Genomic DNA, 57,671 nt, shown 5'->3' with positions numbered 1-57,671 from the left:
AGTTCAAAAAACACTAGGGAAGTGAAAATGGAAAGAGCTGAGGTGATTAATAAAGATTACCAGGATTATCAAAAGTTAATGAGATTAGAGAAGGAGTTATACCAATTTAAAAAATCGTTTCTTATTAGAGTTTTAATAAAGCTTGGATTAATAAAATTATAAGCGGGTAATATTTATCTTTTGAATATTTATAGAAGTTTACAAAATATTTGGGCTGGATTAAGATTCTATGTCTTAAAAAAAAGATATAGGATTTATCCCTATGATTCAACTAACCCTAAAACCTATCCAATAATAATTGTAAGCTTTAACCAATTAAAATATCTTAAGGAGTTGATAGGACTACTTAAAAAATATGGGTATAAAAATATAGTAGTAATAGATAATGCTTCTACCTATGAACCTTTACTTGAATATTTAGAAAATATAAGAAAAGAAGTTCATGTTCACAGGTTAAAGAAAAACCATGGTCATATGGTTTTCTGGATAAGGGAAGATCTTTATAATCATTACGCAAAAGGTTATTATGCAGTTACAGATGCCGATATTGTTCCTTGTAAAGATTGCCCGGAAGATTTCATGCTATATTTTAAAAAGATTTTGGATTCTAATAAAAATCTTACAAAGGTAGGTTTCAGTTTAAAAATTGATGATATTCCAGAATATGTTCCGTATCGCGATTCTATTTTAAATTGGGAGAAAAAATTCTGGAAAAATCAAACTAAGGACGGGAATTACAAGTCTGCTATAGACACTACGTTTGCATTATACAAACCAAGACCCTATTCAAAATCTACTTCAGATTTTTTTAATGCTATTAGAACAAAACCTCCATATTGTGCCATTCATGGTGGCTGGTATGTTGATCCTCTAAACCTTAGTGCAGAACAAGAGTTTTATTTTAAAACGGCGAATAAGTCAAGTAATTGGAGGTTAGATGAAAAGGGTGAGTTTAAACACCCCGAATTACTTTAAAAAAATATGATTTCAATAGTTGTATGTTCAGTTAATGAAGACTTGTACAAATCCCTGTCATTAAATATAGAGAAAACTATAGGTGATTTAGAATTTGAATTGATTAAGATCGAAAATAACCGGGAGCAGAAGTCTATTGCTGAAGCTTACAATAAAGGTCTGTCAATTTCTAAATTTGATTTAGTTGTTTTTGCTCACGAAGATATTCTTTTCCATACTCAGGAGTGGGGAGTTCTCCTGTCTTCAATTTTCGAGGCTGATAAAACAGTCGGCCTATTGGGTGTTGCTGGGTCGAGCATTAAAACCAACTATCCCACAGGATGGTGGGAGAATTCTCAGGAATTTCTCAATAAATATGTATTGCAGCATTACCCTAATGGAGAAATAAATTTAATGGATGCCGGTTTCAAAAACGCCTCATCTAAGGAAGTGATTATAATAGACGGTCTCTTTATGGCTTTGAGAAAAATGGAGGGAGTTTCTTTTGATGAAAGGATGAAAGGATTTCATTTTTATGATCAAAGTATTTCTTTAAGAATTAGAAATGCGGGATATAAAGTCATGGTGAGTAATAAAATTTTGATCGAGCATCTCTCATATGGTGTTAAGGATGATGTCTGGCTAAAGGCTTCAGTAAAATTCCATAAGTTGTATAATAAATATCTCCCCCAGAAAATAGAAGGTAAAGCTTCAAGAAAAGATAAATTAATTAGTTGTAAATATTATCTTGAGAATTGCATTCGTACGGGAAACAGAAAAATAGCTTTCAGTGTTTGGCTGCAATATCTTCGGTTAAGCCGGTTTTCTAAAGAAAATAAAAATTTTTTAAAGTACTTCCTGGAGATAAACAATGTTAATTAATTTCAATAACCTGCTTATAAGATATGCTGGCTATAATAATTCCATATTATAAGATTAAATATTTTGAGGAAACTCTTTCTTCCCTGGCCAGACAATCCAATAGGAATTTCAATGTTTATATAGGGAATGATAGTTCTCCACAGAATCCAGAGGATATCGTTAAAAAATATCTTGGAAAAATTAATATTGTTTATAAAGAATTTGAAGAAAACTTAGGGAGGATTTCATTGTCTTCCCAATGGGAACGATGTATACAGCTTTCTAAAAATGAAGAATGGTTAATGATTTTAGGGGATGATGATTATTTAAGTGATAACTATATAGATGAATTCTACCAGCACTTAAATGAAATAAAATCCTTAAATATCAAAGTAGTGAGATTTGCTAGCAGAATTGTAAAAATTAGTAATCGAACTAAAATCTCAGATCTCTATACCCACCCCAAAATAGAAAATTCTACCGATTTTTTTTATCGTAAATTTTTTCAGGCATCCAGAGGATCCCTTACCGAGCAAATATTTCGTAGGGATGCATATTTGAAACATGGGTTTCGAGATTTTCCTTTAGCATGGGGTACAGATAATTTTGCCTGGTTAGAATTTTCCGATTTCGGGGAAATTTATTCCATTAATTCAGCAACGGCATACTTCAGAATTTCGGAGGAAAATATTTCCCGGGGCGGGTATTTGGAGAATGTAAAATTAAAGGCTAAACATGACTATTTTGAGATATTAATAAAAGAATATTTACCACAATTTAAATCGTATCAACGCAAAAAGATTTTAAACTTGTTTGAAATATTATCTTATCGTAGCAAAGGTTTGAATTTAAAAACATGGTTATTTCTCAATTATTTATATTTAAAAGAAGAAGGATTTCTTAGTTTGCTTAAATATAACAGAAGATTGTTTTTATTATACCCCAGAAGAAATTGGACAGATTAGTATCTATTATTATTCCCACCTTCAATCGAGCACATCTTATTGATAAAACCCTTGATTCGATTATAGCACAAAGCTATAGGAGGTGGGAATGCATTGTAGTAGATGATACTTCTACCGACCATACTATTGATGTGTTGAAGAAATACAAAGATGAAAGAAGAATAAAGTACCTGTTAAGACCTTTGAATTTATTAAAAGGAGCAAATTCCTGTCGTAATTTTGGCTTCAAGAAAAGCAAGGGAGATTATATAATTTGGTTCGACAGCGATGACCTCATGACTCCAGACCACATAGAATGTAAATTAAAAACACTCATAGAATATAATGTGGATTTTGTGATTAGTAAGACTAGAAATTTCAAGGATGGGAAATTGTTAGAGCCTTATAAGTATGTGGTTATGGATTATGGTATAAAAGCTAGAGATTTTATATTATCGAAAATTCACTGGTATACGTATGATGTAATGTTGACTAGAGAGGTAGCCGAGAATATCTCCTGGAATCCTGTTTTAGAATCCTGGCAGGACCATAATTACTTTAGCAAAATGTTGTTGAAAACAGAAAATGGTTTACACATAGACAGGATTTTAACCCAGCGCAGAATTCACGAAAATTCCATTCAGTCCAGACTTACAGAGACTGAGACTACTTTTAGCAAGGGCATTTTGAATTACCGGATAGTGAACTTTACGGATATTGGAGATAAAGTGGATAAGTACGTTCAGAAAGAGATGATATTCGATATGATGAATCATAGCTTTCGTTTAGCTTCAATGAGAAAAAGATCAGAAGATATCAAAGCAGTTAAATTTCTTGTTTTGAAAAAACTTGGAAAGCAAAGTCTTTATTATTTTAATTTAAGTCTAATAATAGCTTTTTTATCCAAAAGGGGTTATTTTCTTCTTGAAAAGGCAAAACAAAGAAATATGCTTTCACCTCAATAAATGTTCATCTATAAGATCTAGAATGTTATGATCTTGAGAAGTGTCAAATTTTCGGGCGAATAAGAAATTTTTAGATTTTGATTTTAATTCTTCAAAATCCTCAGTTTTGAAAGTTACAGGTAAATCTCCATGTGGTCTTGTCCAGTTGACGTAGGTCAGTGAAGGCCTAATTTTACCTTCTTCTTCTAATTTTCGTACTATACTTTGTATTAGAATTTCATCAGGTAGTAGGGTAAATTGATGATAGCTTAGATACTTTGGGTTTTGTTGAAGGTACAACAAAATACTCTCTATAGTACTGATTGGAAGAATAAACCATTGCGAGCCACCATAAGGCTTAATGTCCTTTGGAAACCTTCTCTTTTTCAATAGTTTTAGGATTTCTTTGAATTTACCTTTCTTCCTTAGGAAGTTGATTCTTCCTGGTGTATCCTTTTGATAAAATTCTTTTTCCCAAATAGAAGGCATTTGTATAAAATGCCCACGTTTGAATGATTTGTTGAATTTGTATTTTTCTATCCTATCCTTTCCTCCTTTATGCCAACCTTTAAAAGGCAGGGATACTGTCGAAATAAAATTTATTTTTTGATGTTCGTTTAAAAAATCAGATATTTTTGCTGTTGAAACCAAAGGGTAATCCTGTCCGCTTAATAATATACAGACTCCGTTTCTTTTTTGATTTAAAATTAACTTCATGGCATTAATTGTTGCTTTTACAATACCCAGGTCTCCCCAGGTGCCATTTTTCCTATCAATATTCCTTAAATAAAATATTTCATCAGACTCAGGGATCTTTCTTTTAAATTTATTTATATCGACCTGTTTATCGATATGGATATAAAACTTTACATACCGAGCAGTCAGACGTTCAATTAATCTTTGAAGTTGATCAGGGTTTTTATGTGCAAGAAGAATATAATTAATCTCCACTTTGCTGATTTTTTAAACAAATGTAACGAATGATGAATTATAGAGAAACATATTAGTTATTATTAAAAGTAAGAACAGAACTATATCTTGCGTTAAGATTTATTTTACCATTAATTGAAAAGCTCCCAATCTTTATTGTATGATGAAAATAAAAAATAGTTTAAAAAAGTTTCTAGGTATTCATAATTCTACTCTGACGGTTGGAAAGAATAATGAGACTACAAGGAACCAATGGATTATATCTACATTGGGAAAGCTTCCCTCAGGTTTACGTATTTTAGATGTGGGGGCTGGGGAGAAGCCTTATGAAGATTATTGTACTCATCTTGATTATATTTCCCAGGATTTTGGGAAATATAATCCAAACGATGTAAATTTCGGTCTTCAGGTGGATGATTGGAATTATGGTAAACTTGATATAATTTCAGATATAGCATCTATACCCGTAGCTGATAATTCTTTTGACGCTATTTTATGTACCGAAGTTTTAGAGCATGTTATTAATCCAAAAGAAGCAATAAAAGAGTTTTCAAGAATATTAAAAAGTGGTGGATATTTAATTATCACCACACCTTTTTGCAGTCTTACGCATTTTGCTCCTTATCATTTTTATTCGGGATTTAGCCGTTTTTTTTATGAAACGGTACTTAAAAATAATTATTATGATATTGAGGTAACTTCAAATGGGAACTATTTTGAATACCTGGCTCAAGAGATAAATCGATTGGAATATACAGGAAAAAAGTATTCAAATGTTGAGCTAACAAAAAATGAAAGAAAAAGGATGAGGACCGTAAATTTACTACTTGAGAGATTGTCTAAACAGGATTCTGGCTCTGATGAATTGCTTTGTTTTGGTTATTTTATTCTGGCTAGAAGAAAATGATTATTATCAAGATAAAAGGGGGGCTCGGTAATCAAATGTTTCAATACGCTTTTGGATGGATCCTGGCAAAAAAGTATAATGAAGATCTTCTTTTAGATACATCTGTGTATGGCGAAAAAAAGATTAATGGTATTGCAAAGAGGGAATTTGGACTGGAAATTTTTAATAATGATTACTTATTAGCCTCAGAAACCGATATCAATTCTTTTTTAGAATTATCCTTGATTCAACAAATAAGAAAGAAGATAGGGCTGAATTTTCGGAAAATTTATAACGATCGTGTTTTTAAATACAATCCAAGTGCACTTCAATTACCACCTCCAATATATTTAAATGGCTATTTTCAAAGCTATCGATACTTTAAAGGGAGAGAATCTGCTGTTAGGAATCTTTTTAATTTTGATATAAAAAACATTGATCAATCTAATCTTGAATTCATGCAAGATATGGAACACAGCAGTTCGGTAGCAATACATGTTAGAAGAGGAGATTATGTTGAAAATGAAAAAACCAAATCATTTCACGGTGGGTGTTCATTGGAATATTATAAAAGATCTATTTCCTACATAAAGGACAGAATAATTAATCCCAAACTTTTCTTTTTTTCAGATGATATTGAGTGGGTTCGAAAAAATTTTAATGTGGGATTATCCTCTGTTTTTGTTGAACATAATCAAGGCTCAGATAGTTGGAAAGATATGTTGTTAATTAGTAATTGCAAACATCAAATAATAGCTAATAGTTCTTTTAGCTGGTGGGGAGCATGGTTAAATGATAATCCAGAGAAAATTGTTGTAGCTCCCGCTAGATGGCTCGCTAAAAAAGAAATAGATATGAATGATCTAATCCCTTCAACCTGGGTGAGATTATGAAACAGTTACCTGTAATATCTGTTCTAATGCCCGTATATAATTGCGAGGAATTCATAGAAGCTTCTATAAAAAGTATATTAAATCAAAGTTTTTCCAATTTTGAATTTATTATCATTGATGATGCTTCGAATGACAATACCTTAAAAATCATAAAAGAACTAAATGATCCTCGGATACGGTTGGTAGAAAAAACTAAAAATTCAGGCTATTCTAATAGCCTGAATATTGGTTTAAAACTTGCCAAAGGGGAGTTTATTGCAAGAATGGATGGGGACGACATATCTATACTTAATAGATTTGAAAAACAATTAGCCTTTATGAAAACTCATCCAGAGGTTATAGTTTGTGGAACAGGGTATTCAGTTATTGGGAATGAACAAATTAAATTAAATCCTGAAATGCATGAACAAATTAAATTAGGATTATTAAGGGGAAATTGCATAGTACATCCTTCAGTCTTGATGAGAAATAGTGTTATCAAAGAATACAATTTGTCATACAACCCTAATATGGAACCTTCAGAAGATTACGACTTTTGGGTTAGATTACTCGCTCATGGTAAGCTGCATAATTTACCTGAAGTATTAATCAATTATCGGGTCCATGGAAATTCTGTTTCAAGAAAAAAGGCTAAACAACAGGAATCGAATGCAGCTTTAGCCAAAATCAATTTGTTAGAGTACTTAGGACTGGAGTTGAGTATTGAAGAAAAACATTTGCTTAAGAAAATATTTAAAAAATTTTCTTCCTTAACAATTAAGGAGTTAAAGAAGGCCGGAGTTATTTTAAAAAGGGTAGAAAATTCGAATGTTAATTTTTTTCAGAGAGATGGTTTTCAAGATTATCTACAATATCTTCAGGAAATGATATTTTTTAAATTTATAAATAGATATGAAAGATATAATCCCGCTATATTTTTGAATTATATGAAAATTAAAGATGATTGGGATATTAAACTAGACCGATATCAAGAATTAAAATTATTAATGAAATCTTTTCTTTATTATAGGGTTAAATATTCTGAAAATTAAGCGAATGAATCCAAAGGTTTCAATCATTATGGCAACATTTAATAGAGCGAATTTTATTTTAGAAACTTTGGACTCTATTAAGAAACAATTATTCCTCCAATGGGAATGTCTTATTATTGATGATGGTAGTACAGATGAAAGCTTTAAGATTGTAAAAAACTATATAAGTAATGACAATAGATTTATCTTAAAAAAAAGACCTAAGGAATATTCTAAAGGATTGTCGGGTGCGAGAAATTATGGCATTGAATGCGCTAAAGGAGATTTTATTATATTTTTTGATGATGATGATTTAATTCCACAGAACAACCTTTCAACCTGTGTAAATTATATGACAAAATATAATATTGACTTTTGTAGATATGATAAAAAACCTTTTCGAAATTCACCTGTAGAAATAAAAGTAAAGAAGGAAAGCAAAAATGATATTTGTTTTTTTAATAAAGGAGATATATGGAAAATGATAACAGGATCGGTACCTTTTGCTTCCTGTACTGTAATGTGGAAAAAGGAATGTTTCGATAGGGAAAAGTTTAATGAGGAATTAATGTATGCAGAAGAATGGGAATGCTATTGTAGAATTCTTTTACATGGGTTTAAAGGTATTTCAATTAGCGAAGTTTTATATTATAACAGAAAGCATAAAGGATCAAACACAGATCAATTTTTTGCAAAGGATCCATTAATTCTTAAATCCCATAGGAAAGCTATATTTTTGGTTATTGATCATTTAAAGAGCAAAAATATTTTTGGAGAAGAAATAAAAAAATTCTTTGTACGAAAAGCAGTTGAACTAAATGATAAAAAATTGATGATTAAAACATTAAATGCCTCCAAAACAGGGCGTTTAGAAAAACTTAAATATGTTGTTGGATTAAATTTGATGCCTATTTTAAAACATATATTCTATTTAAAAGGTCAATTAAAAAGGGTTTGAAGTTTCTACTTTGTTTTGGTACGCGTCCTGAAGCCATAAAAATGGCTCCTATTTATGTTGAATTAAAAAAGAGAAACATTCCTTGTCAGGTATGTGTGACGGCTCAACACCGAAGCATGCTTGATCAGGTCTTAGAATATTTTAAAATAGTACCCGATTATGATTTAGGTTTGATGGAAGTCGACCAATCCCTAAATAAGTTAAGTTCTAAAATTTTAAGTGAGTTTGATGAAATATTAAAAATTGTATTACCTGATATTGTGCTTGTTCATGGTGATACAACTACTTCTGCATTAGCTGCTTTAGCATCCTTTCATCGCCAAATAAAAGTTGGCCATATAGAAGCAGGATTACGCACATTTAAAAAGGATTCTCCATTTCCGGAAGAATTAAACCGTCAGTTGACGGCAAGAATAGCAGATTTTCATTTTGCACCATCGGTTATTGCACAAGAAAACTTGCTTAAGGAAAATGTTTGTAAAGATCTAATACTTATTTCTGGAAATACCATTGTAGATGCTATCCAAATGGCGTTTCGAAAAAATCAAAACATATACCCCGAACAGATAGGATTGGAAAAGGAGGTATTCAGGGCTAATCTAGTATTGGTGACGCTTCATCGAAGAGAAAATCTCGGTAAGGGATTAGAAGAAATATGTGAGGCGATAAAAGAAATTGCCAAAGAGGATGTTCAAATTATTTTTCCTGTTCATCTAAATCCAAATGTGAGAAGAATTGTGTATGAAATACTAGGAGAAATTAAAAATCTTCATTTGGTGGAGCCGGTACCATATATAATGATGCTTCATTTAATAAAAAACTCTAAATTGATAATATCTGATTCGGGAGGTATTCAGGAAGAAGCAATAGTATTAAAAAAACCTGTAATTGTTACAAGAAAATATACTGAAAGAGTGGAAGGAGTAGAAGCTGGTTATTGTTTTTTAACCGGTTCTAACAAAAACGAAATAATATTGAAAGCAAAGGAAATATTAAAAAAACCTTTCATTTATAACGAATTAAAAAATCCCTATGGAAATGGAAATTCCGCTTCCAAAATTATTGACTTCTTAATATCTAAAATTTGAAATCGAAAGAGATCAAAATACTAGCTGTTGTAGAATCTATAGATGTAAATGATAGTAGTGGGTCAAAAGCAAATGTTGCTCTTATTCAAAATCTTAATAAACTAGGTTATAATATATTAATTTGTCATTACTCCAGAAAGGAAATACAAATTGAAAATATTAAGTGTATTGCTTTAGCAGAGAACCGCAATAGTCTTTTATTTTTTATGAGTCGTGCAGAGCGCTATTTGCGCACCTACTTGAATATTAGATTGAATATATATATTGATAAGATTTACGGCTTTTCTTTTACTCTGCTCAATGACAGAAATAGCATTATAAACGGACTGAGAAAAATCGATAATTTTTCTCCTGATTTAATCCTAACACTAAGCAAAGGAGGGAGCTTTAGACCTCACCATGCCTTGTTAAAGTTACCAGAATTTCATGATCGCTGGCTTGCCTATTTTCATGATCCCTATCCAATGCATCTATATCCTCCACCTTATGCCTGGGTAGAAGCAGGCTATTATAAAAAATGGAAATTTGTGAAGAAGGTTTCAGAATCTGCAAATTTCTTTGGCTTTCCTAGTCTTCTTCTAAGGGACTGGATGGGAAGTTATTTCCAGAATTTTCTATCTAGATCTTTTATTATTCCACATCAAATAGTTGATATAAAGACTAACGAAAATTTAATTTTACCTGAATATTTCAATCCCGATAACTTTAATTTATTGCATGCAGGGACCTTATTAAAGCAAAGAGATCCTAAAAGACTCATACAAGCATTTATAAATTTTTTGGAAATGACTCCCGAAGCTAAAGAAAAAGCAAGGTTAATATTCGTGGGTCCAAGTTTTTACAAAAAACAATTAAGTCAATACTCTAAAAATATTATTATTGATGACTATTTAGATTTTAAAGTTGTATTCGGGATGCAATCAAAGGCAAGCGCTAATATTATTCTAGAAGCTAATGCCCAAATTAGTCCTTTCTTACCCGGTAAATTTCCACATTGTATTCAAGCTAACCGGCCAATTATGTTGATTGGTCCAAAATTAAGCGAGAGTCGCAGGCTATTAGGCGAAGACTATTCCTTTTGGTCAGAAAATATGGAGGTAGATGAGATTACCAAATTAATTAATAAGTTATACAATAATTGGAACAAAAATGAAGTGACTTTATTAAATAGGGAGGATTTGAGAGAGTATCTATCGGAAACTTATCTAAATGAAACTATTCAGCAAATTTTGAGAGAATGATAATTATAAATCAACCTGAAATCCTTGAGAGGGGTAATAGTTGCATTCTAGAATCTATTATTGAAATAAATGGAGAAAAGAGGTCAATGTGGTTCAAAACTCCAATGGAGTACAAGGAATATTTAGTTACCGAAAATGTTGATGGATTTTTAGTGGGATTGCTTTTTAAAGCTTTGCAAACAAATTCCAACATTAAATTAAAAGCTCCTGTCTCTGCTAATCTTATTTATTCTCTTAATCATTATTTAATACCTGCATTAGTATTATCTAATCCTACCTTTAAAAAAATACGGATTTTAACCAACGAGATAAACAATTCAAATTTAAATATTAAACCTTTTGCCGCAACGGGAATGTCTTGCGGAGTAGATTCATTGGCGACTTATTATGATCACATTAAGGAAGAGGAACCGTTTAAAATTACTCATTTTACTTTTTTTAATGTCGGCTCTCACTTAGATTTCGGTGGAAAAAAATCAAGAAAAATTTTTAATGAAAGGTTGAAAAGAATTTCATTATTTTCTCAAAAGGAAAATAAAAAATTGATTTCTGTCGATTCAAATCTCAGCGAAATTTTACAAATGAATTTTCAGCAAACTCATTCTTTAAGAAGTGCTTCTAGCGTGTTAATCTTACAGAAACTAATTAAAAATTATTACTACTCTTCCGCATATAGATTTGATTTTTTCAAATTGAACCATAAAGATACTAGTGATTCAGATATATTGAACTTGAATATGTTATCTACAGAATCTACTCGCTTTTTTTCTTCAGTTGCTCAGTTTTCTAGAATTGAAAGAACCTTGTTAATATCTAATTACCCAGAAACTTACAATTTTTTAGATGTTTGTGTAAATCATAGAAGTGATAAAGAATTTATTAATTGTTCCACATGTTATAAATGTTTAAGAACGCAATTAACATTAGATTTTGCAGGTTATCTCTCCCGCTACGAAAAGGTGTTTGATCTGAAAAAATACCAGAAAAACAAGAATGATTATTTAGCATTGCTCTATGCAAAGAAAAATAAAAGTAAGTTAGATATAGAACTAATAAATTTTTTAAATGAAAAAGGGTTAAAATTATCTGTAATGATCTACATATTAATGATAAAGTATCATTCTTTAAATAATGTCAAAAGACTCAAAAATTTTTTTGGTCGATAACGTATTATTTTATGATAACAATAATTTATAGTAATCGAGATCGAGATTATGACCGTATACGTTTCACAATAGAATCTCTATGTAATCAAACCGATAAAAGGTTCAAAGTTATTTTTGTTGATTACGGTAGCCATGAGGACTTAGTTATCAAATTGAAAAAATTATTTAAAAAATATACTTTTATAGAGTCATATTTCTTGCCTGTGAAACACCTTTTATGGAATAAAAGTAAGGCACTAAATTATGGTATTCTTCAGTGCAAAACTTCATTTATATTTATTGCCGATGTTGATCACATATTTCATCCAAAATGGATTGAGAATTTAAATAATATCAAAGATCCTGATTATTTTTTTCTTTTTGAATTAGGATATTTATCTCAAAAAGAGTCACTTAAAATTAACAAGGAATATAAATTTGAAAATTTTTCAGTTTCAAATTTCGGAAAAGTTAATGGAATGATCTTAGCACCAAAAAGAGCATATATTGATGTTAATGGATTTGATGAATTTTTTCACTTTTATGGTGGGGAGGACGTAGATCTCTTTGCAAGGTTAAAAAATGCTGGTTTTAAAAAACAGAGATTTCCTAAAAAATTAGTTTACCATAACTGGCACAAAAGTTTTGCAGGATCTGAAGATAAGTTAATGACTCGAAAACCCAGAGTAAAAAATATTATGCGTTTAAATCAACGGCATTTTCTTACTAATAAAGTTTTTAAAAGGGTTCGACCGTTACGTCAATTAAGAATTGATGAAAATGATTATATGAAAGAGGTAGGAAACCTTAAGAATCCCGATCATAAGTATTCGATTCTGAATATCCAGGCTCATGTAGAACATTTTTTAAATGAAGAACTAAAATCAGTTACTGGTGTTGTTCATGCCAAATTTGAAATTGATCCTTTTTACCAAAGTTATAAACATCAATTAAAAAGGCTTTTAGGGAAGCAAACACAGCCCTATATATCATTGAAGAAAGTTAATGATCTAATATTAAAAAAAATTGTTTTTGATTACAGGGATAGTAATTATTCATTTGATATTTCCGATGATTTTAATAGTATTAATTTTAGAATAGAACTTTAAATGAGTGATAGGATAGAAATTATTGCCGAAATAGGTCAGGCCCATGAAGGCAGTTTGGGAACAGCCCTTTCCTATATAGATGCATTGTCTGATGCTGGGGTAGATGCCGTTAAATTTCAGGTGCATATTGCCGAAGCAGAAAGCAGCATATATGAACCTTTCCGGATAAAATTCACTCACCAGGATGAAACTCGAATTGACTACTGGAAACGGATGGAATTTACCCTAGAACAATGGAAGATCCTGAAGTTGAGATGCGAGGAAAAGGGGGTTGAATTTCTTGCCTCCCCGTTCAGCAATGCTGCGGTAGATCTTTTGGAGAAATTGGGAGTTAAGAGATATAAGGTAGGTTCGGGTGAGGTAAACAATTTACTTTTGCTGGAAAAGATTGCCCAGACCGGGAAACCGGTCATACTTTCCTCAGGGTTGAGCTCTTTTAAAGAACTAGATAGTACAGTAGATTTTTTAAAAGAGAGAAACATAAATATTTCCATACTACAATGTACCACCTCGTATCCTACTCAACCTGAAAATTACGGGCTGAATGTAATCAAAGAGTTAAAGAATCGTTACAATCTTAAAACTGGATATTCCGACCATTCTGCAAAAACAGAAACATGTATAGCGGCGACTGCTCTTGGAGCTGAGATACTTGAATTTCATGCCGTTTTCAGCCGGAAGAGTTTTGGACCCGATGCCTCCTCGTCTTTAGAGATTGAAGAAATAAAAGAACTGGTAAAGGCCGTAAGAAATATCTCCGAGGCTCTTGAAAACCCAGTGGATAAAAGTGATAATTCCAGGTTTGCAGATCTAAAAGGAATCTTTGAAAAGTCTCTGGCAGTGAATAAGGACCTGCCGAAAGGACACATTTTAAAATTTGAAGACCTGGAAGCTAAAAAGCCAAAAAATAAAGGAGTTTCTGCAGAAGATTTTCAAAATTTGATTGGGAAGCGATTGAAGTCTGACATTAAAAAATGGGACTTTATTACAAAGGATAATTTTTAAATTTTTACTTTGTTTGATATTAATTAATTCATGCCTAAAAGAAAAATCTGCGTTGTAATTACCGCTCGACCCTCATATAGCAGGATTAAAACAGCCTTGAAAGCAATTAAGAATCATCCTGAGCTAGAGCTTCAATTGGTTATCGCCGGTTCGGCTTTATTAGATCGTTATGGAAATGCAGCAGATTTCATAATAAACGATGGTTTTGAAGTCGCTGCAAAGGTTTATATGGTTTTGGAAGGAGAAAATCCAACTACTATGGCGAAGACTACGGGTTTAGGATTAATGGAACTTACCAATGTTTTTTATAATCTTCAACCAGATGCCGTAATAAGTATAGCCGATCGTTTTGAGACAATTGCCACTTCCATAGCTGCTGCCTACCAGAATATTCCTCTGGTGCATATTCAGGGAGGTGAGGTTACAGGAAGTATAGATGAAAAGGTAAGGCATGCCAACACTAAACTTGCTGATCTCCATCTAGTGTCTAACGAAGATGCCCGGGAAAGGGTTATTAAACTTGGAGAAGATCCGGAAATGGTTATCAATACTGGTTGTCCCTCGATAGATCTTGCCAGAGAAATGGAAAAAGAAACTTCTCTTAACTTCAATCCCATGGAAAAATATGGAGGAGTTGGTAATGAGATAAGTTGGAATGACGGTTATATTGTGGTCATGCAACATCCGGTAACTACAGAATATTCTAAATCACGTGAACAGATCATGGAAACCTTGTATGCTGTAAGAGATTCGGGTTTACCCGCCTTTTGGTTTTGGCCAAATGTTGATGCGGGATCTGATGGTACTTCAAACGGCATTAGAACTTTTAGAGAAAAGGAAAAGCCTGAAAACATTCATTTTTTTAAAAATATGGATGGCCTCGATTTTCTAAGATTAATGAAGAATTCGAAAATGCTTATTGGGAATTCCAGCGCAGGAATAAGAGAATGTAGCTATCTGGGAGTACCAGTTTTAAATATAGGAAACCGTCAGCAAAGAAGGCTTCGAGGCGAAAATGTTACTGATGTTGGTTACAACAGGTTTGAAATATTAAATGCAATCAAAGAACTCGAAGGAAATGGTAGATTTAATAAATCTAACCTGTATGGTGACGGTGAATCCGGGAAACGAATTGCAGAAATTCTTGCCAAAGTTGAGTTGAGATCTTCAAAAACAATTAGTTACTAATAATGCTTGCAGTTGCTAATTTTCACTATATCAGGAAAGATTTTGATTCCGATTATCCAAGTATTTTCGGGTTGACCCCGAGGCAGTTCGAGAATCAGCTGAAGGTATTATCGAAACACGGAAAATTTATCTCACAGGCTGAGCTTTTAGATCTGGAAAAACATTCTATAGAAGATAATTTATTGCTTATCACCTTCGATGACGGTCTGAAAGAACAATTTGAGCTGGCAAAACCTATTCTGGATAGAATGGGAATACCTTTTATATGCTTTATTAACACTTCTAATTTTACGGAGAAAAAAGTTTCTCTGGTGCATAAAATTCATCTTCTTCGTTCCAGAATAGATCCTATGGAACTGGAAGAAGGAATTTCAAAAAATTATTCTTTTCAATTAAATGAGAAAGAAAGGAATAAGGCCCATATTCATTATAATTATGATCCACCTGCAGTTGCCAGATTGAAGTATTTGCTCAATTTCAAAATTGATATTAGCGATCTTAAACAAATTATAGAGCCTTTATTTAATGAAAATTTCAATGAACTTAGGATGGCTAAGGATTTATATATGGAATTGGACCAGCTAAAAGATCTATGGAACGGAGGGAGTCTCGGGTCCCATGGCCATAATCATGATCCCTTAGGTTTGATAGAAATAGAAGATATAGAGAAGGATCTAAAGAATACACAGAATTTCTTTATTTCTAACTTTGGGGAGCAGGCCAGCTTGTTTAGTTATCCTTATGGATCCTACGATGCCTGCACAGGACTTTCGAAAGCATTGGAGAAAGTCGGTGTTAAGGTAGCATTTACCATGGAAAGAGCGGTAAATTATCATATATCGGAGAATCCATTTTTGGTGGCGAGGTATGACTGTAATGACCTTCCTGGGGGAAAAGCAGATTTATTTAAAGGAAAAGGTCTTTTCGAAAACTGCGTATTTGCAAAATGGCACACCTATGAGAACAGTACTTTTAACCAGTAATAGTCTCAGGCACAAGTATATCTCCCAATGCCTGGCAAGCGGCACCGATCTTCAATTAATTATTACCGAAGAAAAGTCGGCTACCATAGAAAATACTGAAGAACTAAATGAAACCGATGCCAGGTTTATAAAAAATCATTTTAAATCCCGATCTGCATCCGAAGAAAAATTCTTTGGAAATATGGGATTTCCAGAGGATATACTCCAGATAAAACTTCAGTATAAAGAAGTCAACACTGAGCTCACATTAGAATTGTTAAAGGAAAATGACCCGGATATCATAGTTTTATTTGGCACCTCGATAATTAAAGATTTCATTTTAAAGGCTTTTCCAAATAAGGTCATTAATCTTCATCTAGGTCTATCTCCTTATTATAAAGGCTCGGCAACTAATCTATTCCCGCTTTTGTATGGACAGCCACAATGTTTAGGTGCGACCATTCACTTAGCAGAAAAGAAGGTTGATTCGGGTAAAATATTGCATCAGCTTAGGCCCAATCTTTCCAAGGATGATAACCTTCATGATGCCGGTAATAAGGTTATAAAAAGAGCAGGAACACAGTTACCCGAAATTTTAAAATTATATTTTCGGGGAAAGATTATTCCGATAAAACAGAAGACTAGCGGTAAAATTTACAGGAATAGTGATCTTACTACCGATAAACTGCGCAATATTTATGATAATATTGAAAAGGGGGAATTTTCAAAATATCTTATGGATAAAGAGCAGATCGATAAGAAATATCCTATAATTTCAAATTTGAAACGATGAGAATCTTAGGTTTAATAACGGCAAGAGGCGGTAGTAAAGGGATACCTGGAAAGAATATAAAAATACTCGGAAGCATTCCTTTGATTAATTATACTATAGCCTCAGCTAAAGAATCAAAGCTTCTATCGAAAATGGTTCTAAGCTCAGATGATGAGGAGATCATGAAAATATCCTGGCAACAGGGAGTTGAAGTGCCCTTTAAAAGACCGGGAGAACTGGCCGAGGATAATACACCGAGTTTGAAGGTTATCCAGCACGCATTGGATTTCTATAAAGCAAAAAATGAAAATTTTGATGCCATTTGCCTATTACAGCCTACGACTCCTTTTAGAAGAAATGGACTTATCGATGAGGCGATCAGGAAATTTATTTCGGGCAATTATGATTCGCTAATTAGTGTAAGGGAAATTCCGGCTGATTTTAATCCACACTGGGCCTTTGAAGATCATGATGGGATATTAAGAATAGCTACCGGGGAAAAAACTCCGATTCCGAGAAGGCAGGAACTTCCTAAGGCTTACCATAGGGATGGAGCTATTTATATTACTGCCACCAGGCAAATAATGGAAGAGAATTCCTTACTTGGAGAAAACATTGGCTTTATTAATACCATGGGAGATGATTATGTAAATATAGATACCATAAGTGATTGGGAGAGGGCCGAGGAAATAATAAAAACTCGTAATTAATGTGCGGTATAGCTGGAATAGTTGGGCCTGAGATTAAAAAAAGTGATTTGGATCTAATGTTAACTTCAATGGCCCATCGCGGATCAGATGCGAGAGGAGTATATCATGACAAGGGTTTTGCGATAATTGGACATAACAGACTCTCTATAATAGATATATCCCATGAAGCAGATCAGCCTTTTAGTGATCCAACAGGTCGGTACCATTTGAGTTTTAATGGTGAAATATATAACTATACCGAACTAAGAAATGAAATCGGTTTAAGCTATACTTTTAAAACTTCTTCAGATACAGAAGTTTTATTAGCCGCTTATTTAGTTTACGGCAAGAATTGTCTGGAAAAGTTTAGAGGAATGTTTTCTTTCATGATCTGGGATAATAAAGAAAAATCTTTATTTGCTGCACGTGATCGTTTTGGGGTGAAACCATTTTTTTACAGTAATACTAATGATTTTATTTTCGCTAGTGAGATCAAGGCGATAAAAAGAATAAAAGGATCAACACAAAATGTAAGGCAATGGGCCAATTATTTCTGCTATGGTTCCTATGGACTTCCGTCAGAAACCTTTTTTCAGGATATTCATCAATTACCTGCCGGCCATTATCTGCAATTTCAGGATGAAAGCTTACGAATAGAAAAATGGTATGATTTTCCTGAACGAATCTCTTTTTTAAAAAGGAGTTATTCTGAGGACGAAATAAAGCAGAAGTATCTTGAACTTTTAAAAGATTCAATAAAACTAAGGTTCAGGGCCGATGTACCTTTGGGATTTAATATTAGTGGTGGTGTGGATAGTTCACTATTGCTGACCTTAGTAAATAACTATCATAGTTCAGAAAAAATAAAAGCATTTACCTTTTTTACAGGTGATGAAAGATATGATGAGTTGCCCTGGATAAAAGAAATGATTTCCCAAACAGGAAATCCTCTTGAAAAAGTAAAACTTTCCTCTTATGAAGTTCCTGAATATGCCAGTTTAATAAGTGAAGTTCAGGATGAACCATTTGGAGGAATTCCCACACTCGCTTATGCCAAGATTTTTGAAAAAGCTAAAGATTCAGGAATTAAGGTTCTGCTTGATGGGCAGGGAATGGATGAACAATGGGCGGGATATGATTATTATAAAACAAAAGATAATTCCATAGTACAGGGAACCGGAAAGTCAGGTAGTTTTAAACCCCACGTTCTCGCAAAAGAGTTTAGGGCTCTTGCTTTAAAACCTAATTATCCCAGACCCTTCGAGTCCAGTTTGCAAAATTTACAATACCGTGATCTTTTTTATACAAAGCTTCCAAGGGCCTTACGGTTCAACGATCGTATATCCATGGCTTTTAGCACAGAGCTTAGAGAACCATTTCTGGATCACCTTCTGGTGGAATATGCTTTTGCCTTACCCGATGAAATGAAAATAAAAAACGGAGTGCATAAATACATGCTGAGAGAATTGACCGGCGAATTTGTCCCGTTTAAGATCGCAGAGGCTCCAAAAAGGGCCTTGCAAACTCCTCAAAGGGAGTGGCTTGGAGGAGAACTGAGAGAATATGTCGAGAGGAGACTATCCATTCTTCAAGAAAGTAAAGTAAGTGACTGGTTCGATTTTAAATCCATTTATAAGGAATGGGAGGATTATCAAAAAGGTGATAAACAGAATAGTTTTTACCTCTGGCAATGGATTAATGCGAGTCTTATATTTGAAAATAGCTGATATAATCTTTCAGTTTTCTATATTTGAAAGTCCTGTAAACCTATCCTGATTTGACACCAAAAAAACTCCTTGTAATTATTCCTGACGGAGTCGGTCTTCGAAATTTCGTCTACACTAATTTTCCTGACGAAGTAAAATCTGCAGGTTGGGAGTTGGTCTATTGGAACGCTACCGGGTTTAAGTTAGATGAATTGGGTTTTAAAGAGATTAGTTTAAAACCCAAACCCAGGGCCTGGACAGATCTTCTGAAACGGGCTAAGATCAATTTAGAGTTGGAATATTTTGAGAAAAAGTTCAATGAGCCTGTATATAAGAAATATAAGTTTTCTTCTTCTCAAAATGGTTTGAAAAATAAATTGAAAGGTCTTATAGTCAGTTTTTTAGCTAAAAAATATGAGGGAGAAAAAGGTCTGGATAAATTAAGAACGCTAATACAAAATTCTGAAAGGAAATCTGAATATTACAAGCACTGTATAGAGGTATTGAGTCAGGAAAAACCTGATGCTATTTTCTGTACAAATCAAAGGCCAGTGAATGCGATTTCACCAGTTTTAGCTGCCCAGGACTTAGGAATTCCTACTTCCTGCTTTATTTTTTCTTGGGATAACCTCCCCAAAGCTACCAAGGTGATAGATACAGATTATTACCTGGTGTGGAGTGAGCATATGAAGGACGAACTATTGCGATATTATCCCTATATAAATCTAGAACAGGTTAAGATAACCGGAACTCCTCAATTTGAAATTCATTATAAAAAATCCGTTGTTTTACCAAGAGAATCGTTTGTCTCAAAATATAACCTGGTTTCTTCCAGGGAATATCTTTGTTTTTCCGGAGATGATATCACCACCTCACCTCATGATGAGTGTTTTCTGAGGGATGTAGCCGAAGCAGTAAATCAATTAAATGAAAAAGGAGAAAATATCGGAATTATTTTTAGGCGCTGTCCTGTAGACTTTTCTGGCAGATACGATAAGGTTTTACAAGAGTTTAGTGAAATTATCGTTTCTATAGATCCAGACTGGACAGGCAATGGTGATTCCTGGAATCAGGCTATGCCAAAAAAGGACGACATGGCATTGCAAACAAATATTGCTGAACACTGTTTTATGGTTATTAATGTGGCCTCCTCAATGATTTTTGACTTTGCGACAAAAGGAAAACCTTGTGCATACCTCAATTATTTGTTAGAACTGAAAGATCAGAAAAAGGATATTAGGGAAATATATTCTTATATTCATTTTAAAACCATTCCTGAAAATGCCGTTTTTTGGATTAATAATAAAGAAGAGATAGGGGATATAATTCAACAGGCCCTGGAAGATACTAATAAAGAGAGGTTGGGTATGGCGATGAGTTGGTTTCAACAGATTAACTGTTGTGCAACAGAAGCCTCAAAAAATATAGTTCATCAATTAGACCAGATAAATTAGATGCATATTGCTTTTCTTACACCGGAATATCCCCATCAATTAACAGGGTCTTCTGGAGGTCTTGGTACTAGCATCAAAAATCTGGCTAGTTCTCTTTGTGAAAAAGGGGTTGAAGTAAGTGTAATACTTTATGGTCAGGAATCTGAAATGGAATTTGAAGATGCCGGGATCAGTTTTTACTTTTTGAGACAAAAAAGATATAAGATAGGAGGCTGGTTTTTTTATAGGAAATACATCAAGAAAAGCATTAATAATCTGATCAGAAAAAAAAATATAGATGTAATTGAAGCACCTGACTGGACTGGGATAACTGCATTAATTGATTTTAAATGTTCTTTAGTGATCCGTTTGCATGGAACAGATGCTTATTTCTGTGAGCTAGAGGGGCGTCAGCAAAAATGGAAGAACCGTATTTTCGAAAAAAAAGCTTTGGAAGCTGCTGATTTTTTGATTTCTGTAAGCCGGTTTACCGCTGAAAAAACCAACGAGATTTTTGGAATAAATCGGGAATATGAAATTATTCCCAATAGTATTGAGACGCGAAGTTTTGTTCCCTCAGATGTTGAAATCGTTCCTGGAAGAATACTTTATTTTGGTACTATAATTCGGAAAAAAGGGGTGCTTGAGCTGGCAGAAATTTTCAATAAGGTAATTATACAAAGACCTGAAAGTGATTTGGTACTTATTGGTAACGATGTCATAGATAATTTTGATAATAGATCAACTTTTGAGCTTTTTAAAAACCGACTTTCAAAACAGGCTGAGGAGAAAATGAATTATTTAGGTAAGGTGGAGTATGATAAAATTAAAGCATATATCCAGGAATCTGCAGTCGTGGTTTTACCTAGTTTTGCCGAGGCTTTGCCAATGACCTGGATTGAAGCTATGGCCCTGGAAAAAGCGCTAGTAACTTCTGATATTGGTTGGGCTGAAGAGGTGATGGTGGACGGTGAAACGGGTTTTACGGTCGATCCAAAGAATTACGATGCCTACGCTGATAGAATTATTAAACTGCTCGATGATGGGGAATTAAGGAGGAAAATGGGGAGTTCAGCCAGAAAACGGGTTATCGAGAATTTCGCTGCAGAAAAGGTAGTAGAGAAAAATATTGAGTTTTATAAATTGGTTATAGAAAAATCGAAGGCTCTTGATCTATCTAAAACATAAAAAGGGTAAGATCTTAAAATCTGTTTATAAAGATGGAGAAGAGATATCTGTTTCTGGTAAGGACCTAATTAAATCTTTCTGGGAATTGACTGAACGATATCCTGATGAGTTGATCCTATGGATAGATGATGAGGTCAGTATTAGCATAAGTGATAAATTGGAGGGAGTCTTTCACCATGATCTTATCATGGCTTCATATTCGGTAAGCAGCCAATATATCCCTGATGAAATTGGATATATTGATCAATTGCCGTTTATAAATCCCAAAAATGGTGTGCTATATCCTACCTGGAGAATGAGTACTGATGTGGGGGGGATCAAAGGCAGAGTTGCAAATCGATTCAAGTATTTGCTAGGTGATATTATAGATTTTGGTTATTTGATTAATTCAATTTCTAAATTAGGTCAGCAAAATTCGCTTTTTTGCTATTCTGCACCAGAACTGGTAATAGAACCAAATTCGGAAACCCTCAAGAAAGTTAATGGAAAAAAGGAATTATTTCGTTTTGTTGGTCAGCACTACAATAGAATACGGTTGTTAATACTATTTTTCTGTTTTATTAAATATGAGCATAAGTTTCTGTTCTGGTCTTTAGTTGCTGGCCTTATTCAGAAATCTTGGTTCAAGGAGGATATAAGACTTGAGAATATTGAAATTAAATCGCATATAAGTCAATTGAGGGAAAATTCTGTGGATGTGATAATCCCAACTATGGGAAGACCTAAGCATCTAGAAAACATATTGAATGATTTAAAAAATCAACGATTCCTGCCCTCCAAGGTAATAATCGTTGAGCAGGACCCAGAGGAAAACTCTAATACTCAACTGGGATTTATTAATGAGACCGACTGGCCGTTTCAGATAGTCCATCATTTTATACATAGGACAGGAGCTTGTAACGCACGAAATTTAGCAATGAGGAATATCGAGGCAAATCACATCTTTTTTGCCGATGATGATATTCGATTTTCCGAGGATCTTTTAATTAAGGCCGTTACGGAATTGAACAGACTCGGGATTGGTGCCCTGAATTTAAACTGTATTTTACCTGGGGATAAAACCGTTTTTACAAAGATCAAACAGTGGGGAGCTTTTGGCTCCGGAACTTCAGTAGTAAGATCTGAATATGCCTTGAAATGTAAATTTTCTGAATTATTCGAACACGGATTTGGTGAAGATCTTGATTTTGGACTTCAATTAAGGTCAAAAGGCTGCGACGTGATCTACCATCCTGAAATTACTACTATTCATTTAAAAGCCAAAGAAGGCGGCTTTCGTTCAGTTCCAAAAAACCAATGGATCAAAGAAGACTTAGAGCCCAAGCCATCGCCAACTATGATGATATTGGTTAGAAAATACTATTCTAAGCAAATGAAATTAGGATATAAAATAGAATTATTTCTGCGGTTTTATAGAAGACAGTCTATAAAAAAACCTTTAACTTATATTAGTAGTATGAAAAAAAGATGGCAATTAAGTGAGAAAATTTCTGGTGAATTGCTTAATAAAGATTCTACTTTAGAGACTTAAAAATGGAGGATTTACACGAAACTACAAACTTCAGTCTTATAGTCTGTACCTATTCCAGGGCAGACTCTGTTATACAACTGATGGATTCTGTAGCAACTCAAAGTCTGTATCCAAATGAAATCCTGATAATTGATGCTTCTGAAGATGACAGAACTGAAGGACTATTATCTACAAAAAACTATAAATCTCTATTATATTATAAAGTTGCTGAAAAAAATAAAGGCCTAACCAAACAACGTAATTTTGGAATAGGAAATGCTAATTTGTCTTCAGAAATAATTTGTTTTCTGGACGATGATATAGTTCTGGAGGAGGATTACTTTAAAAATCTGATGGGAACTTATAAGCTTAAGCCTGGTGCAGTTGCAGTGGGAGGTAGAATTGTAGAGAACGGAGTATGGAGGGAAACAACTGAAACCTATAAACCTGGTTATGATGAATTCGAAAAAGATGGCTATGTTAGAAAACTAGGAAGTCGAAATGTTCTACGTAAAAAACTTGGCCTATTATCAAATAAACCACCAGGTTTTATGCCAGAATTCTCTCATGGTTTTTCAACCGGTTTTCTACCACCAACAGGAAAAATTTATCCGGTCGAATTTTTTATGGGAGGGGTTTCATCATTTAGAAGGGAAATATTTGAAAAAGTAAAATTTTCAGAATATTTTGAAGGTTACGGTTTATATGAAGATATGGACTTTTGTTTAAGAGCATCTAAACTTGGAGAGCTCTATGTCAATACTTCTGCAAGGGTTTTTCATCTTCATCACGAATCGGGTAGACCTGATTACTTCAGGTATGGGAAAATGGTAGTTCAGAATGGATATTACGTTTGGAAACTGAAATATCCGGATGTAAAATTAAAGTCACAAATAAAATGGTATTTAATTACCATTCTTCTTACTGTTATAAGACTTAAAAATGGTTTATTTGATGGTGAAAAGATCGCGGTAAATGATTTCCAGGGAAGGATTAAAGCTCTACTTACTTTGAGGTCACGGAATTCAAAAATTTTTTAAATTTATTTATTCAGTTTGAAGGATCAAGCTTCTGTTAACGAAAGACAAAAAGATTTCTATAATAGCTTTAAGAAAAATAAGGCTACAAAGCTTTGGTATGCCTTAAGAAATAGTTTACTACGTGATATTAGAAAGAATATTGGAGCTGAAAGGCAAATCTATGATCTTCATAAAAAATGGATTGGGGATCTTTCTGGTCAGAAGGTTCTTGATCTGGGTTGTTTTGCAGGGAATTCTTTATCCTATTATCTCGCAGAAAACTCTAATTCGTATCTCGGAATAGATTTGAGCGAACCCGCCATTGAAAAATTAAACGCCCGATTAAGAAATTTTCCAAATGCAGAAGCTAAAACTTTAGATTTTTTATCCAAGGATTTCAAGGAAGGAGATTTTGACCTTATTTATGCCTACGGAGTTTTACATCATTTCAGGGATACAGATGAACTAATAAGTCGATTAAAAGAAAAACTTAAACCCGAAGGCAGAATAATTAGTTATGATCCTTTACAGACGAGCATACCAGTAAAAATCATACGAAGTGTTTACCGTCCTTTTCAATCAGATAAGGACTGGGAATGGCCATTTTCAAAGAAAGTCTTTAAAAAGTATTGTGATCATTTTGAAATTATAGACCGCAAGGCAATATTTGGTAAAACCAAATGGATATTCTTACTTAATCTTTTACCGGTTTCTGAGAAAAGAAAATTAAAAATCGGGAAAAAATGGCATGAAGAGGACTGGCTAAGATCGGGAAAGTCAGATAAACATTTGTTTAAGTGTATGCATCTTACAATGTTAATGCAAAATAAAACGGATTGACATGAGGTTTTCAATTTTCACCCATGCTGAACATAAGATCTATAGAGGAGATATTTATGCCTACGCTCCATATGTAAGAGAAATGAATTTTTGGATTTCGCATTTTGACGAAGTTGTAGTACTAGGTCCCGGGTCAGAATATAAAGTTGACAAAATAGATTTGAGGTATGAACATAAAAAAATTAAGCTACAACCTTTACCATTCCTTCATTTCAAAAATCTAAGGTATACTTTGAAAAGTATTACAAATTCGGTTTTAGTTGTTTCTAAGATCTTTTCGGAGATGCATACAACAGATCATATACATATCCGTTGCCCCGGTAATATCGGTTTTCTGGCTTGTCTTGTACAAATTTTTTTTCCCTTGAAGCAAAAAACTGTAAAATATGCAGGTAATTGGGATTTGGAAAGTAGACAACCTTTAAGTTATAAAATCCAGAAGTGGATATTATCTAACACCTTTCTTTCAAGAAATATTAAGGTCCTTATTTATGGAAAATGGAATAACTTGAACAATAATATTATTCCCTTTTTTACAGCAACTTATTCTGAAAAGGAAAAAGCTCATGTGAAAAAGAAATTCGAGATGCCCTATAAATTCCTTTTTGTAGGATCCATAGTTGATGGAAAAAGACCTTTATTAAGTTTGAAAATCGTGCATGGTTTGATTAAAAAAGGTGTTGACGCCAGGTTAGATATTTATGGAAAGGGCGAACGCGACGATCAATTATCGGAATATATATTAAAAAATGATCTGCAGGGAGTTGTGACCATGCATGGGAATCAAGATTCAGTAATTCTTAAAGAGGCATATAAGTCATCTCATTTCTCAATTTTACCTTCTAAAAGCGAAGGTTGGCCAAAGGCATTGGCAGAAGCGATGTTTTTTGGGTGTATTCCGATAGCTACCAGCGTTTCTTGTGTTCCCTGGATGTTAAACGACGAAAAAAGAGGTATTTTGATCGAGCCACAACTTGATTATGCAGTACCTAAGATTTCTGAATTTCTTGAGAATCCAGACCTTCTTGACTCAATGTCTTCTAGGGCAATGGAGTGGTCCCAACAATATAATATAGAAAAGTTCAAAGTTGAAATTCAAAAGCTTTTATGAGGATTCTTCAACTTATCGATACACTACATCCGGGAGGGGCTGAACGAGTTGCTTTGAATTATGCAAATTCTTTATTGAAATATGGAATGCAGTCCCATATTTGCGCAACAAGGGATAAAGGTATTCTGATAGACGAGATCCAGGTGGAAGCAAGGTTTCATTTTTTAGGTAAGAAAAATACCTTTGATTTATTGGCACTGAAAAAATTTCGAAATATAATTAGGGAAAATAAAATAGACGTAGTTCACGCCCATGGAACCTCTTGGTTTTTTGCTGTCTTATGTAAAATTTTGGGAGTGAAATTCAAATTGATCTGGCATGATCATTACGGACAGAGTGAATTTTTGAATAGACGAAACTTGCAATCTTTACGTTTTTTTTCGGCTTATTTTGATGGGATTATTTCGGTAAATAAAAAATTAAGAGACTGGGCGATAAACAAGCTGAAATTTAAAAATGTGATTTTCCTGAATAATTTTATAAAGATCAGGGAGGAATCAGATATAAGGCCTGTCAAACTCAAGGGTAATTCAGAAATTAAACTCATATGCGTTGCGAATTTGAGAGCACAAAAAGACCATCGAACTCTTTTAGAGGCTTTTCAGATCTTAACTAAAGATTATAATAGTATATCTCTGCATTTATTTGGTAAAGAATACAATGATCAATATTCAGAGGATATAAAAAATTTAATTGAGTCTTTGACATCAGTATATTGGTATGGGGAGCAGAAAGAAATTTATTCCTATCTATGTCAGGCTGATATAGGAATATTATCTTCAGTTTCAGAAGGTCTTCCTTTAGCTTTACTTGAATATGGAATGGCTAGGTTGGGAGTTGTTATTACTGATGTGGGGGAATGTAGACGGGTTATTGGCAAATACGGCATTTTGACCAATACCAGAAACCCGGTTGAATTAGCTAAAGCGGTTAATATCTATATACAAAATCCTTATAAATTAAGGGATTATTCTAATAACCTTCAAGCAAGAATAAAACACTTATATTCGGAAGAGTATGTAATTCCTGAATACCTTTCTTTCTGTCGCAATCTATGTTAAGTAGTGATAAAATAAATAATCAGTTTTATATCAAAATGTTATTGCTTCATTTTGGTTATGGATTTATTATTTATTTAATGCCTTCATTATCTAAATTGATCCTTTTAGGAATTATGGGTTCATTTATTTTTGTGATACTCGATCGCAAGAATAGAGGGAATGAGGCCTTAATGGCTGCCGCCTACATAGCCGGGGGAGAAGTATTTTTCAGGCAAACTAGTGCCGTGATATTTTATGAGACAGGGAAGTATGCGGTGATTATTTTTCTATTAATCGGGATGTTTTTTAAAGGTGCTAGTTCTAAAACGATTCCTTACTGGATTTATTTGTTAATACTATTCCCAGGGGTTATTGTGGCTTCAATGACAATTAGTTATGAGGCAGATTTCAGAAAACTTGTGGCATTTAATATTACTGGTCCAGTTTGTCTTGGAGTTTCCGCCTTGTATTGCTATTATAAAAAAATAAAAAAAGAAGATTTCCAACGGGTTTTATTGATGTTGTTAATGCCTCTAGTGGCACAAATGACCTACTTATATTTTTATACTCCCAGTATGAACGAGGTGCGCATTAGTTTAGCAGGAAACTATGCTGCAACAGGAGGATTTGGCCCGAACCAAATTTCAACCGTCTTAGGGTTAGGTTGCTTTTTAATTTGTACCCGTTTATTTACAATTCGTACTCGAATGATTAATCTCATAGATCTTATTCTTCTTATTTTAATGGGATATAGAGCAGTAATTACTTTTTCTAGGGGAGGGGTTGTAACTGCTATCTTGTGTACTTTGGCATTTCTTATATTTTTTTATTATAAACAAGATTCAGATAAAATGGAAGGCTCTAATCTTAGAATTATAGGAGTAATATCTATTTTTACCATAATCTGGATAATATCTTCAATGGAAACAGGTGGGTTAATTGGTAATCGTTATACCAATAAAAATGCCGCTGGAGAATTGAAAGAAGATATAACAACGGGTCGGGTAGAGTTAATAGAAACAGAATTAACAGCATTTTATCATAATCCAATAATTGGTATTGGTGTTGGTAAAGGAAGAGAATATAGAGAGGAACATCTAGGTGTGGGTATTAATACACATAATGAAATTAGTCGTTTGTTATCTGAACATGGAATTTTAGGTATTTTTGCTTTGGCAATACTTATTTTTGTTCCATTAGTATTTTGGTTTAAGTTTAAAAATAATTTTTATTTTCTGGCCTTCGTGGCCTTTTGGTTTATGACCATCAACCATTCGGCTATGAGAATAGCTCTTCCAGCATTTGTATATGGACTTGCATTATTATATATAGTAGATGAAAAAAAGAATCCTGTACATAGGCAACGACTTGCAGGTCAATAGTTTTACGGTTACCTATATTTCTTTTTTTAGTAAGATGCTGCGGAAAGAGGGGTATAAGGTAAAGACTGCTTCCACCCGCAATAATAAGGCCTTGCGCCTGGCAGAAATGCTTGGCCTAATCGCCAGGTTTAAGGATTCTACAGATATTGTACTCATAGATACCTACGGAGCGATGAATTTTTATTACGCCTACCTTGTTGGGAAGACCTGTCAGCTTTTTGGTCTGGAATATATACCTATCCTGCACGGAGGAAATCTTCCAAATCGCCTGGTGCATTCGGAAAAGCTGAGCAGGAGTCTTTTTGGTAATGCCAAAGCCAATATAGCTCCATCCAGGTTTTTGCATGATATTTTCCAGGCCCACGGTTTTGTAAATACCAGGATCATTCCGAACGCTATACGTACCGATAAATATCCATTTAATAAGCGCACGGAATTCCGGCCTAAGTTATTATGGGTTAGGCGCTTTCAGAAGCGATATAATCCCATGTTGGCGCTTAAGGTACTTCAGCTTTTAAAACAGACCTATCCCCAGGCCAGTTTATGTATGGTGGGTCCCGAGAAGGATGGTACCCAGGCCGCATGTAAAAAACTGGCCCGGAAGCACGATCTCGATGTGAGGTTTACCGGGAAGCTCAGAAAAAAACACTGGGCTGCACTCTCCAGGAACTATGATTTTTTTATAAATACCACCTCCATAGATAATACTCCGATTAGCGTAATTGAAGCCATGAGCCTGGGCCTGGCTATCATAAGCACCGATGTCGGTGGAATGCCAATGCTCATAGATGATGGCCATGATGGCATTCTGGTGCCTGAGGAGAATGATCAGGCCATGGTAAAAGAAATTTTAAAGATAATTGAAAATCCGGCCAAAGGTCAGCAGCTTTGCGAATATGCCCGGGAGAAAGTGGAGTCTTTTGACTGGGAGCAGATCAAGGATAAGTGGGAAAGCGTTCTTAATTAATGAGAAATATCCTTTATATAGGGAATAAATTAGTAAAGCACGGGTATACACCCACCAGTGCCGATACGCTGCCCCGAAAACTGGAACATGAAGGATTCTGTGTGACAGCCGTTTCCTCTATTAAAAACAGGGGTCTTAGGCTGATGCACATGCTGGGTAGTATTATTGCCCGGAAAAATGTTGATCTGGTAATAATAGATACCTACAGTACCTTGAATTACTGGTATGCAGTAATGGGAGCCGGTTTATGCCGGGTTTTATCTATTCCTTATATCATGATCCTGCATGGCGGGAATCTGGAAATGCGATTAGAAGGTTCTTCTAAAAAGATGCTTGCGTTATTTAGGAATGCGAAAGCTCTGGTGGTGCCATCAAGATTCCTTAAGGAAAAACTGGAGAAATTTCAATTTGAGAATCTTTTGACCATTCCTAATTCTATAGAAATTAACGATTATTCCTTTAAAAGAAGGACACAGGTATCTCCCAGGTTACTTTGGGTGCGAGCTTTTGATGAGATCTACAGGCCTGAACTGGCGATGGATGTTTTAGAATTGGTGCTAAAAGATTACCCGGAAGCAGATTTATGTATGGTTGGGCCAGATAAAGATGGCAGTTTACCCAGATTACAGAAATTAGGCTCGGAACAGCGATTACCGGTGGTCTTCGAAGGAAAATTGACTAAATCTGAATGGACGAGTCTCGCTGCAGACTACGATATATTCATAAATACAACCAGCATAGATAATACCCCCGTGAGTGTTATAGAAGCAATGGCTTTAGGCTTGCCCGTTGTATCCACCAATGTGGGAGGTTTACCTTATTTGATTGAACATGATCTTAATGGAATCCTGGTAGAGCCGGATAATGCCAGTGCTATGGCCGGGGCCATATTGAGCTTGATCAATAAACCAGAGCTTGCTCATAAAATAAGTCTGAATGCCAGAAAAATGGTTGAAAAGTTTGACTGGGAAAATGTTAAAACGGTTTGGTTAGAATTGCTTGCTGAAAAATGATATATTTACCCGGAGCGGAAACCTAACCAGTCATGTCTCAGAAGCCCCTACTGCATTTTGAAATTTCTGAACGCAAAATTCTTTTGCGGCTTTTTGATATGCTGGGTGTTCTCCTTATTCTTAGTCTCGTAGGAATCATTTTTAAATTCGACTATTTTAGAATTGATACCAATAACTGGACCTGGACTTTGATCCTGATGGCTTACCTGAATTTATTCGGAGACATTTTTGAATTATACGACCTGCAGAAAGCAGATCGCTTTGATTCTGTCATTAAAAATGTGCTGCTCACCACGAGTATGACCGTCCTGGCGTATATGTTAACTCCATATTTAACACCAACCCTTCCAGACAACCGCTTGCAAATATTGTTCTTTTTCATTTCCATAGCCGCGGCGCTTTTGATCTGGAGGTTTTTATATATAAACCTGATCTCTTCTCCCAGGTTTTATAAACGGGTGCTGGTAGTGGGAGATTCTTTTGATATCAAACTTATTGCAGAATCTCTCCAAAAGTCTGATCCCAATTACCTGGTGGTGGGTTATATTCATACCGACAGGAGATTTAAAACAGAATTACCTCTTGAGGATCTCTTGCGTTTTGAGGTACATGAATTGAAGGATGCGGTGAAGCAAAATCATATCAATGAAATACTGGTAGCCGGCGCTTATCAAAAGGGGCTTATGTTAACACTGTATAACCAGTTAAGTGATCTGGTCAAACAGGGATTCCCTGTTCGGGATTATATTCAGGTATATGAAGAAGTGACCCGGCGTATTCCGGTTCAGAACGTAGATAAGGATTTTTACAAATACTTTCCCTTTAGCCGTAGTAATCAGAACAAATTTTATCTGTCTATATTCAGGATATTTGATGTGTTCATCTCTTTATTTGGTATCATTTTCGGAATCCTGATAGCCCCTTTGGTTCTTATCGGGAATGTGATCGCTAACCGGGGTAAGCTTTTCTATACCCAGGATAGGGTAGGGAGGCACGGAGAAATTTTTAAGATCCTGAAACTTCGTACGATGACCAAGGATGCCGAGGCTGCCGGTCCCCAATATGCCCAGAAGAATGATTACCGGGTTACCAAATTCGGAAGGTTTCTCAGAAGAGCCCGGATTGATGAGATCCCACAGTTTTATAATGTGCTCAAAGGGGATATGAGCCTCATCGGTCCCCGGCCGGAGCGACCGGTATTCGTAAAAGAGCTATCTGAATTAATTCCTTTCTACGAAACCAGGCATATCATAAAGCCAGGTTTAACAGGTTGGGCCCAGGTGATGGCCAATTATGGCGATTGCTATGATGACAGCCTGGAGAAACTGCAGTACGATCTATACTATATCAAACACCGTAATATTTTTCTGGATCTGAGTATTCTATTAAAAACCCTGAGTACGGTCATTTTCTTTCGGGGGCAATAATGTATTGATCGGTAAGTAGTTATCAGTACTTGTATATCAGATAACAGGTTTTATCTTCCAAAAGAACTTAGAATTCCGGAGCAATTTTTTAATATAGGAATGGAGATTTTTACCTGGCCTACAGCCTACAGCCTACAGCCTACAGCCTAAAGCCTTACACTCTTCACTCTCCACTTTCCTCTCACCTCACGAGGGTCTTTTCCTCTGGTATTTAACTACTGAAAAAAGAAAAATAAACAAAGCGAGAAACTGTGCTATTCTGGGAATATAGTCGCCATATCTTACATAAAAGGTTCTCCCTTCTTCGATCCCGATCTGACCGGTAATACTTCCCTGCTTTTCATAACCAAGACTTTGCACAATATCACCTCTGGAATTTATGATCGCTGAAATACCTGTATTGGCACTTCTGGCCACATATCTCCTGTTCTCCACTGCGCGGAGTCTGGCATAACTTAAATGCTGCCGGTGGCCCTGGGTGTTGCCCCACCAGGCATCATTGGTAATGATACTCAGAAAGGATGCGCCGTTTTCAACGTAACCGGTCACATATTCACCATAGACCGATTCGTAGCAAATTATTGGAGCGGTGCCCAGATCGTTATTCAGCCAGAGTACTTCCCGGTCATCCTGGGTTGTTTTCATAGCTACGGTACCTCCAAGGTCTATCATAATATCTCCCAGGATGGGTTTAAGAATACTCTGGTAAGGAAAATTCTCCACGCCAACCACCAGTTTGGATTTATGGTATAACTGCGACGTATCTGCAATATTTCTAATGAGAAAAGCTGAATTATAGTCATCATACCAGTCCCTCACTCCAATCTGATTAGATTGCTTTCCTACCTTGTCTGGATCCTGAAACCGGTCATACATACTAATACCTCCAAGAAAATTCAGGCCCTCGTTCATACGGATGATCTGTCTTCCAAAGAATACGGCTTCAGAATTTTGAAAATTCGAAAGCTGAGTTCCGTCTGCAAAAACCGTTTCCGGCGCGATGACCAGACTGGTGGAATCGGTAACTGCTTTTTTGCTTAATTGCAAGAGGAGCCGGCCAATACGGGTGTCTGTAGTATTATATTTTTCGGTATATGGATTTATATTCGGCTGAAGGATCACCACCTCTAATTTTTCCCTTGGTTCCTCATTGCTATAGTAAAGTATAAGTGAGATTCCTATGGGTAAAAGTATAAATAGAGAAATTTTGACGAGTGAACGGTAGATGATCGTCTTTTCCCGGTATTCTCTGAATTGCAAAATGGCTTTAAATACTGCGATATTCACCAGTAAGACCCACAGACTTCCTCCAAAAGTACCGGTATATTCATACCATTGTACCCAGCTGATATATTCTGAAAAAACATTGCCCAGATTTAACCAGGGCCAGGAGAAATCCCAGTTGAGATGAATTTTTTCAAATACCATCCAGATACTGGCCAGAAAAGCCGAAGCTGCCGTAAAATTTGTTCTTTTGGCTACTATATGATATAATAAAAATACCAAAGTCATTAAAAGAGAATTCGCAAGAATGGCAAATACCCCACCAAAGGGAGTGGAAAAATAGATCCAGTAGGTAGTAATGAGATTCCAGATAAAGAAGCTGAGATAGGATAAGGCGAAAACCTTCAGTTTTTTCCAGCTGCCCGCGTGATTTCTTATTCTGAATTCAGCAAGCAGTAGTGGTACTAAAGCAAAAAATATAAAAAGCGGAAAGCCATAGGTAGGCCAGGCGATCTCAAAAAGGATTCCGCTAAGTATGGCATATAATAGATTCTTCATGTGGTTGAGGTCTGCCCAAAAATAATAAACTTCTGCGGGAACCCGGGTATAATTTGGGGCACGACTTCAGGTCTTTTACAATAACATAATTTTTAGAGCTATTTCAACTCAAAATAGTAGTTTAGTACATTCAAATTAAAATGATCTAATGGGTATTAAAAGACATATTCCAAATCTAATCACTCTGTTAAACCTGTTTAGCGGAAGTATCGCGCTCATTTTTGCGGTTAAAGGGAATCTTATATTAGCAGCAATATTTGTGGCTGCGGGAATATTCTTTGATTTTTTTGACGGACTGGCCGCCAGACTTCTTGATGTGAAAAGCGAAATGGGACTGCAGCTCGATTCGCTGGCAGATGTAGTGACCAGTGGAGTGGTACCGGGAATCGTTATGTATCAATTGCTAAACAAGGCTTTACCTGTTTCGGGAGGTTTAGGAAGTGACTGGAATTCATCGGTTTTTGATGTACAGCTAAAACCATTCGCCCTCATAGGGTTATTGATCATCCTGGCTTCTGCCTACCGGCTGGCAAAATTCAATGTAGATGACCGCCAGACCGATTCTTTTATAGGACTACCCACACCGGCCAATGCTCTTTTAATTCTTAGTTTGCCGCTAATTCTAACCTATCAGTCAGGACCTTTTATCTCGGGGCTATTATTGAACGAGTGGTTTCTGGTAGGGTTGACCCTGGTAAGTTGTTATTTGCTGAATGCGGAACTACCTCTTTTCGCTTTGAAATTTTCAGACTGGGGCTTCAGGGAAAATAAGATGAGATACTTCTTTATCATCAGCTGTCTGGTACTGATTATATTCCTGAAGTTCATTGCTATTCCGGTGATCTTATTGCTCTACGTTTTGCTTTCAGTAATATCTATGAGAACTTCTCAATTAGGTTGATTTTTAAGCAATACTAATTCTGCATTCAAGGTTGCACCGCTAATAATGTCCATATTTGCAAATGGCCATTTAGTAAGATTTTTTCTGTTTTCAGCCAAGGCATAAAAAGTTTTAAAATACTCTAAAGAAAGGTGATTCTCATCATAGTAGTCCTGAATGTTATTAAGCATGTTCTCTTGTTGATATACTTTAGCCCAATTGATGGAATTAAATAGCCTATATCTCATATGTATATCTTTATTTTTCATCATTCTTTTAATAAGCCAATCATCAATTTTTGACCTTATTGCCCAAATAGGTATCCTAATTAGATTACTTGCCGTTTGCGGTATTAATGGAATTTGGCTGGTAGGTATGTTCTTAAATTTGGTTAATTCTGGAACCGATTTAAGTAGATAGTTAGCGAAGCGATAATATATCCTAAGATTAGGGTGAATATTACTTGTTTTTTTTAACATCTGTAGTGACATTCCTGGGCTATATGCATAAAATTTTTCATTACATATATTTACTTGTTTAGATAATACCATTCTGGTATAGGTAAACCAGGAAAATAATTCGTCGTACAATTCAGAGTAAGGTAGATCATGAGATTCAATTCTTTCGAAAATTTCTGCGGTATCTTTTATTGTTTCATTGATTAACTTATCCTTAAAATCAGAATACTTTAATTTATCAAACCAAAAATCTACATACCACGATAAGATAAATTTTAATTTTTTATTCTTCCATTGGATAAACTGGAAAGGGGTGTTAGGTGTAAGCTCAATATTCGAATTTTTAAGATAATATTTGAAAAAATTCTGTTTTCTGAAATTATCGGTATTTAATTTTTTAATATTTCTAGCAGGTAAAGCTTCACATAGTTCACCTAATATAATAGGTTCTTTATCTCTTAAATTTATGTTTGTCAAAATTTCTAACCAAGAGTTCAAATTAATTGCCTCAGTATTCTTTGTATAATCATATAGCAGTTCTTTGCATGGAAAATATTGATTAGGATCAAATAGAATAGTATGTTTTGCGCCTTTAGATTTGGCTAATTTTGCAGCTATTCTACTTTCATAATTTCTAGCACTACCAAAGGTAAAAGCTGAAATTTCCTTATTTTCTATAGAGCCTAATGCTATTCTACTATCGATTCCACCACTTAATGCAATATTCGTCCGATCGAAACCTAAACTGCAAAGCGAGGATTCTTTCTTATAATGTTCCCAATATGATTCTAATTCAGTTCTATCAATGTAGGGCTTACCAATATTTCGGAAGAGACTATTATCAAAATTCCTTTTTAATATTTTTCCTGACAAACCTATTTTTAACCATTCTCCCGGTAAAAGTCTTTTGCAATTTTTAAGTATTGTTCTAGAGCCTATATTGCAAAAATTAGGTCCAACTGCCCTTTGAAAAATACCTGTTTTATCTTCTTCTGCTCCGGAATACCTTCCGATTAGAATTATACTATTCGAAATATAAACTACGCCATCCTTGATTAAATAATATAGTGGATATATATTACAGAGATCTGAGGTGATTACGATATTAGAAGATAGCTTTTCTAAAATAAGTGTGGAAAAACTACCGGTTATGTGATCCTCAACCGGCCAATTTCTAAAAACATATTTTATTGCTGATCTTTTCTGAAGGCTGAGCTCTTCAAAAGAATAATCTCTAAGGTATCCGTTAGTAATGGAGACAAGATCCTCTGTCTCGGTAATAGTATTTGGATCATTTATTAATAGGGAAAATTCACCAACCCTCCTTAACTCAAGATTGTCAAAATCTTTTGCGAGGTTAAGATCAATTTTTTTACTGGTAAATAGGAATTTCATAATTAGCCCTTAAATTATAAAATTATTGTTAGGCTAATTAAATAACTTCTTTTTTCTTAATTCGAAGTTCTGTCCCAGGTAGACCTTTCGTACCATTTCATCTTCAGCCAGTTCTTCAGGCATTCCATGCTTAAGAATACTACCTTCGAACATTAGGTAAGTGCGGTCTGTGATCGCTAAAGTTTCCTGAACATTATGATCTGTAATTAGGATCCCTATATTTTTATCTTTTAACTGGGCTACAATACGCTGAATGTCTTCCACCGCCACGGGATCTACTCCCGCAAAGGGTTCATCCAGAAGAATAAAACTGGGGTCTGTAGCCAGGGCCCTGGCGATCTCTGTTCTTCTGCGTTCCCCACCACTCAACAGGTCTCCACGGTTCTTGCGAATATGATTAAGACCGAATTCCTCAATTAAGGATTCCATTTTCATTATACGTTCTTTCTTAGAAAGTTTGGTGAGTTCAAGAACGCTCATAATATTATCTTCAATACTCAGCTTTCTGAAAACTGAAGCTTCCTGCGCCAGATAACCTATCCCGTGCTGAGCCCTTTTATACATAGGGTATTTAGTAATATTCGTCTTGTCAAGGATGATATTACCGCTGTTAGGTTTGATCAAACCTACGATCATGTAGAAAGAAGTAGTCTTCCCGGCACCATTTGGCCCGAGAAGTCCTACTATTTCTCCCTGATTTACTTCTACCGAAATGCCTTTTACCACATCTCTGCCTTTATAGGTCTTTACAAGTTTTTCAGCACGTAATTTCATATTCCTGATTTACATTTCTGATTGCGCAGAAATTATACCGTAATTATTCTGCGTTCTCCAGAGCTTCCCAGTATTCGAATGCCCTTCTTAAATGTGGGATGACGATGGTACCGCCAATAAGCGTTCCAATACTCAAGGTTTCCATAACTTCTTCTCTGGTAATACCTTCCTTATAACTTGCTTCAAGGTGATATTTTACACAATCGTCACATCTTAATACTGTGGAAGCAACCAGGCCTAAAAGTTCCTTGGTCTTTTTGTCCAGGGCACCTTCTGTAAAAGCGTTCGTATCTAAATTAAAAATTCGTTTAAGAATTTTATTGTTTTCAGCAAGTATCTTATCGTTCATCTTGGCGCGGTACGAATTAAATTCGTCCACTTTATCTATATCTATCATAGCTTATTTTTTTAATTTTTCTTCTTCTTTTCTGTACATGATCTTGGAAATCACAATGCTTACTTCATATAAGATCAATACGGGAATGGCAACAATGATCTGGCTCACTATGTCGGGAGGGGTAATGATAGCTGACAGAATTAAAACTATTACCAGGGCATATTTTCTGTAGGTTCTAAGGAACTGCGGAGTAACCACACCTACCTTGGTAAGGAAATATATGACTATGGGTAATTCAAAGATCAGTCCGCTAGCCAGTACTGAAGCCCTTACCAGGCTTATATAACTGCTCAGGTCAAAATCATTGAAAACGGTATCACTTACCTGATATTTTCCAAGGAAATTAATAGACAACGGAGTAACTACATAATACCCGAAAAGAACTCCCGTAAAGAATAATAGCGAGGTAATAAAGATAAAGCCTTTAGCATGTCTCCTCTCATTATTGTGCATGGCCGGAGCCACAAACTTCCAGAATTCATAGATCACATAAGGAAAGGCAATTATAAAACCGGCGGTTATTGAAGTCCATACGTGGGCAGAAAACTGTCCACCCATGGTCCTGCTTTGTATCCTGAAAGGCATCTCGGGGTCACAAAATCCACCATCGATCCCAAACAGGCCGGAAAGTTTACATAATGCCCGGTAAGAAAGAAAATCTCCTTTGGCCGGTCCAAATAACAAGACATCAAAAATGAAGCTTTTTAAAACAAAAGCGATCGCTCCGGCAATTACTACTGCCAGTACTGCTCTTATCAAATGCCATCTTAGTTCTTCGAGATGGTCTAAAAAAGACATTTCATTTCCGGGGTCTTCCTTTGGGGCAATTTTATCCATTACAAAATTCCTTCTCTAATTAGATTATGTAGGTGCACAACTCCGGCATATTTCCCGTTTTCAACAGCCAGTAACTGTGAGATCTGATTCTTTTCCAGAACTTCCAGAGCTTCCACGGCCAGGGTGTCCTGCTCTACAGTTTTTGGATTTTTACTCATTATATCTTTCGCCTTCAGGCCTTTGATATCTTTATGATCTTTCAGCATTCTGCGAATATCACCGTCGGTAATTATTCCAATGATCTTATCATTATCAATAACTGCGGTTACTCCAAGCATTTTTTCTGAAATCTCCACCAGGGTATTGGCAACATCTGTTTCCGGAGAAACCTGAGGCTGCATGTTCTGGGAAGTAATATCGCTCACCCTTAAATAAAGTTTTTTACCCAGTGATCCTCCCGGATGATATTTGGCGAAGTCTCTGCTGCTGAAACCTTTCAGATTAAGAAGGCACACAGCCAGCGCGTCCCCAATGACCATTTGTGCCGTGGTACTGGTAGTGGGTGCAAGATTATTAGGGCAGGCTTCTTTTTCTACATAACAATTCAAAACATAATCTGCTTCCTGTCCCAGGAAAGATTCCTTATTTGCCGTAAGACCTATTAAGGTATTGTTGAAATTCTTGATCAAAGGGACCAGAACCTTAATTTCAGGACTGTTCCCGCTTTTGGAGATACAGATTACCACATCGTTATCCTGCACAATTCCCAGGTCGCCATGAATGGCATCTGCGGCATGCATAAATATAGAAGGAGTTCCCGTTGAGTTTAAAGTCGCCACGATCTTATTGGCTATAATGGCGCTTTTACCTATCCCGGTGACCACCACACGACCTTCAGATCTGTAAATAATCTCGACCGCTTTGGTAAACTCTTCGTCTATGAAATTTGTGAGGTTCGCAATTGCTTCTGCTTCATTGGAAATGGTTTCTTTTGCAGAGGAAATGATTTGATCGCTAAGTTTCAAATTAGATTAAATTAAGAATTGCAGGTACTAAAGAAATATGTATATTTAGTAATGCAAATGTATGTAAAATTGTAACACAATTGAATGGCTTTGACCGAAATTGATTTACACAAAGAACTGAAGAGGTACTTTGGATTTAGTCAGTTTAAGGGGCTTCAGGAAGAAGTAATTACCAGTATAGTTAAAGGAAATGACACCTTTGTGGTAATGCCAACTGGCGGAGGTAAATCACTATGTTACCAGCTCCCTGCACTTATACAAGACGGTACTGCAATAGTAGTGTCGCCCCTTATCGCATTAATGAAGAACCAGGTAGATGCTATTCGCAGCATTTCCTCAGAGCATGGCGTGGCCCATGTTCTCAACTCCTCTTTAAATAAGACCGAAGTAGCACAGGTAAAAAGTGATATCAGAAATGGTGTCTGTAAACTATTATATGTTGCTCCCGAATCACTTACCAAAGAAGACTATGTCGATTTTCTGAAAGATCAGACCATATCTTTTCTGGCCGTTGATGAAGCTCACTGTATAAGTGAGTGGGGACACGATTTTAGACCGGAATACCGGAACCTAAGGCATATACTTCAAAGAATAGGTGATAATATTCCCGTAATAGGTCTAACCGCCACGGCAACTCCAAAAGTTCAGGAAGATATTCTTAAGAATCTTGGGATCACCAATGCTAAAACCTTTAAGGCCAGTTTTAACCGGCCTAATTTGTATTACGAGGTACGACCCAAGACCAAGAATATTGAAGCCGATATAACCCGTTTTGTAAAACAGAATGATGGTAAATCGGGGATCATATATTGTCTTAGCCGGAAAAAGGTGGAAGAGCTGGCGCAAACATTACAGGTCAACGGGATCAAGGCGGTGCCTTATCATGCCGGCCTGGACGCAAAGACCCGTTCCAAACACCAGGATATGTTCCTGATGGAAGATATAGACGTGGTCGTGGCGACTATCGCCTTCGGAATGGGGATAGATAAACCCGATGTTCGCTTCGTGATCCATCACGATATCCCCAAGAGTATTGAAAGTTATTACCAGGAAACCGGCCGTGCCGGTAGGGATGGTGGTGAAGGTCATTGCCTGGCATACTATTCTTATAAGGATATTGAAAAGCTGGAAAAGTTCATGAGCGGTAAGCCTGTTGCAGAACAGGAAATTGGTCATGCCCTTTTACAGGAAGTGGTGGCCTATGCTGAGACTTCTATTTCCAGAAGAAAATTCATTCTGCATTATTTCGGGGAAGAATTTGATTCTGAAACCGGCGAAGGTGCCAGTATGGATGATAACGTCCGGAATCCTAAAAAACAACATGAGGCGAAGGAAGATCTCGAGTTGTTGCTGAAGACGATCAGGGAAACAAATGAATTATATAAATCCAAGGAGGTAGTAAAAACCCTTATAGGTAAATCCAATGCGGTAATTCTCTCGCATAAGACAGATGAACACCCGTTATTTGGAAAAGGAAGCCATCAGGACAGTGGTTACTGGATGGCCCTGACCAGGCAGGCCCTGGTAGCCGGTTATCTTAAAAAAGATATTGAAACTTACGGAGTGGTCAAATTAACCGATAAAGGTCATGAATATCTGAAAAATCCTGTTTCCTTTATGATGACCGAAGATCATATTTTCAATGATCAGACCCAGGATGTAATCAAGGCAGATAAAGGTGCTGCAGCAGTTGATGAGCAACTGGTGAAAATGCTGAAAGAATTAAGAAAGAAGGTAGCTAAGAAAAAAGACCTGCCTCCTTTCGTTATTTTTCAGGATCCCTCACTGGAAGATATGGCTCTTAAATATCCCATTTCTATAGATGAATTAAGCAATATTCACGGAGTAGGAGAGGGTAAAGCTAAGAAATACGGGAAAGAATTCGTAGATCTTATTGCCCGTTATGTGGAGGATAATGATATTGTAAGACCAGATGATTTCGTGGTAAAATCTACCGGAGCCAATAGTGCTTTAAAGCTTTATATCATCCAAAGCGTAGACAGGAAGTTACCTCTTACAGATATAGCTTCAGCGAAAGGTATGGCTATGCCTGAATTTATCAAGGCAATGGAAGCTATTGTTTATAGCGGAACAAAATTAAATATCGATTACTGGCTGGATGATATTCTGGATGAAGATCAACAGGAGGAAATACATGAATATTTCCTTGAGGCTGAAACAGATAAGATCGCAGAAGCCATGGAAGAATTTGACGGCGATTATGATGAGGAAGAACTGCGCTTATACCGTATTAAGTTCATAAGTGAGGTGGCAAATTAAAGCATAAAAAAACCCGGAATTTCCGGGTTTTCTTTTTTACTTTTTTCCAGTTATAAGCTGTAGGATAAACTTAGTATCCATTGAGAGGGCCTTGAGTCTACCGTGAAATTCTCTGAGGCCATTTCATTTAGACCGAAAGCGGTATTTTCTGAAAATGCTCCTTCATATCTTACATCAAATTCCAGTCTGCCAAGATCTAAGCCTGCTCCAAGCTGATATCCTACAGAGATCTCATCTTCTACATCTCCAATGCTAAAAGGCGAATTTTCTATCTCGTTATTCAGGACATATTGAAAGGATGGTCCTGCTTTAATATTCAGTGGGCCCAGAACATTTAGTCCCAGAAGTACCGGGGCATCGATCTTTTGTACTTTATAGTCAAAAGTGGAATATTCTGTATTAAGCTCTGTGTACAGCAATTCAGGACGAAGAAAAATTCCCAGTACTTCGAACTGCGCAAAAACTCCGGCATGAAAACCGGTTTTGTTTTTACCACCCTCTTCAAAATTAGAAGCGAAATCTTCAGCGCCTTCTTGTGCAGATTCGTAATCACCGGTTGCACCATAATTAAGTCCACCTTTTAATCCGAATTCGGCTTTTTGTGCCTGCATGCTGGCTGCACCGAGTATTAAAAATCCAAAAAATAGTAGCTTTTTCATAAGTATGTTTTTATTCGGGGTTCTATAACGCAGTAAACATGCCAAATATTTCCTGTTTAAAATAACAAACCTCTCAGTGTTTGAAAATGAGAGGTTTGATGTTATAAATTTTAAAGCTGTTATTTACGCTTCAAAACTTTTTCTGTAGCCTTGATGATTGCTTCAGCATTTAATCCATATTTATCCATAAGCTGCGCCGGAGTTCCGCTTTCACCAAAAGTATCTTTGGTTGCCACAAATTCTTGAGGTGTCGGATGGTTTTCGGCCAGGGTTCTGGCTACACTTTCTCCTAATCCTCCCAGGAAGTTATGCTCTTCAGCAGTCACCACACATCCGGTTTTCTTGGCAGATTCGATTATAGCCTCCTCATCAAGAGGTTTGATCGTGTGAATATTGATCACTTCTGCACTGATGCCTTTTTCATTGAGGCTAACAGCCGCCTGAATTGCTTCCCAAACTAAATGTCCGGTTGCGATAATGGTTACATCTGTACCTTCATATAGTTTTACTGCTTTTCCTATTTCAAATTTCTGATCTTCAGGAGTGAAATTGGCCACTTTTGGTCTTCCGAATCGTAAATATACCGGGCCATCATGATCTGCGATAGCGAGCGTTGCAGCTTTGGTCTGGTTATAATCACAAGTGTTGATAACCGTCATTCCCGGTAACATCTTCATTAATCCGAGGTCCTCCAGGATCTGGTGCGTAGCACCATCTTCACCTAAAGTAACCCCCGCATGAGATGCACAGATCTTCACATTTTTGCCTGAATAGGCTACACTCTGGCGGATCTGGTCATAAACCCTTCCAGTGGAAAAGTTGGCAAAAGTTCCCGTAAAGGGTATTTTACCTCCAATGGTCATACCCGCAGCCATCCCGATCATGTTTGCTTCAGCAATACCCACCTGGAAAAAACGCTCCGGGTGATTTTCTTTAAATTCGTCCATTTTTAATGATCCGGTAAGATCGGCACAAAGAGCTACCACATTTTCGTTGGTCTTACCCAGCTCGGTCAATCCGGCACCGAAACCTGAACGTGTATCTTTACTTCCTGTATTTTTATATTCTTTCATGGTCTTTAAAATTTAATATTAATGAATGTCTCCGGGATTAATAATCTCCCAGCGTTTCAGGATTCTGAGCGAGTCCTGTTTCCAGTTGCTCATCGTTAGGCGCTTTACCATGCCATGCATGTGTATGCATCATAAAGTCCACCCCGTTACCCATTACGGTATTCATTAATATACAAACCGGTTTGCCTTTTCCGGTTCTTGTCTTAGCCTCTTTAAGACCGTCAATAACCTGTTGCAGGTCATTTCCATTTTCGATCTCCATTACGTCCCAGCCAAAAGCTTCGAATTTAGCTCTAAGGTTTCCAAGAGGAAGTACATTTTCTGTACTTCCGTCGATTTGCTGACCGTTAAGATCTACCGTAGAAATGATATTGTCTACCTTATTACCGGCAGCATACATGATCGCTTCCCAGTTCTGACCTTCCTGCAGCTCACCGTCACCATGAAGGGAATAAACGATATGATCATCATTGTTTAGTTTTTTGGTTTGAGCAGCTCCAATGGCCACACTCATTCCCTGCCCCAGAGATCCTGAAGCGATCCTTATACCCGGCAGGCCTTCGTGTGTGGTAGGATGTCCCTGTAATCTGGAGTCGATCAATCTGAAAGTATTTAATTCATCTACCGGGAAATATCCGCTACGGGCCAGTACACTATAGTATACAGGAGAAATATGACCGTTGGAGAGGAAGAAAAGATCTTCTCCTTTTCCGTCCATATTAAAGTTGGTGTTGTGATCCATAACCTCCTGATATAGCGCAGTGAAAAATTCAGTACAGCCCAGAGAGCCTCCCGGGTGCCCGGAATTTACCTTATGGACCTGCCTTAAAATATCCCTGCGAACCTGGGTAGCAAAATCTTGTAATTCGTTGATGTCTGGCATTTTAAATTGTGTTGTTTTAATGCGGCAAAAATAACTTTTTAAAAGGCTTTGACAAAGCAACTATAGGTCAGTTATTAACTTTTTCCGGAAAATACTAACAAGCTACCTTCCCATAAGCCTTCCATATGATATTAAGTTGAGTATCTTTGCACCGATTAAACGGAACCATGGAGTGAGCCAATTCCAAAACTTCTATTCAACTCAGGTTGTTATTGGCGAATTGCATCTAACCGTTAAAGAACATATATTGATTACCAGATGAAATTTGAACTTTTAACTACCGATGCCGGTAGTAGAGCACGTGCAGGAAAGATAAATACAGATCACGGGGTCATTGAAACCCCTATTTTTATGCCGGTTGGGACGGTTGCTTCAGTTAAAGGAGTGCATCAAAAAGAGCTGAAAGAGGATATTAATCCTGATATTATTTTAGGAAATACCTATCATTTATATCTACGCCCACAAACCGATATTTTAAAGAAGGCCGGGGGATTGCATAAATTCATGAACTGGGACCGTAATATACTTACCGATAGTGGTGGGTATCAGGTATATTCACTTTCCGAAAGAAGAAAGATCAAGGAGGAAGGTGTAAAGTTCAAATCTCATATAGATGGTTCCTATCATACTTTTACTCCGGAAAATGTGATGGAAATTCAGCGGGCCATAGGAGCAGATATTATCATGGCTTTTGATGAATGTACCCCTTATCCCTGCGATTATAATTATGCTAAACGATCTATGCATATGACGCATCGCTGGCTGAACAGATGTATTAATCATCTGGAGAAAACACCTGAAATTTACGATTATAAACAAACCCTGTTCCCTATAGTGCAGGGAAGTACATATAAGGATCTGCGTAAGCAATCTGCAGAATATATTGCCAATGCCGGGGCAGAAGGTAATGCCATTGGTGGCCTTTCTGTAGGGGAGCCTGCAGAAGAAATGTATGCGATGACAGATGTGGTGACCCAGATCCTTCCCGAGGATAAACCTCGATATTTGATGGGCGTGGGAACTCCTATTAATATACTTGAAAATATCGCCCTGGGAATAGATATGTTCGATTGTGTAATGCCTACCAGAAATGGTAGAAACGGGATGCTGTTTACTTCCCACGGAACTATTAACATCAAGAACAGGAAATGGGCTGATGACTTTTCACCTATAGATCCTGAAGGAACCAGCTTTGTGGATTCCATGTACTCTAAAGCATATGTGCGGCATTTATTTTCTGTAAACGAAATGCTTGGCAGGCAAATTGCCAGTATTCATAACCTGAGCTTTTACCTTTGGTTGGTAAGAGAAGCAAGAAAACATATCTTAGCCGGAGATTTCCCTCAGTGGAAAGACAAGATGGTTAAGCAAATGGATAAACGTCTATAATTCCTGAATTTGAAGATTCTAGACTGGTATATACTAAAAAGGTATCTGGGAACATTCACCATGATGTTGGTGTTGTTCATCCCTATTGGTATTACGGTGAACCTGGCAGAGAAGATCGATAAGATCCTTGAAAATGAAGTCCCTTTTATTGAGGTGGCTAATTATTACCTGGATTTCACGATCTATTTTGCCAACCTTTTATTCCCGATCTTCCTTTTCCTTTCTGTGATCTGGTTTACTTCTAAACTGGCGATGAATACCGAAATCGTGGCAATCCTGAGTAGCGGGGTTTCCTTTTACCGGTTCTTGAGGCCTTATCTAATTGGTGCGACAATAGTATGTATTGGTGCCCTCATCCTGGCTATGTATCTTGCTCCACAGGCAAGCAAAGGCTTTAATGAATTTAAATATCAGTATTTAAAGCGTGGCGACCAGATACAGGAAACAAGCGATGTTTACCGGCAAATCAATGATAATGAATACATCTATGCCAGCCATTTTCAACCAAAGACCAGATCTGCCAGGAATTTTACCCTGGAACATTTTGAAGGTAACAAGCTCAAATTTAAGATAAGCGCTTCCAATCTAAGGTATAATGAAGAAGATAGTCTTTATAGCCTGACCAGGGTAGATAAAAGGATTGTAGGCGCAGAAGAAGACAGTATTATGTTTATGCGTACGCTGGACACAATACTTCCTTTTGAATTTGATGAATTAACCCCGGAATCTTATATCGCCGAGACCCTCAATTATACAGAGCTGAATGAATTCATTGAAAAAGAAAGCCGCAGAGGATCTGGAAATATCAACAGATATCTGGTAGTTGCATACAAAAGATGGAGCATTCCAATTTCTGCGTTTATTCTTACCATCATTGCAGTAGCGGTTGCTTCCTTTAAGCGAAGAGGAGGGATGGGAGTGAACCTGGCCGTAGGTATCTCTTTGGCTTTCGTATTTATTTTCTTCGACAAGGTCTTTGGTACTATGGCCGAGCAATCAACATTTTCACCACTTATTGCAGTTTGGTTTCCAAATATCGTTTTTGGAATACTGGCAGTTATACTGTTAGTCCGTGCTAAGCGTTAACTCGTAAAATCTGTTCAAAAATTTAAACTTTATCGGGGATTTCTATCCTTTGAAAGTTGTTATATTTGTATGCTATAAAAATAATTACCATAACCAATATGGAGTATTTAGAATTTGAACAACCCATCAAGGAACTTGAAGATCAGTATGCAAAAGCCTGTAATATTGGTGAAGAAAGTGAAGTTGATGTTACTGCTACCTGTAAGCAAATAGAGAAGAAACTTATAGAAAAGAAGAAAGAGATCTATAAGAATTTAACACCCTGGCAGAGGGTACAAATCTCAAGACATCCCAACAGACCTTACACTCTGGATTATATCAATGCTATTTGCGGAGATACTTTTCTGGAACTTCATGGTGACCGGAATGTAAAGGATGATAAAGCGATGATTGGTGGCCTGGGTAAGATAGGTGATCAGAGTTTTATGTTCGTAGGTCAGCAAAAAGGATACAATACCAAGACCAGGCAATACAGAAATTTCGGGATGGCAAATCCTGAAGGATATAGAAAGGCTTTAAGGCTGATGAAATCTGCTGAGAAGTTTGGAGTACCGGTTGTATGTTTCGTGGATACACCTGGAGCATATCCCGGCCTGGAAGCGGAAGAAAGAGGGCAGGGTGAAGCTATTGCCCGTAATATACTGGAAATGACCAGGCTTAAAGTGCCAATTATTGTAGTGATCATCGGTGAAGGAGCCAGTGGTGGAGCTTTAGGTATTGGAGTAGGAGATAAAGTACTAATGCTTGAGAATACATGGTATTCAGTAATTTCTCCTGAATCCTGTTCTTCTATTTTATGGAGAAGCTGGGAATACAAGGAAATCGCCGCCGAAGCTTTGAAGCTTACTTCAATAGATATGAAAAAGCAGAAGCTTATAGATGAAATTGTAAAAGAGCCTTTAGGAGGGGCACATAGTAATAGAGAAGAGATCTTTGATATGGTAAAATCTTCTATTACCAAAGCCTATTCTGAATTTAAAAACTTATCACCAGAAGAACTGGTGGAAAAGAGGATGGATAAGTATTTAGACATGGGTGTATTTAAAGGATAAGCTCTTTATTTATACCACATCGTTAGAAAATCCGGAGATCTATTTCCGGATTTTTTTATCTTATTAACAGAAATATTTACTTATTAACATGTAAATTGTTCATTACCTGTTAAGTATCTAAGGACAGTTTCTTTAAGATTGTCTTAACAAATTAATTACTTTCGTTTTATGGAAAAAATGACCTCCCCCCAGAATATTTCATATAAAAAATCTAATGTTGTAAGTCTTGAAAAAGGAAAGGTTCCCCCGCAGGCCGTTGATCTCGAAGAGGTTGTGCTGGGAGCTATGATGATAGATAAGAAAGGTGTAGATGAAATTATCGATATTCTGCACCCTGAGGCATTCTATAAAAATTCACATAAATTAATATATGGAGCCATCAAAAAATTATTTGACAGCTCTGAGGCGATTGACTTATTAACCGTTTCTAACCAATTAAAAAAAGAAGGGGTTTTTGATAAAGCCGGTGGGGATTATTATCTGATTCAGCTTACACAAAAGGTATCAAGTTCTGCGCATATAGAATTCCATGCGCGTATCATTCTTCAGAAATATATTCAGCGAAGTTTGATCAAGATCTCTAATGAGATCATCGAAGAAGCCTTTGACGAGGGAGCAGATGTTTTTGACCTGCTGGATAGTGCAGAGGCTAAACTTTACGAGGTAACCCAGGGGAACATCAAGCGTTCTACCGAGACTGCGCAGAGTTTAGTGATTCAGGCAAAAAAGAAGATTCAGGAAATTTCCAATAAAGAAGGTCTGAGTGGAGTACCTTCAGGCTTCGATAAACTGGATGAGTTAACTTCAGGTTGGCAGCCTTCAGATTTGATCATTGTGGCAGCCCGTCCTGGTATGGGTAAAACCGCTCTTACCTTATCTATGGCGCGTAACATAGCGGTAGACCAGGGTATTCCTGTGGCATTCTTCTCTCTGGAGATGTCTTCAGTACAGCTGATCACCCGTTTGATCTCTTCTGAAACCGGATTGTCTTCAGAAAAATTAAGAACAGGAAAGCTGGAGCAGCATGAATGGGAACAATTAAACGTAAAAGTGAAGGATCTCGAAAAAGCTCCTCTCTTTATAGATGATACACCTTCGCTTTCAATTTTCGACCTTAGGGCAAAAGCGCGTCGACTGGCTTCGCAACATGGAATTAGAATGATCGTAATAGATTACCTTCAGTTGATGACGGCCGGAGGAAGCCAGAAAGGTGGAGGAAACAGGGAACAGGAGATCTCTACCATTTCCCGAAACCTTAAAGCTCTTGCCAAGGAGTTGAACGTTCCGGTAATTGCGCTGTCACAGCTGTCACGGGCCGTTGAAACGCGTGGTGGAAGTAAAAGACCACTGCTATCAGACCTTAGGGAATCTGGTGCGATCGAGCAGGATGCAGATATCGTTTCCTTTATTTACAGACCTGAATATTATAAGATCGAGGAATGGGATGATGAAGAAAGAACCCCAACCCAGGGACAGGGTGAATTTATCGTAGCGAAGCACCGTAATGGTGGATTGGAAAATATAAGGCTTAAATTCATTGGAGAACTCGGTAAATTTGATAATTTAGAAGACTTTAGTTTCCCATCTGAAATTCCTTCCAGCATGAATAGTGGTGACGGGGATAATGATTTTGGAAACTTCAATTTACCTAACCCAAGCGCCGATGAAGCCTTTGGAAGTTCAATGAACAGTAATTTTAATGATGACGATAACGACGTTCCGTTCTAATATATTTAAGCTGGGAACAGCTGACGGGATTTCTATTTTAAAAAATATTCACAGCAGTAACGTATTGAGAAATACCTTACTGCTTTCTTTTTTTATGCTAATCAGTATTCAAATGTTCGCTTCTCGTATCCTTATACCTATGGATGCAGACGCTCAAAGCAATCACTTGAAAGCATACGGGATAGTCTATTATTCCCTGGAAAATCAACTGGAGGTAAGCTGGTTGCTAAACTATCGTGGTGGCTCATTTTTAATTGCAGATTCAGATAAATTAAGAAAGGAATGCCAGATTAGGGGAGTGGATTTTGAAGTGATTAGTGATGCTATGGCAGGATCTATCCTGGAAGAGATAAGTAGTCCTTCCCAAAACATGGAAGCAGTTACTCTGGAAAAAGCTCCCAAGATCGCAGTTTACAGTCCTTCCGGTAATAAACCCTGGGATGACGCGGTAACCATGGCTTTAACTTATGCCGAGATCCCGTATCAAACCATCTACGATAGAGAGGTTTTGAGTGACGCCCTGGTATTATACGATTGGCTTCATTTGCATCATGAAGATTTCACCGGCCAGTATGGTAAGTTTTACCGGGCATTTCGCACCGCTCCCTGGTATATACAGGAGAAAAAGCAGGCAGAGGAATTAGCTGCTGAACTGGGTTATTCTAAAGTTTCTGAAGAAAAACTCGCAGTAGCGCTCAAGATCAGGGATTATGTGATTGGTGGCGGTTTCATGTTTGCCATGTGCAGCGCTACAGATAGTTTTGATATCGCCCTCGCCGCAGAAGGGGTGGATATTGCGGAAGCCATGTTTGATGGCGATCCTAGTGAACCGGGATACCAGGCAAAGATCAATTTCGATAATACCTTTGCCTTTACTGATTTCGAACTTGAAAGAAGTCCTATGGTATATGAGTTTTCCAGTATAGATATGACCGGTAAAAGGCAGATCCAGAAAGAAACCGATTATTTTACACTGATGGATTATTCTGCAAAATGGGATGTGGTTCCAACGATGCTCACACAAAATCATACCAGACTGGTTAAGGGTTTTATGGGCCAGACCACCAGTTATGATCCTGAAAATATTAAGCCGGGGGTTTTAATTATGGGTGAAAGTAAGCTTAATGGTGAAGCCAGGTATATTCATGGAATAAAAGGAAAGGGCTTTTTTACCTTTTATGGCGGCCACGATCCGGAAGATTATCAGCATAGAGTAGGAGATCCTAAAACAGAACTGGAGTTACACCCTAATTCCCCGGGATACCGGCTTATCCTGAATAATGTCTTATTTCCTGCGGCTAAAAAGAAAGAGCAAAAAACATAATGGATTCATCTATGGAGATTTTTCAGACAGAGATCAGGTTAAGACCACGCAGCCGGGGCTTTCATTTGATTACGGAGGAGATTACAGATCAGTTTTCAGAAATAGAAGAGATCGAATTAGGTTTTCTTCAGGTCTTTATTAAACATACTTCTGCTGGTTTAACGATCAATGAAAATGCCGATCCAACCGTAAGGGAAGATTTCGCCAGTCATTTTAATGAGATGGTTCCTGAAGATCAGCCTTATTATAAACACAAACAGGAAGGTTCAGATGATATGCCGGCTCATATCAAGTCATCTCTTACCGGTCCCTCTGTTCAAATACCTATTTCAAAAGGTAAATTAAATCTTGGTACCTGGCAGGGGATCTACCTTTGTGAGCACAGGAATAGGGGAGGTTCACGTAAACTCGTTTTAACTGCCTGGGGCGAGACCTATTAATATAAACTTTGATCCTTAATTTAATGCTGGAATTGCTCTATCTGGATTTTACCTTACCTCTTACCAATCCGGTATTAAAATTCCTGATTATCCTTCTTATCATTTTAATAACCCCGGTCCTCTTAAATAAGATAAGAGTTCCCGCCATTCTTGGATTGATCATTGCCGGTGCCGTTATTGGTCCGTATGGTTTTAATTTACTTGAACGGGACAGCGGAATAATACTTTCCGGTACTGCCGGCCTTCTCTATATAATGTTCCTGGCAGGTTTAGAAATAGACCTGGGTGATTTTAAAAAGAACGGGTCTAAAAGTCTTCTTTTTGGTGCTTATACCTTTAGTATTCCCATGCTTTTAGGGATTTTCGGAAGTTTTTATATTCTTGGATATTCCATGCAAACTTCAGTCTTACTTGCTAGTATGTTCGCTTCGCATACCCTTATCGCTTATCCGCTGGTGAGGAGAATGGGGATCACCAGAAATATTGCCGTTAACATTAGTGTTGGCGGTACTATAATAACAGATACTCTTGCATTACTGGTATTGGCGGTGATCGTTGGTATGAACAAGGGCGAAGTGGATTTGTATTTCTGGGTTCGTCTCTTTATATCTATTCTGATATTTGGATTGATTGTTCTGTATATATTCCCGTTGCTGGCAAGGTGGTTCTTTAAAACCGTCACAGATTCGGTTAGCCAGTACATCTTTGTATTAACCCTGGTATTTCTCGCGGCATTTCTATCTGAAGTTGCCGGGATAGAGGGTATCATTGGTGCTTTTCTATGCGGGCTTGCATTGAATCCTTTAATTCCCAGATCATCTGCCTTAATGAACCGCGTTGAGTTTGTTGGAAATGCTATTTTCATTCCTTTCTTCCTCATCGGCATCGGAATGCTCATCGATTATGAATTATTTTTTTCAGATTCCGGTAGTTTAAAAGTGGGTGCATTTATGATTATCGTTGCAACCCTTGGAAAATATCTTGCCGCTATCCTTGCGCAAAAATCTTTAAAGTTAACTTCCAGTGAAGGTTTGCTGATCTTCGGTCTAAGTAATGCCCAGGCTGCTGCTACTCTAGCTGCGGTCTTGATCGGTTACAATATTATTACGGGTTATACAGAAGCCGGAGAGCCCCTTCGGCTACTAAGTGATGAAGTTCTTAATGGTACTATTTTAATGATCCTTTTTACCTGTACCGTTGCATCTTTTGTGACTGAAAAGGCAGGAAGAGGGATTTTGGCCGAAAAAGCCATTAACCCAGATGAAGGTGATGCAGGGGATAAACAACGTGTCCTGATTCCAATGAAAAACATCGATAATGTTGATGAGCTTATTTATTTAGCTTCTTTACTAAAAGCTGGAAGATCAGACAAGGACCTTTATGGTCTAAATGTTATTGCCGGGATTGGAAACCCTGCCGAAAGAGAAGAGGCAGAAAAGATAATCGAGCATGCCAGGCACGCGGCTTCTGCCAGCGACTATGTGCTAAATGGCATTATCCGTTATGATCTAAACCTCCAGAATGCAATTACCGGGGTGGTGAAAGAAAATGAGATTGGCGATCTGATTTTGGGAATGCACAAAAACTCCGATCCTTCGAAAGTTTCTTTAGGCTATCTCACTGAATCTTTATTGTTCAACTGCGAGGTTAACATATATATATTCAGGGCTTTTGTTCCATTGAACACGGTTAAAAGGCACGTGGTATTGATTCCGCCGAATGCAGAAATGGAGCCGGGATTTTATTCCCTGCTTGATAGACTCTGGAACCTGGGCCGTAACTCTGGCTTGTTATTACAGATATATGCAACTCCCGAAGTTTTAAAAATTCTGGATAGGTTGAATTTAAAAGATCCCCTTAATCTTGAAACTTCTGTTCTGGAGGAAACCTTTCATATGGATTGGTTTACTGAAAATCTTCAGCCTTATGATAATATTATATTTCTAATGTTTAGAAGAGGAGATAGAGCTTTCCAGAGTTACATGGAAAACCTGCCGGCAATTCTGAATTCTTTAGGAGTTGAGAATTCCTTTCTGCTCTGCTATTCTAATGTAGGCAATAGAAAAAGCGAAACCACGAATCTAATAAATGCTTCTCTGGATGAGCCGGTGGAACAACTGGAAGGTATTTTTAGAAAATTGATAAACCGGAAAGTTTAAAACAAAAAAAATCCCGCAACAAGCGGGATTTTCTATAAGAGAGTGTAATCGTTTTATTTTACTTTATCTACAATTGCTTTAAAAGCCTCCGGGTTGTTCATCGCCAAATCGGCAAGAACCTTACGGTTCAGTCCAATTTCACTGGCGTTAAGTTTTCCCATGAATTGAGAATAAGATAATCCTTCTTGTCTGGCGGCAGCGTTTATACGCATAATCCATAAAGAACGGAAGTTACGTTTCTTGGCTTTACGGTCTCTGTATGCATAAAGCATAGCTTTATCAACCGCATTTTTAGCAACGGTCCAAACGTTTTTACGACGTCCGAAATATCCTTTTGCTTGCTTTAAAACTTTTTTTCTACGTGCCCTTTTGGCAACTGAGTTTACTGATCTTGGCATTTTTTACATTTTTTTGTAGCAGGCGGTCTTAATGACACTTCTAACTTAAACTTCAAACTGTCACACTAAGTACAGTCGAAGTGTTGCCCAACTCCATGGTTAAATAATTTAATTAAACCTCAAGAGCTTCTAATTACTTTAAACGTAATTGAAGTTTGACATTGTCCTTATCTGCTTCATGTACCAAAGTACTGTGCGTTAAGGCTAGCTTGCGTTTCTTAGACTTCTTTGTTAAGATATGACTCTTAAACGCGTGCTTTCTTTTGATCTTACCTGTACCGGTTAGCTTGAAACGCTTCTTGGCACTGGATTTTGTTTTCATTTTAGGCATTACTGTCCTTTTTTATAATTAACTCTCTTATTTCTATTTATTACTTCGATTTCTTGGTTGGAGATAAAAACATGGTCATACGTTTTCCTTCCAACTTAGGCATTTGTTCTACCTTACCGTAATCTTCCAGATCCTGCGCCAGTCTCAGTAAAAGGATCTCTCCTTTATCTTTAAAAACGATGGAACGACCTTTGAAGAATACGAAAGCCTTTAGCTTTGCCCCGTCTTTCAAGAATTTTTCAGCATTACGTTTTTTAAACTCGTAATCATGGTCATCTGTATTGGGACCAAAACGAATCTCTTTAACGACCACTTTACTGGCTTTGGCTTTCATGGCTTTTTCACGTTTCTTTTGTTCATAAAGAAACTTTTTATAGTCCATGACCTTCACCACCGGTGGTTTGGCATTTGGAGAAATTTCTACCAGATCAAGCTCCTGTTCTTTGGCAATTGCCAGGGCTTTTCTGATTGGATATACATCCATTTCAACATTATCACCAACAAGGCGAACCTCGTCTGCTTTAATTTTCTCATTGATTCGGTGCTGTTCTTCTTTTTGTCTCCCGAATCTGTTCGGTTTTTTTCTACGTATAGCTATGGCTTGTAATTTTAGTTAAACTTCAGTTTTAAAAGGCTTTAAGGTACTATTGATTTCTGAATTTATCAAATCTGCAAATTCTTCGATCTTCATGGTACCAAGATCCCCTTCACTATGCTTTCGTACAGAAATCGTACCATCATTGGCTTCCTGCTCCCCGACAATAAGCATATAAGGGAATTTATTTACTTCAGCCTCCCTGATTTTCTTACCTATTGTCTCGTTTCTGTTGTCAACAAGGGCGCGAATTTCGTGATTTTCGAGCAAAGTTAAAACTTTTTGTGAGTATTTTTCATATTTCTCACTGAGCGAGAGAATAATAGCCTGTTCCGGCATCAACCAAAGAGGGAAATTACCTCCGGTATGTTCCAGCAGGATGGCAGTAAAGCGTTCCATACTGCCAAATGGGGCCCGGTGAATCATGACTGGACGGTGTGACTCGTTGTCACTTCCTTTATATGTCAGGTCAAAACGCTCCGGTAAATTATAATCTACCTGGATGGTTCCTAACTGCCAGCTTCTGCCTAAAGCATCCTTTACCATAAAGTCTAATTTAGGTCCGTAGAATGCTGCTTCCCCGGTTTCAATTACATAGTTCAATCCTTTTTCTTCTGCAGCATTGATGATCGCAGATTCTGCCTTCTCCCAGACATCATCAGACCCTATATATTTTTCTTTATTGTCAGGATCTCTTAGTGACACCTGTGCGGTGAAATCTTCAAAACCTAAAGAGGAGAATACATATAAGGTAAGGTCGATAACTTTTTTAAATTCTTCGTCCAGTTGTTCAGGCATACAGAAAATGTGAGCATCATCCTGCGTGAAACCACGCACTCTGGTAAGTCCATGAAGTTCCCCACTTTGCTCATACCTGTATACAGTACCAAATTCAGCAAATCTCTTTGGTAAATCCCTGTAGCTCCAGGAAGATGCATTATACATTTCACAATGATGTGGGCAGTTCATGGGCTTCAGCATAAACTCTTCCCCTTCATTAGGTGTACTTATGGGCTGAAAACTGTCTTCACCATATTTGGCATAATGCCCGGAAGTTACATATAGTTCCTTGCTCCCTATATGAGGGCTCACTACCATTTCGTAGCCAGCTTTTTTCTGGGCTTTCTTCAGGAAGTTTTCTAATCTTTCTCTTAAAGCTGCACCTTTAGGTAGCCATAACGGTAATCCCTGGCCAACTTTCTGGGAGAAAGTAAAAAGCTCCAGTTCTTTTCCTAGTTTCCTGTGATCCCTCTTTTTTGCTTCTTCTAAAAGCTCAAGGTATTCTTTAAGGTCTTTTTGTTTCGGGAATGATATACCATATACTCTGGTAAGCTGCGGATTTTTCTCATCGCCTCTCCAGTATGCCCCGGCAACACTCATTAATTTAACTGCTTTAATGATACCGGTATTAGGAATATGGCCTCCGCGACATAAGTCGGTAAAGGTATCATGATCACAAAAAGTGATTTCTCCATCTTCAAGATTTTCGATTAATTCAACCTTGAACTTGTTGTTTTCATTCCTGTAGAAATCCAGCGCTTCCTGCTTGGAAACTTCCCTTAGCTGAAAATCGTGCTTGCCACGTGCTATTTCAAGCATTCGGTCCTCGATCTTTTTGAAGTCGTTTTCAGAGATCTTTTGATCACCAAAATCTATATCGTAATAAAATCCTCTTTCGATGGCCGGTCCTATAGTAAGTTTAGCTCCAGGGTATAAATCCTGGATGGCCTGGGCCATTACGTGAGAAGTAGAGTGCCAGAAAGCTTTCTTTCCTTCATCATTACTCCAGGTGAATAGAACAAGATCGCCATTGGTGTCCAGGGGAGTAGAAGCCTCCACTGTTTCATCATTGAATTTAGCTGAAATTACATTCCGGGCTAGTCCTTCACTAATACTTTTGGCTACCTCCATTGGGGTAGTTCCTTTTTCAAACTCTTTAATACTTCCGTCTGGCAGAGTAATCTTGATCATTATTTTCATTTTTTGCGAAGCCACAAAGATAAGACCTTGAATCTGGTTGCGCAATACATATATGTATATAGGACACTATATATATTATATACCTTAATATATAGTATGCTGAATTTTTAAGAAGAAAATCCTTTCGACAAGGTTGAAATAAAAAAAATGTATAACAGAAACTGGTGAGCTGCAGCCAGTTACTTTTTGATCTTAAATTTTTCTAAAATAACTTCATTTTTTATTTGGTTTCAAGAAAGAAGTTGGTGTATATTTGCAGCCGCTTTGAGAGCAAGGCGAAAGTTCATTGAGTGTAGTATTGACGGGGATTTCGGGCTGATCAGGCTTTCGGAAAATTAATTTGAAATTTATTGATTTTAGTTTGGTGAAAAGAAAAAAGGGGTTGTATATTTGCAGCCGCTTTGAGAGCAAGGCGGGGAGTTCACTGAAAGTACTGAGACTGGGGCATGCGAAGAGAAACGCGCTTCAAAAATTAAATAAAATCTTTTTAGTTTTTATTTGGTTGGAGAGCAAAAGTCGTTTTATATTTGCACCCGCTTTGGAAACAAAGCGATGTTCATAAGGGTAGATGGGAGTTGAGAGATTGACTTT

53 protein-coding genes (1 of these 53 running past the window's edge) are annotated in these 57,671 nt (G+C 36.7%); 39 read left to right on the top strand and 14 right to left on the bottom strand.

Annotated elements, in window-relative coordinates:
- The 5 genes in view from FGM01_RS10440 to FGM01_RS10420 are tightly spaced (at most 23 nt apart) and all read left to right on the top strand, a layout consistent with a single transcriptional unit that may run on beyond the window.
- Positions 1–162: the end of a glycosyltransferase family 2 protein gene (locus FGM01_RS10440; RefSeq protein ID WP_143411117.1), read on the top strand. The gene continues 606 nt to the left of window position 1, outside the view; 162 of the gene's 768 nt are visible here — the last part of the coding sequence; the start codon falls outside the window, past its left edge; the stop codon is at positions 160–162.
- An 18-nt stretch (positions 163–180) separates the two neighbouring features.
- Positions 181–975, top strand: a complete 795-nt coding sequence (locus FGM01_RS10435; protein ID WP_166435217.1) for a glycosyltransferase family 2 protein — start codon at positions 181–183, stop codon at positions 973–975.
- 6 nt (positions 976–981) lie between these two features.
- A complete protein-coding gene (locus tag FGM01_RS10430; protein WP_143411115.1) occupies positions 982–1,836 on the top strand; it encodes a glycosyltransferase in 855 nt (284 codons plus the stop codon).
- Positions 1,837–1,859: 23 nt separating this feature from the next.
- Positions 1,860–2,780: a glycosyltransferase family 2 protein gene (locus FGM01_RS10425; protein ID WP_143411114.1), complete on the top strand. Its 921-nt coding sequence runs from the start codon at positions 1,860–1,862 to the stop codon at positions 2,778–2,780.
- Positions 2,768–3,724, top strand: a complete 957-nt coding sequence (locus FGM01_RS10420) for a glycosyltransferase family 2 protein (protein WP_166435216.1) — start codon at positions 2,768–2,770, stop codon at positions 3,722–3,724. The genes FGM01_RS10425 and FGM01_RS10420 overlap by 13 nt, the downstream gene beginning before the upstream one ends.
- Here the strand turns inward: FGM01_RS10420 and FGM01_RS10415 are convergent.
- On the bottom strand, positions 3,713–4,654 hold the full coding sequence (locus FGM01_RS10415) for a beta-1,6-N-acetylglucosaminyltransferase (protein WP_166435215.1): 942 nt from the start codon (positions 4,652–4,654) through the stop codon (positions 3,713–3,715). The two genes, FGM01_RS10420 and FGM01_RS10415, sit on opposite strands and share 12 nt — an antisense overlap.
- 139 nt (positions 4,655–4,793) lie before the next feature.
- On the opposite strand from FGM01_RS10415, the gene FGM01_RS10410 reads away from it, so the two are divergent.
- From FGM01_RS10410 to FGM01_RS10290, 25 genes are all read left to right on the top strand, one after another.
- Positions 4,794–5,540: a class I SAM-dependent methyltransferase gene (locus FGM01_RS10410; protein WP_143411111.1), complete on the top strand. Its 747-nt coding sequence runs from the start codon at positions 4,794–4,796 to the stop codon at positions 5,538–5,540.
- Positions 5,537–6,412 (top strand): alpha-1,2-fucosyltransferase, encoded by an 876-nt coding sequence (locus FGM01_RS10405; protein ID WP_143411110.1) that lies wholly within the window; start codon positions 5,537–5,539, stop codon positions 6,410–6,412. The genes FGM01_RS10410 and FGM01_RS10405 overlap by 4 nt, the downstream gene beginning before the upstream one ends.
- Positions 6,409–7,443 (top strand): glycosyltransferase family 2 protein, encoded by a 1,035-nt coding sequence (locus FGM01_RS10400; protein WP_143411109.1) that lies wholly within the window; start codon positions 6,409–6,411, stop codon positions 7,441–7,443. Before FGM01_RS10405 ends, FGM01_RS10400 begins: the two co-directional genes overlap by 4 nt.
- A gap of 4 nt (positions 7,444–7,447) precedes the next feature.
- Positions 7,448–8,380: a glycosyltransferase family 2 protein gene (locus FGM01_RS10395; protein WP_143411108.1), complete on the top strand. Its 933-nt coding sequence runs from the start codon at positions 7,448–7,450 to the stop codon at positions 8,378–8,380.
- Positions 8,377–9,468, top strand: a complete 1,092-nt coding sequence (wecB, locus tag FGM01_RS10390) for a non-hydrolyzing UDP-N-acetylglucosamine 2-epimerase (RefSeq protein ID WP_143411107.1) — start codon at positions 8,377–8,379, stop codon at positions 9,466–9,468. Before FGM01_RS10395 ends, wecB begins: the two co-directional genes overlap by 4 nt.
- The gene (locus tag FGM01_RS10385) at positions 9,465–10,709 is read left to right on the top strand and encodes a glycosyltransferase family protein (RefSeq protein ID WP_143411106.1); all 1,245 of its coding nucleotides are present in this window, start codon (positions 9,465–9,467) and stop codon (positions 10,707–10,709) included. The genes wecB and FGM01_RS10385 overlap by 4 nt, the downstream gene beginning before the upstream one ends.
- Positions 10,706–11,875: a hypothetical protein gene (locus FGM01_RS10380; protein WP_143411105.1), complete on the top strand. Its 1,170-nt coding sequence runs from the start codon at positions 10,706–10,708 to the stop codon at positions 11,873–11,875. Before FGM01_RS10385 ends, FGM01_RS10380 begins: the two co-directional genes overlap by 4 nt.
- Before the next feature lie 11 nt (positions 11,876–11,886).
- Complete coding sequence (locus FGM01_RS10375; RefSeq protein ID WP_143411104.1) at positions 11,887–12,963, top strand: glycosyltransferase family 2 protein; 1,077 nt, start codon at positions 11,887–11,889, stop codon at positions 12,961–12,963.
- Positions 12,964–13,968, top strand: coding sequence for an N-acetylneuraminate synthase family protein (locus tag FGM01_RS10370; protein ID WP_166435214.1), 1,005 nt, complete (start codon positions 12,964–12,966; stop codon positions 13,966–13,968). It abuts the gene before it with no gap.
- 30 nt (positions 13,969–13,998) lie between these two features.
- Entirely contained in the window at positions 13,999–15,156 is a 1,158-nt protein-coding gene (neuC, locus tag FGM01_RS10365; protein WP_143411103.1) for a UDP-N-acetylglucosamine 2-epimerase, read from the top strand.
- 2 nt (positions 15,157–15,158) lie between these two features.
- Positions 15,159–16,139 carry a polysaccharide deacetylase family protein gene (locus tag FGM01_RS10360; RefSeq protein WP_143411102.1) on the top strand — a complete coding sequence of 327 codons (981 nt, stop codon included), beginning with the start codon at positions 15,159–15,161 and terminating at the stop codon, positions 16,137–16,139.
- Positions 16,114–16,911 (top strand): formyltransferase family protein, encoded by a 798-nt coding sequence (locus FGM01_RS10355; protein ID WP_166435213.1) that lies wholly within the window; start codon positions 16,114–16,116, stop codon positions 16,909–16,911. Before FGM01_RS10360 ends, FGM01_RS10355 begins: the two co-directional genes overlap by 26 nt.
- Complete coding sequence (locus FGM01_RS10350; protein WP_143411100.1) at positions 16,908–17,600, top strand: acylneuraminate cytidylyltransferase family protein; 693 nt, start codon at positions 16,908–16,910, stop codon at positions 17,598–17,600. Before FGM01_RS10355 ends, FGM01_RS10350 begins: the two co-directional genes overlap by 4 nt.
- Positions 17,600–19,306 carry an asparagine synthase (glutamine-hydrolyzing) gene (asnB, locus tag FGM01_RS10345; RefSeq protein WP_143411099.1) on the top strand — a complete coding sequence of 569 codons (1,707 nt, stop codon included), beginning with the start codon at positions 17,600–17,602 and terminating at the stop codon, positions 19,304–19,306. The genes FGM01_RS10350 and asnB overlap by 1 nt, the downstream gene beginning before the upstream one ends.
- A 50-nt stretch (positions 19,307–19,356) precedes the next feature.
- Positions 19,357–20,739, top strand: a complete 1,383-nt coding sequence (locus tag FGM01_RS10340) for a glycosyltransferase family protein (RefSeq protein ID WP_143411098.1) — start codon at positions 19,357–19,359, stop codon at positions 20,737–20,739.
- Positions 20,740–21,906, top strand: a complete 1,167-nt coding sequence (locus FGM01_RS10335; RefSeq protein ID WP_143411097.1) for a glycosyltransferase family 4 protein — start codon at positions 20,740–20,742, stop codon at positions 21,904–21,906.
- On the top strand, positions 21,887–23,437 hold the full coding sequence (locus FGM01_RS10330) for a glycosyltransferase family 2 protein (protein WP_143411096.1): 1,551 nt from the start codon (positions 21,887–21,889) through the stop codon (positions 23,435–23,437). Before FGM01_RS10335 ends, FGM01_RS10330 begins: the two co-directional genes overlap by 20 nt.
- Before the next feature lie 2 nt (positions 23,438–23,439).
- Positions 23,440–24,456, top strand: coding sequence for a glycosyltransferase family 2 protein (locus tag FGM01_RS10325; RefSeq protein ID WP_143411095.1), 1,017 nt, complete (start codon positions 23,440–23,442; stop codon positions 24,454–24,456).
- Between the two features lie 15 nt (positions 24,457–24,471).
- Positions 24,472–25,275 (top strand): class I SAM-dependent methyltransferase, encoded by an 804-nt coding sequence (locus FGM01_RS10320; RefSeq protein ID WP_143411094.1) that lies wholly within the window; start codon positions 24,472–24,474, stop codon positions 25,273–25,275.
- A 232-nt stretch (positions 25,276–25,507) separates the two neighbouring features.
- On the top strand, positions 25,508–26,386 hold the full coding sequence (locus tag FGM01_RS10315; RefSeq protein ID WP_243735791.1) for a glycosyltransferase: 879 nt from the start codon (positions 25,508–25,510) through the stop codon (positions 26,384–26,386).
- Complete coding sequence (locus tag FGM01_RS10310; protein ID WP_143411092.1) at positions 26,383–27,447, top strand: glycosyltransferase; 1,065 nt, start codon at positions 26,383–26,385, stop codon at positions 27,445–27,447. Before FGM01_RS10315 ends, FGM01_RS10310 begins: the two co-directional genes overlap by 4 nt.
- Complete coding sequence (locus FGM01_RS10305; RefSeq protein WP_143411091.1) at positions 27,441–28,808, top strand: O-antigen ligase family protein; 1,368 nt, start codon at positions 27,441–27,443, stop codon at positions 28,806–28,808. The genes FGM01_RS10310 and FGM01_RS10305 overlap by 7 nt, the downstream gene beginning before the upstream one ends.
- Positions 28,762–29,775 (top strand): glycosyltransferase family 4 protein, encoded by a 1,014-nt coding sequence (locus FGM01_RS10300; RefSeq protein WP_143411090.1) that lies wholly within the window; start codon positions 28,762–28,764, stop codon positions 29,773–29,775. The genes FGM01_RS10305 and FGM01_RS10300 overlap by 47 nt, the downstream gene beginning before the upstream one ends.
- Positions 29,775–30,788, top strand: coding sequence for a glycosyltransferase family 4 protein (locus tag FGM01_RS10295; protein ID WP_143411089.1), 1,014 nt, complete (start codon positions 29,775–29,777; stop codon positions 30,786–30,788). The genes FGM01_RS10300 and FGM01_RS10295 overlap by 1 nt, the downstream gene beginning before the upstream one ends.
- Before the next feature lie 32 nt (positions 30,789–30,820).
- The gene (locus tag FGM01_RS10290) at positions 30,821–32,215 is read left to right on the top strand and encodes a sugar transferase (RefSeq protein ID WP_143411088.1); all 1,395 of its coding nucleotides are present in this window, start codon (positions 30,821–30,823) and stop codon (positions 32,213–32,215) included.
- A 186-nt stretch (positions 32,216–32,401) separates the two neighbouring features.
- Here the strand turns inward: FGM01_RS10290 and lnt are convergent, their stop codons facing one another.
- Entirely contained in the window at positions 32,402–33,997 is a 1,596-nt protein-coding gene (gene lnt / locus FGM01_RS10285) for an apolipoprotein N-acyltransferase (protein ID WP_143411087.1), read from the bottom strand.
- Between the two features lie 148 nt (positions 33,998–34,145).
- Between lnt and FGM01_RS10280 the strand changes: the two genes are divergently transcribed.
- Positions 34,146–34,898: a CDP-alcohol phosphatidyltransferase family protein gene (locus FGM01_RS10280; protein ID WP_143411086.1), complete on the top strand. Its 753-nt coding sequence runs from the start codon at positions 34,146–34,148 to the stop codon at positions 34,896–34,898.
- On the opposite strand, the gene FGM01_RS10275 is transcribed toward FGM01_RS10280, so the two are convergent.
- The 5 genes from FGM01_RS10275 to FGM01_RS10255 are packed head-to-tail and all read right to left on the bottom strand — an operon-like array spanning position 34,886 to position 39,703.
- Positions 34,886–36,730: a hypothetical protein gene (locus tag FGM01_RS10275; protein ID WP_143411085.1), complete on the bottom strand. Its 1,845-nt coding sequence runs from the start codon at positions 36,728–36,730 to the stop codon at positions 34,886–34,888. The genes FGM01_RS10280 and FGM01_RS10275 overlap by 13 nt on opposite strands.
- A 33-nt stretch (positions 36,731–36,763) precedes the next feature.
- Positions 36,764–37,504 carry an LPS export ABC transporter ATP-binding protein gene (gene lptB / locus FGM01_RS10270; protein ID WP_143411084.1) on the bottom strand — a complete coding sequence of 247 codons (741 nt, stop codon included), beginning with the start codon at positions 37,502–37,504 and terminating at the stop codon, positions 36,764–36,766.
- 43 nt (positions 37,505–37,547) lie between these two features.
- Positions 37,548–37,901, bottom strand: a complete 354-nt coding sequence (locus FGM01_RS10265) for a carboxymuconolactone decarboxylase family protein (protein ID WP_143411083.1) — start codon at positions 37,899–37,901, stop codon at positions 37,548–37,550.
- Between the two features lie 3 nt (positions 37,902–37,904).
- Positions 37,905–38,738: a twin-arginine translocase subunit TatC gene (tatC, locus tag FGM01_RS10260; protein ID WP_143411082.1), complete on the bottom strand. Its 834-nt coding sequence runs from the start codon at positions 38,736–38,738 to the stop codon at positions 37,905–37,907.
- Positions 38,738–39,703, bottom strand: a complete 966-nt coding sequence (locus tag FGM01_RS10255) for a KpsF/GutQ family sugar-phosphate isomerase (protein WP_143411081.1) — start codon at positions 39,701–39,703, stop codon at positions 38,738–38,740. The genes tatC and FGM01_RS10255 overlap by 1 nt, the downstream gene beginning before the upstream one ends.
- An 84-nt stretch (positions 39,704–39,787) precedes the next feature.
- On the opposite strand from FGM01_RS10255, the gene FGM01_RS10250 reads away from it, so the two are divergent.
- Positions 39,788–41,983 (top strand): RecQ family ATP-dependent DNA helicase, encoded by a 2,196-nt coding sequence (locus FGM01_RS10250; RefSeq protein WP_143411080.1) that lies wholly within the window; start codon positions 39,788–39,790, stop codon positions 41,981–41,983.
- Positions 41,984–42,033: 50 nt separating this feature from the next.
- On the opposite strand, the gene FGM01_RS10245 is transcribed toward FGM01_RS10250, so the two are convergent.
- The 3 genes from FGM01_RS10245 to FGM01_RS10235 all read right to left on the bottom strand — a co-directional run bounded on the left by FGM01_RS10245 (position 42,034) and on the right by FGM01_RS10235 (position 44,598).
- On the bottom strand, positions 42,034–42,642 hold the full coding sequence (locus FGM01_RS10245) for an outer membrane beta-barrel protein (protein WP_143411079.1): 609 nt from the start codon (positions 42,640–42,642) through the stop codon (positions 42,034–42,036).
- A gap of 119 nt (positions 42,643–42,761) precedes the next feature.
- Complete coding sequence (locus FGM01_RS10240) at positions 42,762–43,715, bottom strand: transketolase family protein (protein ID WP_143411078.1); 954 nt, start codon at positions 43,713–43,715, stop codon at positions 42,762–42,764.
- 37 nt (positions 43,716–43,752) lie between these two features.
- On the bottom strand, positions 43,753–44,598 hold the full coding sequence (locus FGM01_RS10235) for a transketolase (RefSeq protein ID WP_143411077.1): 846 nt from the start codon (positions 44,596–44,598) through the stop codon (positions 43,753–43,755).
- A gap of 258 nt (positions 44,599–44,856) precedes the next feature.
- On the opposite strand from FGM01_RS10235, the gene tgt reads away from it, so the two are divergent.
- From tgt to FGM01_RS10200, 7 genes are all read left to right on the top strand, one after another.
- Positions 44,857–45,987: a tRNA guanosine(34) transglycosylase Tgt gene (gene tgt / locus FGM01_RS10230; protein WP_143411076.1), complete on the top strand. Its 1,131-nt coding sequence runs from the start codon at positions 44,857–44,859 to the stop codon at positions 45,985–45,987.
- A 9-nt stretch (positions 45,988–45,996) separates the two neighbouring features.
- A complete protein-coding gene (locus FGM01_RS10225; RefSeq protein ID WP_143411075.1) occupies positions 45,997–47,073 on the top strand; it encodes an LptF/LptG family permease in 1,077 nt (358 codons plus the stop codon).
- 98 nt (positions 47,074–47,171) lie between these two features.
- Entirely contained in the window at positions 47,172–48,125 is a 954-nt protein-coding gene (locus FGM01_RS10220) for an acetyl-CoA carboxylase carboxyltransferase subunit alpha (RefSeq protein ID WP_143411074.1), read from the top strand.
- A gap of 168 nt (positions 48,126–48,293) precedes the next feature.
- A complete protein-coding gene (gene dnaB / locus FGM01_RS10215; RefSeq protein ID WP_143411073.1) occupies positions 48,294–49,853 on the top strand; it encodes a replicative DNA helicase in 1,560 nt (519 codons plus the stop codon).
- A gap of 112 nt (positions 49,854–49,965) precedes the next feature.
- Positions 49,966–51,177, top strand: coding sequence for an asparagine synthetase B (locus tag FGM01_RS10210; RefSeq protein WP_243735790.1), 1,212 nt, complete (start codon positions 49,966–49,968; stop codon positions 51,175–51,177).
- Positions 51,178–51,188: 11 nt separating this feature from the next.
- A complete protein-coding gene (locus FGM01_RS10205) occupies positions 51,189–51,617 on the top strand; it encodes a secondary thiamine-phosphate synthase enzyme YjbQ (protein ID WP_143411072.1) in 429 nt (142 codons plus the stop codon).
- An 8-nt stretch (positions 51,618–51,625) separates the two neighbouring features.
- Positions 51,626–53,776, top strand: a complete 2,151-nt coding sequence (locus FGM01_RS10200; RefSeq protein ID WP_243735789.1) for a cation:proton antiporter — start codon at positions 51,626–51,628, stop codon at positions 53,774–53,776.
- A gap of 53 nt (positions 53,777–53,829) precedes the next feature.
- Here the strand turns inward: FGM01_RS10200 and rplT are convergent, their stop codons facing one another.
- From rplT to thrS, 4 genes are all read right to left on the bottom strand, one after another.
- The gene (rplT, locus tag FGM01_RS10195) at positions 53,830–54,174 is read right to left on the bottom strand and encodes a 50S ribosomal protein L20 (RefSeq protein ID WP_143411071.1); all 345 of its coding nucleotides are present in this window, start codon (positions 54,172–54,174) and stop codon (positions 53,830–53,832) included.
- A gap of 133 nt (positions 54,175–54,307) precedes the next feature.
- On the bottom strand, positions 54,308–54,505 hold the full coding sequence (gene rpmI / locus FGM01_RS10190; protein WP_143411070.1) for a 50S ribosomal protein L35: 198 nt from the start codon (positions 54,503–54,505) through the stop codon (positions 54,308–54,310).
- 40 nt (positions 54,506–54,545) lie between these two features.
- Positions 54,546–55,097: a translation initiation factor IF-3 gene (gene infC / locus FGM01_RS10185; RefSeq protein ID WP_262710809.1), complete on the bottom strand. Its 552-nt coding sequence runs from the start codon at positions 55,095–55,097 to the stop codon at positions 54,546–54,548.
- 21 nt (positions 55,098–55,118) lie between these two features.
- Entirely contained in the window at positions 55,119–57,071 is a 1,953-nt protein-coding gene (gene thrS, locus FGM01_RS10180; RefSeq protein WP_143411068.1) for a threonine--tRNA ligase, read from the bottom strand.
- Positions 57,072–57,671 lie beyond the last annotated feature (600 nt).

The organism is Christiangramia sabulilitoris (assembly GCF_007050985.1).
Taxonomy (GTDB): domain Bacteria; phylum Bacteroidota; class Bacteroidia; order Flavobacteriales; family Flavobacteriaceae; genus Christiangramia; species Christiangramia sabulilitoris.
Note: the sequence above shows the minus strand (reverse complement) of the source record. Positions and strands in the feature narration are given on the sequence as shown.

What these genes read in the sequence shown, in the direction of transcription:
- lnt (WP_143411087.1), bottom strand. Translation starts at nt 33,997, where the DNA reads ATGAAGAATCTATTATATGCCATACTTAGCGGAATCCTTTTTGAGATC.
- neuC (WP_143411103.1), top strand. Translation starts at nt 13,999, where the DNA reads ATGCCTAAAAGAAAAATCTGCGTTGTAATTACCGCTCGACCCTCATAT.
- lptB (WP_143411084.1), bottom strand. Translation starts at nt 37,504, where the DNA reads ATGAAATTACGTGCTGAAAAACTTGTAAAGACCTATAAAGGCAGAGAT.
- FGM01_RS10275 (WP_143411085.1), bottom strand. Translation starts at nt 36,730, where the DNA reads ATGAAATTCCTATTTACCAGTAAAAAAATTGATCTTAACCTCGCAAAA.
- FGM01_RS10400 (WP_143411109.1), top strand. Translation starts at nt 6,409, where the DNA reads ATGAAACAGTTACCTGTAATATCTGTTCTAATGCCCGTATATAATTGC.
- FGM01_RS10280 (WP_143411086.1), top strand. Translation starts at nt 34,146, where the DNA reads ATGGGTATTAAAAGACATATTCCAAATCTAATCACTCTGTTAAACCTG.
- FGM01_RS10245 (WP_143411079.1), bottom strand. Translation starts at nt 42,642, where the DNA reads ATGAAAAAGCTACTATTTTTTGGATTTTTAATACTCGGTGCAGCCAGC.
- FGM01_RS10335 (WP_143411097.1), top strand. Translation starts at nt 20,740, where the DNA reads ATGCATATTGCTTTTCTTACACCGGAATATCCCCATCAATTAACAGGG.
- FGM01_RS10290 (WP_143411088.1), top strand. Translation starts at nt 30,821, where the DNA reads ATGTCTCAGAAGCCCCTACTGCATTTTGAAATTTCTGAACGCAAAATT.
- FGM01_RS10220 (WP_143411074.1), top strand. Translation starts at nt 47,172, where the DNA reads ATGGAGTATTTAGAATTTGAACAACCCATCAAGGAACTTGAAGATCAG.
- FGM01_RS10250 (WP_143411080.1), top strand. Translation starts at nt 39,788, where the DNA reads ATGGCTTTGACCGAAATTGATTTACACAAAGAACTGAAGAGGTACTTT.
- FGM01_RS10350 (WP_143411100.1), top strand. Translation starts at nt 16,908, where the DNA reads ATGAGAATCTTAGGTTTAATAACGGCAAGAGGCGGTAGTAAAGGGATA.
- FGM01_RS10205 (WP_143411072.1), top strand. Translation starts at nt 51,189, where the DNA reads ATGGAGATTTTTCAGACAGAGATCAGGTTAAGACCACGCAGCCGGGGC.
- FGM01_RS10430 (WP_143411115.1), top strand. Translation starts at nt 982, where the DNA reads ATGATTTCAATAGTTGTATGTTCAGTTAATGAAGACTTGTACAAATCC.
- FGM01_RS10305 (WP_143411091.1), top strand. Translation starts at nt 27,441, where the DNA reads ATGTTAAGTAGTGATAAAATAAATAATCAGTTTTATATCAAAATGTTA.
- FGM01_RS10265 (WP_143411083.1), bottom strand. Translation starts at nt 37,901, where the DNA reads ATGATAGATATAGATAAAGTGGACGAATTTAATTCGTACCGCGCCAAG.
- FGM01_RS10360 (WP_143411102.1), top strand. Translation starts at nt 15,159, where the DNA reads ATGCTTGCAGTTGCTAATTTTCACTATATCAGGAAAGATTTTGATTCC.
- FGM01_RS10410 (WP_143411111.1), top strand. Translation starts at nt 4,794, where the DNA reads ATGATGAAAATAAAAAATAGTTTAAAAAAGTTTCTAGGTATTCATAAT.
- tgt (WP_143411076.1), top strand. Translation starts at nt 44,857, where the DNA reads ATGAAATTTGAACTTTTAACTACCGATGCCGGTAGTAGAGCACGTGCA.
- asnB (WP_143411099.1), top strand. Translation starts at nt 17,600, where the DNA reads ATGTGCGGTATAGCTGGAATAGTTGGGCCTGAGATTAAAAAAAGTGAT.
- FGM01_RS10310 (WP_143411092.1), top strand. Translation starts at nt 26,383, where the DNA reads ATGAGGATTCTTCAACTTATCGATACACTACATCCGGGAGGGGCTGAA.
- FGM01_RS10395 (WP_143411108.1), top strand. Translation starts at nt 7,448, where the DNA reads ATGAATCCAAAGGTTTCAATCATTATGGCAACATTTAATAGAGCGAAT.
- FGM01_RS10380 (WP_143411105.1), top strand. Translation starts at nt 10,706, where the DNA reads ATGATAATTATAAATCAACCTGAAATCCTTGAGAGGGGTAATAGTTGC.
- dnaB (WP_143411073.1), top strand. Translation starts at nt 48,294, where the DNA reads ATGGAAAAAATGACCTCCCCCCAGAATATTTCATATAAAAAATCTAAT.
- FGM01_RS10370 (WP_166435214.1), top strand. Translation starts at nt 12,964, where the DNA reads ATGAGTGATAGGATAGAAATTATTGCCGAAATAGGTCAGGCCCATGAA.
- FGM01_RS10235 (WP_143411077.1), bottom strand. Translation starts at nt 44,598, where the DNA reads ATGCCAGACATCAACGAATTACAAGATTTTGCTACCCAGGTTCGCAGG.
- FGM01_RS10300 (WP_143411090.1), top strand. Translation starts at nt 28,762, where the DNA reads ATGAAAAAAAGAATCCTGTACATAGGCAACGACTTGCAGGTCAATAGT.
- FGM01_RS10355 (WP_166435213.1), top strand. Translation starts at nt 16,114, where the DNA reads ATGAGAACAGTACTTTTAACCAGTAATAGTCTCAGGCACAAGTATATC.
- rpmI (WP_143411070.1), bottom strand. Translation starts at nt 54,505, where the DNA reads ATGCCTAAAATGAAAACAAAATCCAGTGCCAAGAAGCGTTTCAAGCTA.
- tatC (WP_143411082.1), bottom strand. Translation starts at nt 38,738, where the DNA reads ATGGATAAAATTGCCCCAAAGGAAGACCCCGGAAATGAAATGTCTTTT.
- rplT (WP_143411071.1), bottom strand. Translation starts at nt 54,174, where the DNA reads ATGCCAAGATCAGTAAACTCAGTTGCCAAAAGGGCACGTAGAAAAAAA.
- FGM01_RS10240 (WP_143411078.1), bottom strand. Translation starts at nt 43,715, where the DNA reads ATGAAAGAATATAAAAATACAGGAAGTAAAGATACACGTTCAGGTTTC.
- thrS (WP_143411068.1), bottom strand. Translation starts at nt 57,071, where the DNA reads ATGATCAAGATTACTCTGCCAGACGGAAGTATTAAAGAGTTTGAAAAA.
- FGM01_RS10295 (WP_143411089.1), top strand. Translation starts at nt 29,775, where the DNA reads ATGAGAAATATCCTTTATATAGGGAATAAATTAGTAAAGCACGGGTAT.
- FGM01_RS10375 (WP_143411104.1), top strand. Translation starts at nt 11,887, where the DNA reads ATGATAACAATAATTTATAGTAATCGAGATCGAGATTATGACCGTATA.
- FGM01_RS10405 (WP_143411110.1), top strand. Translation starts at nt 5,537, where the DNA reads ATGATTATTATCAAGATAAAAGGGGGGCTCGGTAATCAAATGTTTCAA.
- FGM01_RS10210 (WP_243735790.1), top strand. Translation starts at nt 49,966, where the DNA reads ATGTTCGCTTCTCGTATCCTTATACCTATGGATGCAGACGCTCAAAGC.
- FGM01_RS10325 (WP_143411095.1), top strand. Translation starts at nt 23,440, where the DNA reads ATGGAGGATTTACACGAAACTACAAACTTCAGTCTTATAGTCTGTACC.
- FGM01_RS10425 (WP_143411114.1), top strand. Translation starts at nt 1,860, where the DNA reads ATGCTGGCTATAATAATTCCATATTATAAGATTAAATATTTTGAGGAA.